This is a genomic window from Pseudoalteromonas sp. Isolate6 (genome assembly GCF_022398435.1).
Lineage (GTDB): Bacteria > Pseudomonadota > Gammaproteobacteria > Enterobacterales > Alteromonadaceae > Pseudoalteromonas > Pseudoalteromonas galatheae.
Window position 1 is genome coordinate 1 of record NZ_JAKEVK010000010.1, and the last position, 52,767, is coordinate 52,767.

At 43.1% G+C, this 52,767-nt stretch carries 48 protein-coding genes and 1 riboswitch; of the genes, 27 read left to right on the forward strand and 21 right to left on the reverse strand.

The annotated features are described in order from the left end of the window. Positions 1-280: 280 nt before the first annotated feature. Together L1D50_RS02540 and coaD are read right to left on the reverse strand one after the other, a co-directional pair. Positions 281-1,639, reverse strand: a complete 1,359-nt coding sequence (locus tag L1D50_RS02540) for a capsule assembly Wzi family protein (RefSeq protein ID WP_239965439.1) — start codon at positions 1,637-1,639, stop codon at positions 281-283. Continuing rightward, positions 1,636-2,118, reverse strand: coding sequence for a pantetheine-phosphate adenylyltransferase (gene coaD, locus L1D50_RS02545; RefSeq protein WP_128727653.1), 483 nt, complete (start codon positions 2,116-2,118; stop codon positions 1,636-1,638). Before coaD ends, L1D50_RS02540 begins: the two co-directional genes overlap by 4 nt. 185 nt (positions 2,119-2,303) lie before the next feature. Between coaD and L1D50_RS02550 the strand changes: the two genes are divergently transcribed. Continuing rightward, positions 2,304-2,960 (forward strand): TetR/AcrR family transcriptional regulator, encoded by a 657-nt coding sequence (locus L1D50_RS02550; RefSeq protein WP_128727654.1) that lies wholly within the window; start codon positions 2,304-2,306, stop codon positions 2,958-2,960. Between the two features lie 218 nt (positions 2,961-3,178). Then, complete coding sequence (thiI, locus tag L1D50_RS02555; protein ID WP_010374240.1) at positions 3,179-4,636, forward strand: tRNA uracil 4-sulfurtransferase ThiI; 1,458 nt, start codon at positions 3,179-3,181, stop codon at positions 4,634-4,636. A gap of 661 nt (positions 4,637-5,297) precedes the next feature. On the opposite strand, the gene L1D50_RS02560 is transcribed toward thiI, so the two are convergent. Both L1D50_RS02560 and L1D50_RS02565 read right to left on the reverse strand, forming a co-directional pair. Further along, complete coding sequence (locus L1D50_RS02560) at positions 5,298-6,200, reverse strand: 2-dehydropantoate 2-reductase (RefSeq protein WP_128727655.1); 903 nt, start codon at positions 6,198-6,200, stop codon at positions 5,298-5,300. Further along, positions 6,193-6,543, reverse strand: coding sequence for a VanZ family protein (locus tag L1D50_RS02565; RefSeq protein WP_239965441.1), 351 nt, complete (start codon positions 6,541-6,543; stop codon positions 6,193-6,195). The genes L1D50_RS02560 and L1D50_RS02565 overlap by 8 nt, the downstream gene beginning before the upstream one ends. A gap of 152 nt (positions 6,544-6,695) precedes the next feature. Between L1D50_RS02565 and L1D50_RS02570 the strand changes: the two genes are divergently transcribed. After that, the gene (locus tag L1D50_RS02570) at positions 6,696-7,178 is read left to right on the forward strand and encodes a YajQ family cyclic di-GMP-binding protein (protein ID WP_102057584.1); all 483 of its coding nucleotides are present in this window, start codon (positions 6,696-6,698) and stop codon (positions 7,176-7,178) included. A gap of 89 nt (positions 7,179-7,267) precedes the next feature. Further along, positions 7,268-7,514, forward strand: a riboswitch (cobalamin riboswitch). A 34-nt stretch (positions 7,515-7,548) separates the two neighbouring features. After that, positions 7,549-9,411, forward strand: coding sequence for a TonB-dependent receptor (locus tag L1D50_RS02575; RefSeq protein WP_128727657.1), 1,863 nt, complete (start codon positions 7,549-7,551; stop codon positions 9,409-9,411). Between the two features lie 386 nt (positions 9,412-9,797). On the opposite strand, the gene msrA is transcribed toward L1D50_RS02575, so the two are convergent. From msrA to L1D50_RS02590, 3 genes are read right to left on the reverse strand one after another with little or no spacing between them, the layout of a single operon-like run. After that, positions 9,798-10,334, reverse strand: a complete 537-nt coding sequence (gene msrA / locus L1D50_RS02580; RefSeq protein WP_193521908.1) for a peptide-methionine (S)-S-oxide reductase MsrA — start codon at positions 10,332-10,334, stop codon at positions 9,798-9,800. Next, on the reverse strand, positions 10,331-13,429 hold the full coding sequence (locus L1D50_RS02585) for an efflux RND transporter permease subunit (RefSeq protein WP_239965443.1): 3,099 nt from the start codon (positions 13,427-13,429) through the stop codon (positions 10,331-10,333). The genes msrA and L1D50_RS02585 overlap by 4 nt, the downstream gene beginning before the upstream one ends. 6 nt (positions 13,430-13,435) lie before the next feature. Beyond that, positions 13,436-14,488: an efflux RND transporter periplasmic adaptor subunit gene (locus tag L1D50_RS02590; protein ID WP_128727660.1), complete on the reverse strand. Its 1,053-nt coding sequence runs from the start codon at positions 14,486-14,488 to the stop codon at positions 13,436-13,438. A gap of 228 nt (positions 14,489-14,716) precedes the next feature. Between L1D50_RS02590 and L1D50_RS02595 the strand changes: the two genes are divergently transcribed. From L1D50_RS02595 to L1D50_RS02615, 5 genes are all read left to right on the forward strand, one after another. Then, complete coding sequence (locus L1D50_RS02595) at positions 14,717-15,421, forward strand: DUF2982 domain-containing protein (protein WP_128727661.1); 705 nt, start codon at positions 14,717-14,719, stop codon at positions 15,419-15,421. Between the two features lie 22 nt (positions 15,422-15,443). Beyond that, positions 15,444-15,776 (forward strand): hypothetical protein, encoded by a 333-nt coding sequence (locus L1D50_RS02600; protein ID WP_102057579.1) that lies wholly within the window; start codon positions 15,444-15,446, stop codon positions 15,774-15,776. A gap of 15 nt (positions 15,777-15,791) precedes the next feature. Next, positions 15,792-17,477: a DUF1566 domain-containing protein gene (locus L1D50_RS02605; protein ID WP_239965444.1), complete on the forward strand. Its 1,686-nt coding sequence runs from the start codon at positions 15,792-15,794 to the stop codon at positions 17,475-17,477. A 10-nt stretch (positions 17,478-17,487) separates the two neighbouring features. Continuing rightward, positions 17,488-17,991 carry a DUF1566 domain-containing protein gene (locus L1D50_RS02610; RefSeq protein ID WP_239965446.1) on the forward strand — a complete coding sequence of 168 codons (504 nt, stop codon included), beginning with the start codon at positions 17,488-17,490 and terminating at the stop codon, positions 17,989-17,991. A 179-nt stretch (positions 17,992-18,170) separates the two neighbouring features. Further along, on the forward strand, positions 18,171-18,941 hold the full coding sequence (locus tag L1D50_RS02615) for a YggN family protein (RefSeq protein ID WP_239965448.1): 771 nt from the start codon (positions 18,171-18,173) through the stop codon (positions 18,939-18,941). Here L1D50_RS02615 and L1D50_RS02620 read toward each other — a convergent pair. The 7 genes from L1D50_RS02620 to L1D50_RS02650 form a co-directional block, all read right to left on the reverse strand. Next, positions 18,936-19,769 (reverse strand): amidohydrolase family protein, encoded by an 834-nt coding sequence (locus tag L1D50_RS02620; protein WP_128727665.1) that lies wholly within the window; start codon positions 19,767-19,769, stop codon positions 18,936-18,938. The genes L1D50_RS02615 and L1D50_RS02620 overlap by 6 nt on opposite strands. A gap of 14 nt (positions 19,770-19,783) precedes the next feature. Further along, the gene (locus tag L1D50_RS02625) at positions 19,784-20,512 is read right to left on the reverse strand and encodes an SDR family oxidoreductase (protein ID WP_239965465.1); all 729 of its coding nucleotides are present in this window, start codon (positions 20,510-20,512) and stop codon (positions 19,784-19,786) included. A gap of 2 nt (positions 20,513-20,514) precedes the next feature. Continuing rightward, positions 20,515-21,003: a peptidylprolyl isomerase gene (locus L1D50_RS02630; RefSeq protein ID WP_138523681.1), complete on the reverse strand. Its 489-nt coding sequence runs from the start codon at positions 21,001-21,003 to the stop codon at positions 20,515-20,517. Between the two features lie 101 nt (positions 21,004-21,104). Beyond that, a complete protein-coding gene (locus L1D50_RS02635; RefSeq protein WP_128727667.1) occupies positions 21,105-22,520 on the reverse strand; it encodes a LysM peptidoglycan-binding domain-containing protein in 1,416 nt (471 codons plus the stop codon). 108 nt (positions 22,521-22,628) lie between these two features. Continuing rightward, on the reverse strand, positions 22,629-23,609 hold the full coding sequence (locus tag L1D50_RS02640) for a hypothetical protein (protein WP_239965450.1): 981 nt from the start codon (positions 23,607-23,609) through the stop codon (positions 22,629-22,631). Continuing rightward, on the reverse strand, positions 23,609-23,893 hold the full coding sequence (locus tag L1D50_RS02645; protein ID WP_128727669.1) for a cell division protein ZapA: 285 nt from the start codon (positions 23,891-23,893) through the stop codon (positions 23,609-23,611). Before L1D50_RS02645 ends, L1D50_RS02640 begins: the two co-directional genes overlap by 1 nt. Beyond that, the gene (locus L1D50_RS02650; RefSeq protein WP_045964864.1) at positions 23,893-24,120 is read right to left on the reverse strand and encodes a hypothetical protein; all 228 of its coding nucleotides are present in this window, start codon (positions 24,118-24,120) and stop codon (positions 23,893-23,895) included. Before L1D50_RS02650 ends, L1D50_RS02645 begins: the two co-directional genes overlap by 1 nt. Positions 24,121-24,354: 234 nt before the next feature. Here L1D50_RS02650 and rlmJ point away from each other — a divergent pair, with 234 nt between their 5' ends. Together rlmJ and L1D50_RS23525 are read left to right on the forward strand one after the other, a co-directional pair. Next, positions 24,355-25,197 (forward strand): 23S rRNA (adenine(2030)-N(6))-methyltransferase RlmJ, encoded by an 843-nt coding sequence (gene rlmJ / locus L1D50_RS02655; RefSeq protein ID WP_239965452.1) that lies wholly within the window; start codon positions 24,355-24,357, stop codon positions 25,195-25,197. 137 nt (positions 25,198-25,334) lie between these two features. Then, a complete protein-coding gene (locus L1D50_RS23525) occupies positions 25,335-25,586 on the forward strand; it encodes a hypothetical protein (RefSeq protein WP_345773967.1) in 252 nt (83 codons plus the stop codon). Here the strand turns inward: L1D50_RS23525 and L1D50_RS02660 are convergent. After that, a complete protein-coding gene (locus L1D50_RS02660) occupies positions 25,547-26,116 on the reverse strand; it encodes an alkylphosphonate utilization protein (protein ID WP_239965453.1) in 570 nt (189 codons plus the stop codon). The two genes, L1D50_RS23525 and L1D50_RS02660, sit on opposite strands and share 40 nt — an antisense overlap. A 107-nt stretch (positions 26,117-26,223) precedes the next feature. Beyond that, complete coding sequence (locus L1D50_RS02665; RefSeq protein ID WP_128727673.1) at positions 26,224-26,961, reverse strand: transporter substrate-binding domain-containing protein; 738 nt, start codon at positions 26,959-26,961, stop codon at positions 26,224-26,226. Between the two features lie 209 nt (positions 26,962-27,170). Between L1D50_RS02665 and L1D50_RS02670 the strand changes: the two genes are divergently transcribed. Then, positions 27,171-28,448, forward strand: coding sequence for an HDOD domain-containing protein (locus L1D50_RS02670; RefSeq protein ID WP_239965454.1), 1,278 nt, complete (start codon positions 27,171-27,173; stop codon positions 28,446-28,448). A gap of 95 nt (positions 28,449-28,543) precedes the next feature. On the opposite strand, the gene L1D50_RS02675 is transcribed toward L1D50_RS02670, so the two are convergent. From L1D50_RS02675 to L1D50_RS02685, 3 genes are all read right to left on the reverse strand, one after another. Continuing rightward, a complete protein-coding gene (locus tag L1D50_RS02675; protein ID WP_239965455.1) occupies positions 28,544-30,028 on the reverse strand; it encodes an exopolyphosphatase in 1,485 nt (494 codons plus the stop codon). A 17-nt stretch (positions 30,029-30,045) separates the two neighbouring features. Next, positions 30,046-32,142, reverse strand: a complete 2,097-nt coding sequence (ppk1, locus tag L1D50_RS02680; RefSeq protein WP_128727747.1) for a polyphosphate kinase 1 — start codon at positions 32,140-32,142, stop codon at positions 30,046-30,048. A 119-nt stretch (positions 32,143-32,261) separates the two neighbouring features. Then, a complete protein-coding gene (locus tag L1D50_RS02685; RefSeq protein ID WP_128727676.1) occupies positions 32,262-32,768 on the reverse strand; it encodes an ACT domain-containing protein in 507 nt (168 codons plus the stop codon). 305 nt (positions 32,769-33,073) lie between these two features. On the opposite strand from L1D50_RS02685, the gene L1D50_RS02690 reads away from it, so the two are divergent. The 10 genes from L1D50_RS02690 to L1D50_RS02735 all read left to right on the forward strand — a co-directional run bounded on the left by L1D50_RS02690 (position 33,074) and on the right by L1D50_RS02735 (position 43,812). Beyond that, complete coding sequence (locus tag L1D50_RS02690) at positions 33,074-35,308, forward strand: ABC transporter permease subunit (protein ID WP_128727677.1); 2,235 nt, start codon at positions 33,074-33,076, stop codon at positions 35,306-35,308. A gap of 15 nt (positions 35,309-35,323) precedes the next feature. After that, entirely contained in the window at positions 35,324-36,973 is a 1,650-nt protein-coding gene (pstA, locus tag L1D50_RS02695; protein WP_128727678.1) for a phosphate ABC transporter permease PstA, read from the forward strand. A 27-nt stretch (positions 36,974-37,000) separates the two neighbouring features. Continuing rightward, positions 37,001-37,828, forward strand: a complete 828-nt coding sequence (pstB, locus tag L1D50_RS02700; RefSeq protein WP_010607157.1) for a phosphate ABC transporter ATP-binding protein PstB — start codon at positions 37,001-37,003, stop codon at positions 37,826-37,828. A gap of 23 nt (positions 37,829-37,851) precedes the next feature. After that, positions 37,852-38,553 carry a phosphate signaling complex protein PhoU gene (gene phoU / locus L1D50_RS02705; protein WP_010607158.1) on the forward strand — a complete coding sequence of 234 codons (702 nt, stop codon included), beginning with the start codon at positions 37,852-37,854 and terminating at the stop codon, positions 38,551-38,553. Between the two features lie 142 nt (positions 38,554-38,695). Continuing rightward, positions 38,696-39,373, forward strand: a complete 678-nt coding sequence (locus tag L1D50_RS02710; RefSeq protein WP_010607159.1) for a TIGR00153 family protein — start codon at positions 38,696-38,698, stop codon at positions 39,371-39,373. Between the two features lie 36 nt (positions 39,374-39,409). Next, positions 39,410-40,678: an inorganic phosphate transporter gene (locus tag L1D50_RS02715; RefSeq protein WP_128727679.1), complete on the forward strand. Its 1,269-nt coding sequence runs from the start codon at positions 39,410-39,412 to the stop codon at positions 40,676-40,678. Positions 40,679-40,786: 108 nt separating this feature from the next. Further along, positions 40,787-41,698: a hydrogen peroxide-inducible genes activator gene (locus L1D50_RS02720; RefSeq protein ID WP_239965456.1), complete on the forward strand. Its 912-nt coding sequence runs from the start codon at positions 40,787-40,789 to the stop codon at positions 41,696-41,698. A 122-nt stretch (positions 41,699-41,820) separates the two neighbouring features. Beyond that, the gene (locus L1D50_RS02725; protein WP_239965457.1) at positions 41,821-42,360 is read left to right on the forward strand and encodes an RNA polymerase sigma factor; all 540 of its coding nucleotides are present in this window, start codon (positions 41,821-41,823) and stop codon (positions 42,358-42,360) included. Beyond that, positions 42,353-42,925, forward strand: coding sequence for a hypothetical protein (locus tag L1D50_RS02730; protein WP_239965458.1), 573 nt, complete (start codon positions 42,353-42,355; stop codon positions 42,923-42,925). The genes L1D50_RS02725 and L1D50_RS02730 overlap by 8 nt, the downstream gene beginning before the upstream one ends. Then, positions 42,922-43,812 carry a hypothetical protein gene (locus L1D50_RS02735; RefSeq protein ID WP_239965459.1) on the forward strand — a complete coding sequence of 297 codons (891 nt, stop codon included), beginning with the start codon at positions 42,922-42,924 and terminating at the stop codon, positions 43,810-43,812. The genes L1D50_RS02730 and L1D50_RS02735 overlap by 4 nt, the downstream gene beginning before the upstream one ends. Positions 43,813-43,901: 89 nt before the next feature. On the opposite strand, the gene L1D50_RS02740 is transcribed toward L1D50_RS02735, so the two are convergent. After that, the gene (locus L1D50_RS02740; protein ID WP_010607165.1) at positions 43,902-44,099 is read right to left on the reverse strand and encodes a hypothetical protein; all 198 of its coding nucleotides are present in this window, start codon (positions 44,097-44,099) and stop codon (positions 43,902-43,904) included. Between the two features lie 158 nt (positions 44,100-44,257). Further along, a complete protein-coding gene (locus L1D50_RS02745) occupies positions 44,258-46,765 on the reverse strand; it encodes an EAL domain-containing protein (RefSeq protein WP_239965461.1) in 2,508 nt (835 codons plus the stop codon). A gap of 321 nt (positions 46,766-47,086) precedes the next feature. Between L1D50_RS02745 and queA the strand changes: the two genes are divergently transcribed. The 5 genes from queA to secF all read left to right on the forward strand — a co-directional run bounded on the left by queA (position 47,087) and on the right by secF (position 52,675). Next, the gene (queA, locus tag L1D50_RS02750; protein ID WP_239965463.1) at positions 47,087-48,124 is read left to right on the forward strand and encodes a tRNA preQ1(34) S-adenosylmethionine ribosyltransferase-isomerase QueA; all 1,038 of its coding nucleotides are present in this window, start codon (positions 47,087-47,089) and stop codon (positions 48,122-48,124) included. Between the two features lie 214 nt (positions 48,125-48,338). Beyond that, on the forward strand, positions 48,339-49,478 hold the full coding sequence (tgt, locus tag L1D50_RS02755; protein ID WP_138523672.1) for a tRNA guanosine(34) transglycosylase Tgt: 1,140 nt from the start codon (positions 48,339-48,341) through the stop codon (positions 49,476-49,478). Positions 49,479-49,498: 20 nt separating this feature from the next. Continuing rightward, entirely contained in the window at positions 49,499-49,837 is a 339-nt protein-coding gene (yajC, locus tag L1D50_RS02760; RefSeq protein ID WP_010374166.1) for a preprotein translocase subunit YajC, read from the forward strand. A 24-nt stretch (positions 49,838-49,861) separates the two neighbouring features. Further along, a complete protein-coding gene (gene secD, locus L1D50_RS02765; RefSeq protein ID WP_128727687.1) occupies positions 49,862-51,721 on the forward strand; it encodes a protein translocase subunit SecD in 1,860 nt (619 codons plus the stop codon). 9 nt (positions 51,722-51,730) lie between these two features. Then, a complete protein-coding gene (secF, locus tag L1D50_RS02770; protein ID WP_128727688.1) occupies positions 51,731-52,675 on the forward strand; it encodes a protein translocase subunit SecF in 945 nt (314 codons plus the stop codon). Positions 52,676-52,767: the final 92 nt, after the last annotated feature.

A 52,767-nucleotide genomic window follows, 5' to 3' on the forward strand; every position in this document is an offset into this window, starting at 1 on the left:
CTTTATTATGGTTACTTCTCTATTAGTCAATAAAGATTGGTTAGGTATTAAATGGGCTATAAGTAAGGTGAGAGCTAGGGTAGCTTGAAAATTTAGTCGGTTTAAACAGTGATTTTTACTTACTTATCAGTATTTTGTGCTCGTTTTTCTGTTTTTTGTGCTTGCAGGTTATATACTATCGGAATGTATATAACCGATTGGTTTTTAATTGTCGTTTTGCTTATTCCTAAGGATTTCCTTGGATTATACGCCATAATAATAGAGCGGCGATGGCCGCTCGTTAAAATTGATATTCCACGCTCAACGTGAGTGCTGCGTGGCTTTCGTCTTCTTCCTGAGACTTATCTTGCCATGCTTTTACGCCAATTTTAGCAAGCGCGCCAAATACACCTTGTTGGTAACCAAGCTCGAGCTGGTTTCGTTCAACGTCTAATGTGTCAAATTCAACTCGTTTCAGTTTGGCAAAAGCACCAACGCCACCTGTGCTGAAGTAATCTAACGCGAAAGTGAGGTTTTTAGCGTCCAACCCCGAGCTTGCTCCAAGCCAGAGATCGCGCTCGCTGTAGTTCGCTGAATCCACTGTATTGTCTTTTGGGCAAAGCGCGAGCTTTAGCTCGTCTTTACAATCAATGCTTGTATCTGAATATTCAATAAAGCTCTTGAGACGATAGTCTTTACCACCCCAGTAGCTTTCAATACCTAGGGTGTACATCGGATTGCTTGGTAATGCACCACTGTCATTATTACCTGCAAACTCACCGTATAAAGCGAGCGGTTGATTAGCTATCCGAGTGGAGTATTTGAAGTCAACGCTGGTGAGGCGTTGCGTTTGCTTTTCGCTTTCAAGATTTTGTTGTTGATAAACAAAGTCACTGGATGTTGTACTAAAGCCAAGTTCTAAACCTTGAATCGGAAAAGCGGCCGCTCTAAACCCCCAAAAATCGCCATCCTTTTTATTGGCTATATTCGGGCGTTGCTTTGCCATAATGGCTGTTACTTGCCAAGGACCAACGAAAGAGAAAAAGCTCGGTCCAATATAGTTGTTATTGGCACGACTTAAACGAATCGCCTTCATGGGGGCTGCGTTGTTTGAAAGCATCAGCGCATTTTCGTTGCTCGGTCCCCACCAGTAACTCAGTCGCTCAGCGCTGAGAGACCAATTACCAAACAACACTGCAAGGTGACTGCCGTGGTGATTAACGTATTTTCCATCTTGGCTTTCATCTGCGTAGTTAACTGCAACTTTAGCGCTAACAGCACTACCTGTAATAACGCCATAAGTACGCAGGCCTGAACGTTCATTTTGACGATCACCAAAGCCTGTGGAGCGCTCTTCAGCACCATTAAAATGTGCTTTTACGCTACTATATCTTTCTCTTTTTGCTTGTTTTAGCGCATGGCGTAAATGTGCCAATGCAAAACTTGCGGTTTCAGAGAGGTTTCTGTCATCAATAGCGGCAAGGTCATTAACAATACCGCTCCACAACAGGGGATACTGATTAACTGGGCGATTTATCACACCTTCTGCAACCAGTAAATCTATGCTGTGCTTAAGCTCACTTTGCGACACCTCTATCCAAGGTGATGCATGCGCATAAGTACCAACCAATACGGCTAGGGATAATAGGCACTTTTTCATCCGTGTAGTTTTTCCTCTAAAGCTTGGGCAACCAGTGGGTGAACAAATTCACTGACATTACCTTTATGAAGTGCAACTTCTTTTACTAAAGTTGATGAGATAAATGAATTCTTTTCAGATGGCGTTAAAAATACGCTTTCCAAATCGGGATGTAAACGGCGATTCATATTGGCCAGCTGGAACTCATAGTCAAAATCAGACACAGCTCGAATGCCGCGGATCAGCACGTTGGCTTTTTGCTCTTTCGCTAAATCAACTAACAATCCTGAAAACCCAATCACCTTTACATTTTTATGTGACTTTAAAATTTCTTCAGCCAAAGCAACACGTTGCTCTAGTGAGAAACAAGGCTGTTTATTTGGGTTGTGGGCAATTGCCAAGATCACGGTATCAAACATTTTTGCTGCACGTTTGATTAAGTCTTCATGTCCATTAGTAAGGGGATCAAATGTGCCAGGGTAGAGGGCGATGACTTTCATAAGCGTAACTATGTTGAATTTTTTTGTATGGTAACAAGGTTTTTTTGAAAAAACACTGGTCAGCTTTGTCGGATCTAAGCTTATCTAGAGTTAAAATTAGTGCTATTTTTTCATATGGAGCGCGAAATAACCTAGCAACCCTAGCAATAGCGCGACCACATTATCAACAAAGATAGAGAATCGTAATGAATACCAAGGAAAAAATAATACGTACCAGCATCGCGTTATTTAATTTGCATGGAGAGCGCGCGATTACGACAAACCATATAGCGTCCAGTTTGGGGATTAGCCCTGGCAATTTGTACTATCATTTTAAAAATAAAGAAGACATCATTCGGCAAATATTCGCGCTTTATAGTGAGCATTTAAATACACACTTTAAGCCACTGGAGCAGCATAACGAACCGCTTGAGCAGCTAACTCAATATTTAGACTCCTTGTTCGACCTGATGTGGCGTTATCACTTTTTCTACGACAACCTGACAGACATCTTGGCTCGTGATGATGAATTGAAGAAAAACTACATTGCTTTTCAGTCACGCTTACTCGAGCAAGTAAAAGCTGTAGTAATTGGCCTAAGAGATACGGGCGTGATCACCATAGATGATGACGATGCAAAGGAGCTCGCCCATATGTTGAAGATGACCGTTAGCTTTTGGACTCCCTATGTTAAAGCCAGAAGAATGACGGGCGTACTTGAGCAGCAGGATATATACAATGGCATTGTTAAAGTACTGATGATTTTTAAACCTTACGCGACGCCTATGAGCGCACCAAAGATGGCACAACTTCAGCAGCATTATCAAGCACTAGCAGAGGCGAGCTTACCGAGTATTGCTTAGCCTTAAATAATTAAGCGAGCCTTTTACCTTGGCGAACACGGGCAAAAGGCTTTGTAGAGCATAAAGGGAAAAGGTTTGTTTATTTCCTAATCGGCTCTGAGTTTGATATACTCGCGCGCCCGAACTGTCCTCGGTCAGTGTGCGCCACGATAAAGTCCGCTTAGGTCAAATCAGTGCGTCATCGCAACCGATAATCGATCTGTAGTAGAGTGACTTTTATGCTTAAATTTATCGTCAAATTACATCCCGAAATTGCTATTAAGAGCAAATCTGTCCGTAAGCGTTTTACCAAAGTATTAGAGAAAAACATCAAAATGCTGTTGGTTCGCGTTGACGAAAACGTAAAAGTTAAAAATAACTGGGACAATATCTCAGTGACGAGCGAGTTAAGTGACGAGAAAACCCGTCTTGGTCTGATCGACCATCTTAAACGCACGCCAGGTATTGTGCAGTTTATTGAGGTGCAAGAAACACAGTTCGATACGCTTGATGATATCTACCAACAAACGATTGCTTTGGTTGAGCCATTGATCAAGGGCAAAACGTTTTGCGTGCGTGTAAAGCGCCAAGGTAAGCATGAGTTTACTTCAAGCGATGTGGAGCGTTATGTTGGTGGCGGTTTAAACCAAAATGTAGAGGGTGCCAGCGTAAGACTGAAAAAACCTGATGTGACAGTTAAAATCGAAGTCAAAGACAATAAAGCGTATATCGTTCGTCACCAGCACTTTGGTCTAGGTGGCTTCCCATTACCAACTCAAGAAGATGTGCTGTCTTTGGTTTCTGGCGGGTTCGACTCGGGTGTTGCAACTTATCAAATGATGAGAAAAGGCGCGCGTACGCACTTTTTGTTCTTTAACTTAGGTGGTGCAGCCCACGAAATTGGCGTTAAGCAAGTGAGCCACTACTTGTGGAAACAATTTAGCTCTACTCACAAAGTTAAATTTATCACGATTGACTTTGAGCCAGTTGTTGCAGAAATTCTTGAGAATATCGAAAGCGGACAAATGGGCGTGGTACTAAAGCGCATGATGATGCGTGCAGGTGCTGTGGTCGCCGAGCGTTTAGGGATCCCTGCACTGGTAACTGGTGAAAGTATTGGTCAGGTATCAAGCCAAACCTTGGCTAACCTTAACGTGATCGACCGTGTTACAGAGATGCTGATATTACGACCGCTTATTCAACACGATAAAGAAGAAATCATTCGTATTGCCAGAGCGATTGGCACCAACGAAATGGCAGAAGCAATGCCTGAATATTGTGGTGTGATCTCTCAAAAACCAACGGTAAAAGCACAGCTTCACAAGATATTAGCTGAAGAAGAAAAGTTTGACTTTGATGTGTTGAATACAGTTGTGGCTAACGCGACGGTTAAAGATATTCGTGACATCGAAGCTGAAGCAAAAGAAGAAGTGAAAGAAGCGGAATCGGTAAGTGAATTACCAGACAACGCGGTGGTACTAGATATTCGTTCTCCAGAAGAGGAAGATGCCAACCCTCTTGAACTAGATGGTGCACAAGTGATCCACTTACCTTTCTTTAGATTAGCTACTAAGTTTGGCGATTTACCACAGGACAAAGAATACTACTTGTACTGTTCGAAAGGCGTAATGAGCCAGTTACAAGCGCTTATTCTGCATGAAAATGGCTATGCTAACGTCAAGGTGTACCGTCCTTAAAAAAGCGTGCTAACAAGCGTTGGGTGAGGCTTTAGGATTTACCCAACGTACATTTTGTGGGGAGGTAAGAGGTTGTTTGTTTATCCCCGTTTATTTACTAGGTATTTTGTAGCTGCCCTCCACAGTTAGTATCAAAGTGCATCCATGTGTTCCTCATTCATTCTTTTGAAACGACGCGATCGAGCGAGCCAAGAAAACGTCGCCCCGACATCATACTGAATCCTAAAACAAAAAAACTGATAGGAAAGCAACCGGCATCCCGCCAACACATTGCATATAGGCTTATGCTTCTTGGGTGTGATGAAAGGGGAATTATACCAGTTGTATTAAGTAAATGATCTATCTTGAAGCGGGGAAATAGCTTTAGTAGCACCGCTCTCGCGTCCTGCTACCGCTAAGGTACCTATATCCATATAGGCAAGGCAAAAATTTTGCTATTTAGTTGTTCTAAATGAGAAATTTTTAACGAAGCTAATATGCTATTTCACCCTTCAAATTGATTAGAGAATTAATTCAATTGGTATTAGCTGCTTGTGAGATTTTCTACGGCTTTAGCAGTTAAACTGCTTGCAGGTATTGCAAAAACGCTCAACGAGCTATATCCCTAATTCGCTGGGTAAATAGTTTTGTGGAAGGTGGTTTACCTGCCGAGAAGTTAAGCCTATTGTCGCGCTAGCTGCCAGTGCTTATTCACTTCCTCAAGTAATTGTTGATTAAACGGCACATTGATATTTTGCTTCGCTGCTAGCTCGCAAATATACCCGCACATGGCGTCAATTTCTGTGCGCCGATTATTCGCGAGATCTTGATTCATTGAAGAACGATTGTTAGCGGTTTGTGCCATCACGGTGTAAGCAAGCGAGACTAGCTCGCTAAGCGCTAAGGTTACGCCTGTACCTGCGGCCACAAGCTGTACTTCATTCATTAAATTAAGGATTTGGGTTGCGTATTTGGGCTGTTTTAGCTGACCATTTGTGACTTGTTCCAATGCACTTAGCGGGTTAATGGCAATATTAACCGCCAGTTTTTTCCAAAGTGTTGGCATGATGTCAAACGTGGTTTGGGCATTTTCAAATGTGCTAAACAGTTGCGAGAATACACTCTGGTAATGGCATTCGGCTGGTAAATTTAACGGCCCAAACCAAGTTGCGCCTTGCCCCGTATGGTGTACAGTGTCTGCGACTTTATAGCCTGCAATGGATGTGCTTAAGAAGTAGGCGGATTGTGTCGCGTCAAGCGCTGCTAACTCACAAGACCAATCTACCATACCATTATGACTAAGTATTAGCGTTGCATTTTTTGAAAGTGCAGGGCGAAGCGCTCGGAGTGCTTCGATGACCTGATATGCTTTAACGGGAATGATTAGCGTATCTATACTGCTGACTGGGAGTTCTGCAAGTGTTTTGGTGCTGCAAGGGATGGTGTGTTGAGTACTTGCTGTTTGATAGCGATAAGTCGCCGCGCGTTTGTTTCGAGTGATAAGCGTAATTTGATGAGATTGACTAAGGTGCTGGGCGAGCAGTAAGCCTATCGCCCCTTCACCTAAAATATGTATGTTAGCCATGTTTTCTGCTGCGCCAACTTGTCCAAATATAAAATAGAACAAAATAACTGACTGCACCGGCTACATCAGCCAAAAAATCAGCGGTAGATGCTTGACGGTAAGGCAGTGTATGCTGCATCCACTCAATTCCTGCTCCATATAAAGAAAGCAGAACTAAATGAAACCATACTTTGAACCTAAAAGCATGATGAGAAATAAATGCTAGCACAAAAAACACGCCAAAATGTGCCACTTTATCGATATTTGGCAACAATTTTGGAGACAAGCTAATTTCCTTTGCGAATAGCACTGTACATATAATCAAAGAGATAATCAAAAGAGCTTTATAAACGCGCCGTGTCACAATACATCCTACTTCTGTATGACTAAGCGAGCAGTATAACATCGAAAACTGTCCATTGGGTGAACATCCTAATACGCTGTTTAAAAACTTAAAGTAACTCAAATTAAGCATAAACTGCTATAATCGAGCCAAAATGACTTTAGGAGAGAAGCATGCCTTCATTTGATATTGTATCTGAAATTGATATGACAGAAGCAAAAAATACCGTAGACAACGCGGTTCGCGAGCTTGACACGCGTTTTGATTTTCGTGGCGTAGATGCGTCAATCGAGCTAAACGGTGAAATGATCAACCTTAAAGCGGAAGCAGAACAACAAGTTATGCAATTGTTCGATATGCTAGTGGGTAAAGCGGCGAAGCGCGGCCTTGATGTGGCAAGCTTCGAGTTAAAAGATATTGAGCGCTCTGGCAAATACGTATCGCGTAAGGTGGCGTTAAAGCAAGGCATCGACAAAGAGATGGCGAAAAAACTGGTTAAGCTTATTAAAGACTCAAAAGTTAAAGTTCAAGCGTCAATTCAAGGCGATACGGTGCGTGTAACGGGTAAAAAGCGTGACGATCTGCAAGAAACGATGCAACTTGTTCGCACCGGTGAGCTTGGTCAGCCATTTCAATTCAAAAACTTCCGCGACTAATTACGCCTTACTTCATTCCAAAAGTGCATAGATTGCACTTTTGGATTTCTAGACGTCCATTGACAATCATTCCGAAACCCAAGACAATAGCCTCGCATTTTCAAGGTGCTGTACACAACCTAGTGTGGTTGCTAAGTGTATAGATAATCGGGAAACTGGTGCGAACACAAGGGAACATCTAATTACGTTAATCAATGATAAATTGAGTAAGACCGCTTATTACACGTGATTAGCTTGGATCGGTTCTATGCCAGCGCTGCCCCCGCAACGGTAGAGTGAACTGCCAATCTGCAGATTTACTGAGCCCGGAGACCGGCCTTGAAACAGTCACTTTGTGTTCTTGTACGGTGGGTACAAGTTAGGGGAAACCATGTTAAATAAAACTGCTCTAAGCGCGGCGATAGCGACGGCGCTCTCTTTTTCAGCATTTGCTGATCAAAATATTGAACATATCACTGTTACTGCCAATAAATTTGAACAATCTCTAGAAAGCGCATTGTCCGCGATTACGGTTATAGATCGTGCTGAAATTGAAAAAAGCAATGTTCAAGATGTCGTATCGTTACTCGATAATGTCGCTGGTATTCAAGCGGTTAGAAACGGTGGCTTTGGCCAAAGCGTGAGTTTATTCCTACGTGGTAATGACGCTAAGCATACGCTAGTGTTAATCGATGGGGTTCGAGTGACGGATGCAAACTCCGGTGACAATTCGCTTACTAACTTACCACTTAATAGCATCGAAAGGATTGAGATCATTCGTGGTGCCAAAGCTGCGATTTATGGTTCAGATGCCATTGCTGGCGTGATTAATATTATTAGTCGTGAAGGGAATAATAATACTATCGCGCTTACGACTGGGAGTAACAATTACTCCAAGACCGAGGCGACGGTAAATTACAAAAAAGACAAGTTTAGTATTGCCGCTAATGCGGGTTACACTCATACCGATGGCTATGATGTGATTGAGAAAGACCCTGAAGCTGCAATCACAAAAAACCATGACCGTGATGGATATTATAACGGTAATGCCGGTTTAAATGTGCAGTATGGTGATGAAGAAAGTGGCATTTTTAGCTTACGTTCACAGTACAGTGAAGGAGAGGGGGAGTATGACTCTTTTGGTAGTGATGCTTACCGTTTCCATAACTACACCAATAAGTTGGCGTGGAAAAGACGTACTGATAAGTTTAGCCAAAGTGCGTCATACAGCTTAGGTAAGGAACAAAACGTTCAAATCGGTAATAGTGCTGACGATAATGCTTATGTCACCAAACGCAGCCAATTTGAATATCAGTCGCAATATAGTTTAACTGAAGCTTTGATCTTCACAGGTAACTTTACCTTTCTAAATGAAGATGTTGGTGATTCTACCGCCTCTTTTTCAGAGCCTGAGCGTGATAACTTATCTTTAGCACTCGGTGGGTTTTACAACGATGAAAATTGGCTGGCAGAGGTTGTACTGAGAACGGATGATTATGATTTTCATGGTCGTGCAAACACCTACACGGTTGCTGTAGGCAAGCAAATCATGGATGGCCTGAGTGTTAAGTTGAATCATGGTACAGCCTTTAGAGCACCTTCTTTGTCACAGGCGTTTGTGATTGATAGTCCTTACTATCTGCCTAACCCCAATATTAAGCCGGAAGAAGCCACTAATAACGAAATTATTGTCACATGGAGCGGCGAGAACTTCCGTGTGGAAGCTGCGGTATACGATAACCGTATAACCGATAAAATCGTTTATCAGCAAAATGATAAATGGAAATACATCCCTTACAATATTCAGCGCGCTGACTTTGAAGGTGCTGATCTTTCTGTTGAAATTGAAGACAACTTTGGTATCGAGCATACGGTAAATGCGAGCTATGTGAGTGCTAAAGACGCTGATACCGATAAGCAATTACAGCGCAGAGCGAGACGAACCTTAACTTACTCAGTCAGTAAAGAATGGGAAAATGTCGACGCAACACTGACCTTAGTCCATAGAGGTAATCGCGATGATAACGTATGGGGAGCTGAAGGTGCATATACAGTGACTTTGCCGTCATATACGCTGTTTAACTTAGCTGCTAACTATACGTTTTTCGACGGATTCAAGTTAAATGGCCGGATTGAAAACTTAACCGATAAGCGTTATTTCAATGCCACAGCGGGCGAAGCAAAAGATGGCTCTTTACTGGGCTACAAGCCACTAGGTAGACAAGCCTACGTTGGTGTGAGCTACAGCTTCTAATGCGTTAACTGCTTTTCAATACCCAGAGTGATCCATCATGAGTAATGGATCACTTTTCTTATTTATCATTTAGTTGCATTACATTTTTAACTGGCGTTCTGCCTTATGTGCGGTTGATAATAGATTTGATTTGTATTATTACTGCCTTAAACCGACCTCGAGTTATATTAACAACGAAAATATCACCATTAAAGGTAAGTATGATGTGCGTATCCAGCAGCTTGAGTTAGATCCTTTAATTTCTAGCTTTAAGCCTGTGGTGACGACAAAAGTGAGTTGCCGTGGATCTTCGATTTAATAGATACCTTAAGACCTAGTAATTTTGCTATACCTATGTTGCCGTAAGTCATAAGCCGAACGCAATCTATTGCGTTCGGCACACAAGTTTAGTGCTTTAAATTTGCTGCAAAATGGCTTTCAAACTTTGCAATTTTAGGGGCGATCATCACACTACAATAACCTTGATTTGGGTTTTCAGTGTAATAATCTTGGTGATAGTGCTCGGCAGGATAAAATTCAGGCGCCGGGCTAACCTCAGTCACTATTTTTTCACTCAACTGGCTTTGAAGCTGCGCAATACAATCTTGAGTTTGTTGCTGTTGCTGCTGGTCATGATAAAACACCACACTGCGGTACTGAGTACCAATGTCGTTGCCTTGGCGATTCAACTGCGTTGGATCATGCAGGGTAAAAAACATATTAAGCAAAGTATCAAAGCTGACAATATCGGCATCAAATTGCAGTTGGACTACCTCAGCATGGCCACTGTCTCCCCGACATATCATTTGATAGGTGGGATTATCTGTGTGGCCACCTGCGTAACCTGACTGCACTGACTCAACACCATTGACGCGGCGAAATGCCGCATCAATACACCAAAAACAGCCACCACCAAAAGTTGCGGTTTGTAAATTTGCCATTATACCTCCTGCTCAGGATGTTGTTGCGACTGCTCCTCAAGACGTTTTGTCGTCTCTTCTGGAGATTGCGTCTTCTTAGCTAGTAAAGTATAGGCGGTTGGGATAACAAACAAGGTTAAAATGGTGGCAACACTGACACCAGCAAAAATCACGACACCGATCACCATGCGGCTTTCGAACCCAGGGCCCGTTGCAAAAACAAGTGGGATAGAGCTCATCACGGTCGTTAGCGAGGTCATGATAATAGGTCTTAATCGCTGCGCTGCAGCATCAACAATGGCTTGCTCGAAGGCGATGCCTTTGTCACGTAATTGGTTAGCAAATTCCACGATTAAGATACCGTTTTTGGCGCTAAGGCCAATCAACATAACAATACCAATCTGGCTATAAATATTTAGTGTACTGTCGGTAATAAACAATCCATACATCGCACCAACTAAACCCAGCGGTACGGTGAGCATGATAACCAGTGGATGAACAAAGCTTTCAAATTGTGCGGCTAGTACTAAGAAAGTAACGGTGAGCGCCAGAATAAACACATAGGTCATCGCTGACGCGCCTTCATAAAACAGCTGTGACTCGCCTTTATAGTCGATGGCGCCGTCGATATCATTCTCTTCGGCGGCAACTTTATTTAAAAAGTCGAGCGCTTGCTCCAGTGTATAGTCGCCAGCGAGGTTTGCCGTGATAGTTATCGCGCGCATACGGTTGTAGCGGTTTAATCGAGAAGCTGTGGCTTCTTCTTTTATGGTGATCAAACTGTCTAATGGCACGAGCTCATCGCTACGAGATTTCACATAAATATCAGAAATATTATCTGGGGCAGAGAAGTCGGCTTTGGTGCCTTTTAAGATCACATCGTATTCTTCACCGCGGTCAATAAAGGTGGTAACACGACGTTGTCCCAGCATGGTTTCTAGCGTTTGCCCGATGGCACTTACCGACACGCCTAAGTCTGCGGCTTTGGTTTTATCAATGCTTATCAAAAACTGTGGGAAGGTTTCTTTGTAATCGTGATCAAGACGTACCAGTCCTTTATTTTCACGTGCACGTTCTAGAATGCGATCGCGCCATGCAGCCAGCTCATCGTAGTCGTTGCCTTGTAGGACAAACTCAATAGGGCGCGAGTTACCGCCACCACCAATACCACGGCGCATAATCGCAAAGGCGCGAATATCTGTAACATCTTGCATTTTGCCGCTTATCTCATCCATGACTTCCCAAGTAGAGCGTTTACGCTCATCCCAGTCTGGCATGCCGATAATAGCAACACCACCTTGACCACCCCAGCCTGGCACACGAATAAGCACGCGGCTAAGTTCCTCTGAGTCTACATAAGGAAGCAGTCGCTCTTCAATTTTTGCCATATTTTGCGAGTTGTTTTCGTAGCTTGCCCCTTCTGGACCATTCATCATGACGAAGAAAGTACCACGGTCTTCTTTTGGTGTCAGTTCAGATGGGATCTGTTTAAATAGGCTATAGCTGGTAAAGCCCGCCAGTGCCAACATCACAATCAGGCTGTATTTACGCGATAAGTTGTCTTGTAAAACACGACGATAACCTTGCTCTAGTCGTCCAAATTGGCGATCCATCCACTGACTAAAGCGGTTTTCTTTATTGCTAGGTTTCAATACTTTGGAGCAAAGGGCTGGAGACAAAGTCAACGCGGTAATACTGGAAAACAGCACTGCAGCACTTACTGCAAAGGCAAACTCGGTAAATAGGGCACCAATACGACCATCCATAAAGACTAAGGGAATAAACACGGCAACCAAAACCAGCGTTGTCGCAATGATGGCAAAGCCTACTTCACGCGCGCCACGGTATGCCGCCAGTAACTTGGGTTCACCAAGCTCGATGCGGCGGTAGATATTTTCTAGCATCACAATGGCGTCATCGACTACAAGGCCGATGGCAAGCACAAGTGCAAGCAGCGTCAGCAAGTTGATGGAATACCCCATGGCCAGCAAGAACATAAAGGTTGCAATTAAGGCTACCGGCACCGTAACTGCGGGGATAAGCGTAGCGCGGATATTGCCAAGGAAGATGTAGATAACGAGTACTACCAAAGCCATGGCAATCGCAAGTGTGCTATATACTTCAGCAATGGACTCACGGATAAAAATAGAAGAATCGTAGCTGTCTTGTATAGTGGTACCTTGGGGTAGGTTGCGTTTGATTTTTTCAAGCTCTTTACGGGCGTTGTCGACCACTTCTAGCGTATTGGCTTTAGCTTGCTTTACAACGCCAAGGCCAATCATATTTTTACCATTACCACGGAAGGTACTTTCGTCATCAGCGGCTTCAAGTATTACCTGCGCAACTTCACCAAGTCGCACCAAATAGCCTTGTTCGCCACGCTTAATCACTAGGTTGTCAAAGTCTTCTTGAGTTTTATAGCTTCTGGCAATACGAACAGAAAAGTCACGGTCAATAGATTCAATTTCACCAGCCGGTAATTCTACGTTCTCTCTACGTAGCACTTGCTCAATATCACTACTGGTGATCCCACGGGCGGCCATCGCTTTTCGGTCTAGCCAAATCTTCATGGCGTATTGACGCTCACCGCCAATTCGTACATTCGATACGCCATCCACAACCGCCAGACGGTCAACGATAAAGCGCTGGGCGTAGTCTGAAAGCTGCAAAGTATCCATGGTTTCACTGTTAAGTACAAACCAAGCAATAGGGCTTTCGTCGCTGTTTGACTTAGATACCTCTGGTGGCCTGACTTGTTCTGGCAATCTATCCAGCGCGCGCGAAACGCGCTCACGAACATCATTTGCAGCCGCGTCGATATCGCGATCTATATTAAATTCGATAGTGATATTTGAGCTGCCATTACGGCTACTGGAGTTTATACTTTTAATACCTTCGATCCCCGAAATTCGGTTTTCCAGTATTTGGGTGATCTTCGTTTCTACAACCTCAGCTGAAGCGCCCGTATAGTTAGTGCTTACACTGACTATTGGGGTTTCAATATCTGGGTATTCGCGTAGTGGTAGCATGGAAAATGCCACTAAGCCAAATGTTAGCAACAGTAAATTAATAACGATCGCGAAGATCGGGCGTTTAACCGCCGTATCAGTGATTCTCACGTCGCCTTACCCCTTTACTTCAACTTTTGAGCCTGAGCGGATCTTCAGGGTGCCTTCCGTGATCACTTGTTGTCCCTCTGTAAGCCCTTCGTCGATAGCTACCCAGCCGCTAAAGCGAGTTTGCAGGTGGACTTCACGTTGTTGTGCTTTACCTTGGTCATCAATTACAAATACAAAATGCTTATCTTGTCTTGGAATAATGCTTTTTTCTGGCACCACAAGGGCTTGTAATCGAGCCAATTCAAGTCCCATGTGTAACAGCATACCTGGGCGGAGTTTATGGTCTAGATTGGTGAAACTTGCTGTTACTCGTACCGAACGCGTTTGTTCATTAATTCTCGGGTCAATATGAGAGACCTTACCGGTAAATAGTTGATCTGGGTAAGCTTCACTTTGAGCGTTTACTTGCATACCAAGTTGTAGTTGCGCTAGGTATTTTTCTGGTACCTGAAAATCCACTTTGATGATGCTAATGTCATCGAGTGTGGTGATCACAGTATTGTTGTTTACGAAGCTACCAATGGAAACGTTTCGAGTACCCAATAATCCATCGAATGGCGCATAGATGGTCATCTCAGCGAGTTTTGTTTTGGTGGCTTCTAATCGTGCCGTTAAGGTGTCTACCTTTGCTGATTGCGCTTCTAGTTGAGAGCGAGCCGCCGATTGAGTTTTTGCAAGGTCTTTAAGGCGGTTTAGTTGTCTGATTTCTTCTTTTAGCGTCACTTTCAGCGCTTCGATATCGAGCTTCTCTTCGGCATCACGCAACTGCACTAGCTTATCGCCTTTTTTTACTACATCCCCATCATCGAAAAAGAGGGCCGCCACATAGTCGCTTTGGGCGCTACTCACGTTGATTGCTTGATTTGCTCTGGCGGAACCAATAGAGTGAACAGCAATAATACGTTCTTCTTTGGTTACGGTATGAGCCTGAACGGAGGTTACGGGTGCAGAGTTGCCACTCATTTTGCCTTCCGAGGCTGGTAAATATAAATAGCCGCTGATAACGACTAGCACTACAATGATAAAAGGAAACAGTGCTTTCCCTGATTGATGACGCATAAAAGTGACCCAGATTATAATTTGTCTCTAGTTTACAAAATTAAAGGCTAACAAAGTCGACGGCATATCCTGTAAATTTGTGCATTAAACGAAAATGTAATTCAATTTAAGCGTTTGTACCTAAATTAAATATTATGAAAAGCAATCATCCATGTAAACGATGCATCACAATACGTAAATTAGTCGCATGGGCGATCATCATGTACATCTTTTATGTCTGGTATACCTATGCTTGAAGCAAAACTACGTGCAACTGCCGATAGAAATGGCATTGAATTTATGCTGGTTGGTGCAATTGGTTTGGTTGTGATCATGCTGTTTGTCAACTTGCGTGGTACAGCTATCACCATTGTTGAAATATTTCTTGCCAGCGCTATGTTAGTAGCTATTTTTGTTGGTTTCCTTAAAAGTCAGCAACCATATTTTAGTTTACACTTTACAGAACAAGAGTTTAGGTATGTGCATAAGTATGGAGCTTGGCCGCTATCCGTTGTAAACTTCCACTCTAGTGGCATTCCAAAAGTTCAACAAGGTGTTGAAACACTTGAGTTAAATGCAGTTGGTATTAAACTTAATGATATTGATGCATTTTTATTAAATTTAACACCTCGGCTTGCAGGTAAATTATTGATCGAGCAGCGGCATATTTTTTTACAAGCTGTTAAAATGCATTGCGAAAATGGCAACTGCCCATCTGAATGGTTGATAGAAGAAACCATTTTTCGCTCCAAGGCGGGAAAAGAATATACTGGTTTAATGGCAATGTTTGCAAACCGGATGGATAATTTAAAGACAGTGACGGGATACGACTTGCTGATCCCCGCCACTGCCTTAGACAGGGATATTTGGCAATTTTCAGTCATGTTAAACCGCTGGAAACTTAACCCTAGAGAGGTGGTAAAAGCATTGCTAGAAGAACAAACCACCTATTGAAGATGTAACAGGATACACCAATATGAGCTTAGAAACGGCCTATATTAAAAGCGGGCGTAATACCATTATTCACAAAGAGAAAAAGTTAGATCTTGTGATTGTTAATGGTGAAGCACACCCGAAAATCAAGGTGACTGCAAACGGTTTGGTGCCTTTTAAGGAAGAGCTGCCTAGAAATCGCAGAGAAGCCAAAGAGCGTTATTTAGAGGTTGTTCACGTTTCGAGTATTGATGTGTTTGGTGAAGTGAAACGGTTGTTGTTTATTCAGGCGTTAGACGGTCGAGAATACAAGGTAGATTATAGCAAAGTTGGCACTAAGTTGTTTGTGCGGATACATCAAGAAAGTTATCTATAGTTTATAAGGAATAATATGAATGCATTCAAGGGAAGTTTGGTTGTACTTGCGCTAATTTTAACAGGTTGTGGCGGAGGCTCTGGGAGTGATGAACCGAGCCAAGTCAGCGCATCAGTTAATGCGGGTGCTGATATCCAAGTGACCGAAAAAACGGAAGTTACCTTGAATGCACAAGCATCACCTGCAGGCGGTACCTTTAACTGGCAAGTTATCTCTGGTGCAAACGTCAGTGAATTCCCAATCACGGAGCAACAAGCCGCTTTTGTTGCGCCGGATATCAAAGCTGATGTCAATTTACTTATTCAGGTTGATTATGTAGCGCCTGATGGCAGCCTTGCTAGCGATCAAGTAACGGTTGCGGTAAAGTCTAACAATCAATTACCTAAACCAAGCATTAGCCAAACAGCGCCGGAAACACTGCCAGCCAAATATAAAGATACTATTGTCCTAAGTGGCGCTGGCTCTTCCGATCCTGACGAAAATGGCCAAGTGGTTGCATATCAATGGCAGCAAGTAAGTGGCCCTGCGACAATACAGCCTACAGGGTTAAATACGGCTACTGTGTCTTTTATACATCCCTTGTTGGCTGTCTCTCAGCCGTCAATCTGGCAGTTGACGGTTACCGATGATGAAGGTGGACAAGCTAGTACCCAATTTACCCTTGGGTTACTTGAGAATTCGAATGTGGTAGTGGCAGATGCAGGAAGTGATCAGCAAGTGCAAGAGTTTGACGAGGTAACGCTCGATGGCTCAAACAGCGATACTGTATCTGGCCAGAAACAATGTTTATGGCGACAAGTGACATCGGGTACTCAGGTAGCATTAAGTTCTACTACTGGGTGTTCAACAACCTTTAATGCTCCCGATCAAAATATTTTATCGCAAGTGGAATTTGAGCTCACTGTTACTGACTCACAAAATCGCTCGGCTACCGATACAGTACGCATTGATATCGAGAAAAAGCCATTAGGCAAACTAAACGACAGTGGCCAAACCACGTGTTATAACAATACGGATGTGATCACCTGTAGCATGACGCAGTTTACGGCTCAAGATGCGCAGCGTGGACGTGATTATTTTGCCACTCAGGTGGCGAAAGAGGGCAGTGGTCGAGCTGGGTTTGACTTCACCAAACTAAATCGCTTTGCAGATGAGTTGCCTGATGACGCCACTGACTTTGCTTGTGTTCGTGATAACGTCACAGGGCTTATTTGGGAAGTGAAAGAAGCAAGTGCAGGTACATTACCAAATACTTCTTCTCGCAATGCACAAAATAGTTATACCTGGTATGTTGAGGTAGATGGAACGGTTGCTGAGGGGAGTGTTCAGGCCGCAGCAAATACGATCTGCCCACAGGATAATCACTGTGGTATTCAAGCTTTGATTGATGAGGTGAACAACCCCGCAGTTGGAGAGCAAAGTTACTGTGGCGGTAACAATTGGCGCTTACCAACTTATATGGAACTACTTGGGCTATTAGATTACGGCAGTACAGGCACTGCGGTGATAGATGAAGCGTTTTTCCCTAATTTACCTAGTGCAGCCACACTTGGCCATCGTTATTTCTGGACTTTGCAGTCAAGCTTAGATGGGACTGGCGGCACGCTTAGAAGGGCTTATGTTATTGACATGGATACTGGCAATGATTTTGCCGTAGAAAAGTCTAGCAGCGCATTTGTTAGGTTAGTAAGAAACCCCTAGGGAGCGTCGTATGAAGATCATTGCAATTACATTATTTACCTCGTCACTCGCTGCTGTCTGCCAAGCGCAAACTTGCGTCGGTACAGGCTCCAATACCAGTCGCTATACGGTAAATAGCAATGGCACAGTGCTTGATAGCCAAACTGGATTAATGTGGCAGCGCTGCAACTTTGGGCAAAGTTATAACGCTACTTCTCAAAGCTGTGAAGACAACGCTCAGCAACTGACTTGGCAGCAGGCATTAGTGGTTGCCAACGAAGACCAGTTTGCAGGGTTTACCGACTGGCAAGTGCCTAACGTTAAAGAGCTTGCTAGTATTGTGTACCATGAATGCGTCACTCCAGCGATAAATATAACGATATTTCCAACGACCAAAAGTAATAATTACTGGTCTGCAACAACCCAAGCAGGGCAACCTCAGTTCGCTTGGGTGTATCAGTTTGCTGATGGTAAAAATAATCCAACCATTAAAACTGCGGATGCTTTTGTCAGGTTAGTGAGGTACTACCAATAGACCTTATTAGTAGTATTGCTACTGCTTTTGATCTTCATGCGTATGGATCTCTAATATTACCAGCCAGACATAGCTTGTTACTTTCATCTGTCTAAAATGGCTTTGGGATTGTTTGATCTTTTGGTACTCTCCTGAAGCATCCCTTTTTCCCGTCTTACATTCTGCATATAGGAGGCCATATGAATCGATTACTCAGCGCGATAGCCTTGTTTTGTGCTGTATTGACGTCTCCTGTACACGCTAAAAATAAGTGCGATGTTGAACTTGGTCACGGCCTCATCATTACGGATAACGAAATTCGTATCGTTGATGATGGTCAAACCCGAATTCAAATCAACAATGATAGTCAGCTTTTTATTTTAGGCCGCTGGATTGAGTTAGATCAGGAAGGGGAGAAAGTTGTGCGCGAGTATTCTATAGGAATACGGGATACCGTTCCTGAGCTGGTTAATCTGGCGACCGATGGCGTAAACCTTGGGTTGAGTGCGATTGAGCAAGTGGTTGAGGGGATGTCTGACAAAGAACCTGAAGTGCTCAAAACGCAGTTGCAATACGTTGAACGTGCGTTGATGGATAAGTTTAAGCGTGGAGATGATTTCTTTTTTATCGCACCACAGTCACTTTCTAAAATTGATGATTTTTTTACTAAAGAGATCAGCCAAAAAATTCACTCTGCTGTTCATGGTTCGTTGGGCTCCATTTTAGTCTCTTTGGGGGATGCGTTTAAATCTCGCGAAGGGAATATCGAAGACCGTATTAACGATATGGGACAACGGATGGAGATTATTTCGAAAGAGATAGATAAATCCCTGCAGAAAAAAGCCCATCAATTAGAAGAGAAAGCGGCGGAATATTGCGAGTGCTTAAACACCTTAGATCAAACGGAAGAAAAACTGCAGCGCATAGTACCTGAGCTAGTTGCTTACGATCTTGTCCAGATCCGCTCATAATCCATAACAACTTTTTGCATTGTCTCGGCTGAGCTTATGCCAAGTTGACGATATACCTATCACGTCTAAAAAACCCTGCCATATTTGCCAATAGCTTTTTTGCATAAGAGAAACTGGATAATTTGAACCCAGCATTAGGCTCTCTTCTCCAGCATGTGTAATTAAATGAGTAAGCCACTCAGAGAGCGTTAGTGGGCTTGCTAACATTTCGAGGCCAGAGCACTTGATCATGACGTTGTTAAGCGCTCCAATGCGCCTTAATATATCTGTACAAGGGCTGGTGGCGTCAATAAACCCCGCATGGTTAAATACGATTTTAAGGTCAGCCTCTTGCTCGGCAAGTCGTAATAAAAGGTCGACTTTTTCGCTTTGCTTAAATTCTAATTGCGCCTCAAAGTGTAGTCCATGCTCGGCAAGATAGGTGAGATTTTCGTGCACGAAAGGTGCGGATAAACGTTGGCTGTCACTGCCCTCGGTGATGTCTCTTATCGCCACGAGATGAGGGTGTGTTAAACCCGTTATGGCAGCGCTAAATTGCTCAGGCGTAGCGTTAATTGGTGCGTAACCCACGGCTTTAAAAGGAAAGCTTCCTAATTCTTGATTTAACCAGTGTAACTCGTTGATGGGGTGTTGATTATCAAAGCCAGCTTCCATATGGACTAAGGCTTCGAGTGTAAACTGTGAATGTTGGGGTAGACTAGTGAGGCTATGGTTCTGTCTTATTTTTTCCAGGTTAGGCCAAGCGGGTGGGTTGTGCTTGAGCCAAGAATATTGTCCTAACGTTAAATCGAAAAAGTGTAGGTGGCTATCAATAATTCTCAGGCTCATCAAGTATTTCCTTTTTACTGTGCGGTATAACCACCATCAATACTCTGTAGGCTACCTGTAATAAAACTCGCATCCTCACTCAGTAAGAAAGCGACCAACGCTGCAACCTCTTGCGGTTGCCCTAATCTACCCAAAGGCTGCAACTGAGCTTCTTCTGCAACGATTTCTGCTTTATCAGCGCCGCTGCGAGCGCAATAATTGTCAATGGCACGATGGAATAACGGAGTTTCAATTGTGCCAGGACATACTGCATTCGCGCGAATGTTAAATTTGGCGTAATCCAATGCTGTGGTTTTCGCCATCGAAGCAAGCGCACATTTAGACAGGTTATAAGCGAAGGAGTTAGGTTTACCAATAACTGCCTGATCCGAAGACATCAATACAATGCTACCGCTACCTTGTGATTTCATGCTTGGTAATACGGCTTGAATGGCAGCGTAAGCACCTTTGACATTCAATGCAAAAAGGGCGTCGAGTGTGGCTTCGTCGGTATCTTCGATTGTTGCACTCAGATGTTTCCCCGCGTTTGAAACAAGCGCATCTATTTGCTCTGCCTCTGAGACAATATCTGCAATTGTTGCTTTTACGTCGGCGACTTTGCTGACGTCGCAATGACGAAAAATGCCTTGTTTACTGGGCTGAATATCGAGGTTATAAACAGTGTACTGTTGCGATAGCAGCTTGTTGACAATGGCGGCGCCAATGCCAAAGCTGCCGCCGGTAACGATGGCAACTTTATTCATCATTAGTGTCCGCAGCCGCCAGCAGCATGCACGTGACCATGTGAAATTTCTTCTGCAGTTGCTTCGCGTACAGAAAGGATCTCAACATTAAAGGTTAATGTTTTGCCTGCAAATGGGTGGTTTAAGTCACAATCGGCATTGAAGCGTCCTACTTTTACTACCTTTACTTGATGACGACCTTGGTTTGAATCGACAATAGCAGTCATGCCTGGCTTCCAAACTTTGCTGTCACCAAGACCTTGAAGGTGCTTAATAGGAATACGCTGTACTAAACCTTCTTGATATTCACCATAGGCTTGCTCTGGCGTTAGAGTTACCGTAAAGCTATCGCCACCGGTTTTACCTTCAAGTTCACTTTCAAGACCTGGTAGCATGCCTTCAGTGCCGTGCAGGTAGTTTAGTGGCTCGCCTTCTTTGCTTGACTCAATTTGGCTGTCACCTTCGTGAAGTGTGTAGTGAAACTCTACCACTGTATTCTTTGCAATTTGCATAAGTAAACCTTAAATAAATAGTATTCGGTGATGCCATTTAGCATCCACCTGTAAAGCGTGTAGTTTACGTGAGTGCGCTTCTTGGACGCAAGCCTATCCAATTAATTTGGGCTTTCACTTTGTTTTGGCTTGCCATAGCGCAGTATGGATTGGATAGCTTCAACGCTAGAGATGGATGAACTAGCTGGATGAGTCTTATTGCTTTTTGGCGCGGCGGGTGCCGGTAAAAACACCATTAGTACCTTGCCTGGTTTTAATAGGGTTTGTGCAGTGAGTGAATTCCAATTTAATAAGTCTTTTACCGCGACCTTGTAGTGACGGCTGATAGTCCACAATGACTCACCTTGTTTTATGGTGTGGTGATGTTCCACTTGAGGTATGGGTTTAGCTTTTATTTCTTGAATATAAGGGCTTACGTCGTAGTCGACGAGTAAATCTAATTGCTCATTACTCTCTGATACTAATAGCTTTTCACCGACTCGGATTAAATCGGAAGTCTTATTGTTTAGTGCTTTTAGTGCATTTACGCTCATCCCCGCATTTAATGCGATGCGGTAGAGTGTGTCATTAGCTTTGACAGTGTAGCCTTGGCTGAAGTTTTCCCTGAAAAATGCACTTTTCAATAATGCTTGCTCGGATAATGGTAATAACACTTTGTGCGGCCCGTTTGGAGAGCTTCTATGTTTTAAGATCCCTTGATTGAGTGCGTATAGTTGACGCTTTTTGATACCACTGAGTTTAGCCAGTTGGTTGACGTCAAATTGCTGCCCAATATCAAGTATCGACGTAGTGGCTTTGTTGGGCAAACTTGGTATTTTAAAACCCCTGGGTGAGGTTTTTAGTAAGTGGCTGAGTGCTAAGAGTTTAGGTACGTAGTCAGCGGTTTCTTTTGGTAATGTTAAATGCCAAAAGTGGGTCGACTTTCCTGCTTTTCTATTTTTTGCGATGGCTTTTTTGACTCGCCCTTCACCGCTATTGTAGGCCGCAAGCGCATGTAGCCAGTCGCCATCAAAGCGTTCATGCAAATACAGTAAATAATCAAGCGCAGCGTCGGTCGATGCTAACACATCCTGTCGACCGTCATACCATTCGTCTTTCTTTATGCCGAAATGGTAGGCAGTGGCATCCACAAGCTGCCAAACTCCCACCGCATTTTGTTGCGATTTGGCTTTTGGCCTAAAGTCGCTTTCGACAAATGGGAGCAATGCGATTTCAATTGGAAGGCCTTTTCGCTCGACCTTTTTTACTACGTGATAAAAATAAGGGGCGGCACGCCTATTTACCACATTGAGGTAATTAGGCTGTGATAAATACCATTTTATGCGCTTATTTAGCCTTGGGTGGGATGTAGTATTAAAACTGAGCTTTTGGCGTATGTGTTGCCATAAATCATCGTCTCTGAGAGGGGCTTTAACGGTAGTGACTTTGGATGGCTTTGCCTTGACTAAAGCGGGAGGCGAGACTGGTTTTTCTGCGGGCACTTGAGTGAGAGCCGACAAAATGGCTTGCCTGCTCACCTGTGGACTGCTGCTGCTTTTACAACCAGCGAGCATAGCTAATAATATTAACCCACTCAGTTGTATTAATACTCTGTTCATCCCTTAACTATACCGAGAGGTTAAGTTTTATTCAAAACTTCTTTGCTGCTGAAAGTGTTGCCACTGTAATAATGCGCGTTGCTGCATGTGTTTATCTGGATATAGAATACTTATTTTTTCAACCACTTGCTGAGTGTCTTGTAACTCTAATAAAGCCAAAAATTGTGCTGGAGTGAGCAGCATTTCTGATCGATAGGGTTTTCCTGTTGCGGGTAATATCCAATCAAGTGCATAGCGATTAAAGTGAGTAATCGCTTGCTGCCACTGTGTAGTATGCGGTAAATGCGCAAGTGGGATCTGATCCACGCTATAACCTGCTATCAACCCCCGGTATTTTGGCAGGTAAACACTGATGTCATGACCGCTAAATCCCGTGACTTGAGTAAGCTCAACCACCAAACCTCCTAGCTCCACAGCTTTAGGAGCGTTACCTATGGCTTTACTCGATGGGGCTTGTGAGGCGAGCTTGGACCATGTTGCAATCCTGCTTTTTGCCAATGTAAGTTTAGCTTGCCACTTTGGTTGTTCACTTGCCTCAAGAGATGTGATTCGCTTGTCACTTAACGCTACGCTTTGGCCAAAAAGCTCAAGTTGTGAGTGAAAGGCTGCCTTCAATTCGGTAGCTGATATTGCCGTTGGGCTTAGCCATTGCATATTGGGATAAGCATGTTTGAGTAACACAACGCTGGTGTCTTGTTTGATATCTGAATGCAAAGACACTACGTAACAAAGAGGAACAGTTAGACGCTTTTTTAGTTCAATAATTAAGGCTTCAGAGGTGACAAGGTCGCCATGTATGGATGCCAGTAGCGCACACTGCTTGCCAATAATAAGAGCTTGGTTAGGCTGCAAAGCACGATTTTTTCCTTGGATAAAATAAACCGCATCATTGACTTTGTGGAACTGGTTTAAGCTGGCGGCGATACTTTGAAAACTCACCGCCATTAAAATAATAGCCCAAATTAGAGAGGTGCTACGTAAGATAGTTTTGCTCCAGTATTTAGGCATTATTCGCCTGCTGGCAGCACTAACTTGTCGATGAGCGTGGAAACGAACTCTGCGTCTTGCTGTTGCTTTGCTTCCAATGCTTGTAAATCATGACAAAGGTGTAGGGCTGCGAGTAGTAATGCATTGTGATCATTGCGAACGGTTGAGCGTTTACGCATTTCTTCTACCCGTCGGTCTAAAAGCGCTACGGCACTATGCAGCGCTTCTTCTTGATCTGGCGCACATGCAAATTGATGTGACTTGCCAAGTAACGTCACTGTCACTTGGTTATTCTGCTCAGACATTAGCTAGCCTGTTGTGTTTGCAACTTATCAAGTAGGCCAGACAAAGATGAACTAAATTCTTTTTGCTTTTCTTCGCTTTCTAGCATTTCAAGCTGTAGGGTTTCATTTTCATCGATGAGTTTTTGATTTTGTTCTTTCAGTGCCGAAACTTCCGTTTTTAATTGGTTATTTTGGCTCAAAAGTTGGTCAATCAACTGGTCGAGTTTTTGGAGATCTTGGTTATTCATTAATGCGCTCATATGACTGTGATTTGTCATGCAAATGTAAAACAAAGCGGCTAAGGATGCTAGTGTTTACGCGACTTTCTGCTGATTTTTCTCAACTTTTAAGAGATAATGCCGATATTGGAATATTTTGTTCAGAAGTGATTCAGTCTAAAGTTAAAAATTGATGAATCATTGCTCAAATTTAGCTCAGGTTTATTTCACCTGTGTTGTTATTATTTTTATCAAGGCGGGGTTATGCTCAGTTACCGACATTCTTTTCATGCAGGAAACCCTGCCGATGTGATCAAACATTTAGTATTGGCAGAAGCTTTGTCATACATGGCTAAAAAAGATAAGCCATATGATTACGTGGATACGCACTCTGGCGCTGGTTTTTTTGAGCTAGCGAGCAGTGATGCACAAAAAACTCAGGAGTATCTGCAAGGCATCGCTAAGCTGTGGAATTATTCAGGATCCGTGTCGGCAATTAGCGATTATGTGGCATTAATAAAGTCATTTAACGAGGATGATAAATTAAGCCATTATCCCGGTTCTCCTAAGGTGGCGGAGCATTTCTTACGCCGTCAAGATAATGGCTGGTTTTTTGAACTACACCCAAAAGATCTAGAGCTGTTAAAGCAAAATACGGCACATAAAAAGTCACTACGCGTCACTGGGAGTGACGGTTTTAAAGGACTATTAGGATTGGTGCCACCAGCTTCGCGTAGAGCCTGCGTGCTAATGGACCCTCCTTATGAGATCAAATCCGATTATGATGTTGCGGTCAAAAGCATCATAAAAGCGCACAAAAAGTTTGATTCCGGCGTCTATATGATCTGGTATCCCGTTGTTGACCGTGAACGTATTGATGCCATGGAGTCGAGCCTGATTGAATCTGGAATACGTAATATTCAAGTGTTTGAACTTGCTACCCGCGCAGATACTCAAGAGCGAGGCATGACGGCTTCTGGAATGATAGTGATCAATCCGCCTTGGACCTTAAAGAAAACCATGGATAAAGTGTTGCCAGAGCTGGTTTCGTTACTGGCTGAGGATGATGGTGCGTTTTATCGCAGCATTCAATTAGTAGAAGAATAGTAAAAATAAACTGCTAAGCTATCTAGGGCCTGTTTACCTTTCAAGTTTGTTTTTGCAGCAGTTTGATTGGTATTTGTACAAGGCAGAGCCTGCGTAGCATAGTTATTCTATGTGAGTCAGGCGAGAACACAGTAGAAATGCTAATCAAGCGCTGCCCTTTGGGTTCACCTGAGTGCGCTTTGTTCATTGTTGCTCAACTTTTGCCTAGATTACTAGGCGGCAAGTCGAGCGTCGCGACCAAAACACACTCAGGAGAACAAAAATCAAACAGCAAAGATCAACAGGCCCTAGTCGATAAGATCTTGAAGAGGCTTAGCAGTTTATCTTGGGGCGTGTTAGCTTGCGCTAGTTATTTTTTAACAAACTTCGTTAAAATAACGATGTTTTGACCTTCCACACGGCCTTCAATATGCTCTGGGTTTGAAGGCGAAAGGCGAATGTTACGTACCGCAGTGCCGCGTTTTGCAACTAGGCTACTACCTTTCACATCCAAGTCTTTAATCAAAGTCACTGTGTCACCAGCACTCAGTTTCACCCCGTTATTGTCTAAATGAACAAGGTCTTCATCCTCTGCAAGTACTTGATCAGCCCATGCTCGAGTCTCATCTTCAAGATATAGCATGTCTAATGCATCTTGAGCCCAGCCATTATCCGGCGCAAGGCGCTTAAGCATACGGTAGGCAACAACCTGAACAGCAGGAACTTGGCTCCACATACTATCGTTTAAACAGTGCCAATGGTTGGCTTCGATATCCTGTTGACCTTCAACCTGTGGTTTGCACTGGCTACAAAGATAAACACATTTGTCAGAATGCGCCTCGGCGACTGGTGGTACTTCGTATACTTCGAGACCATCTGTTGAGGTACATAGCTCACATTGATTGTTACTGCGCTCAGCAAGCGCGGCAGCGATAGTCATAATGATTTCCCAAGCTGTAAAAGCGGTATTATACCAAATGCGTCCGTTGGTGCTCAATTTACGGGAAGGATTTATGGATATAACTTGATCTGTGTCTAGAGCTGAGGTTATCTGCCACCTTTAGCGTGTATAGGTAGTTGTGATATATACTGCTGTTCTATTTTTTCAATTTCACCAGAGTGCTTAAGTTGTGTGATAGCTTGATTTATCCGCTTAAGTAATCCTTGGTGCTTAGCTAACAGGCGTAGCTGCAACATCCCTTCTGAATGTAGCTGGTTGAAGCTAAAAGTAATACCAAGTTGTTCTGACCAATATAATGCGGGTAAATCACCAATGATAATATGTTCAATTCGGCGTAAGTTTAGTGCCTGCAGTAGTTCTTTCTCGGATGCGAAATCAACCCGCTCGAATATTTGATCATCATGGTAGTAGTAGCCTCTCACTGTACCAACTTCGATACCTGATAGGGTTAATACCGGTGGTTGAGACTGACGAGTAACAACATACTCTTTAATAGGTAGAATGGGGTCTGAATAAATAAATCTATCATCTTGCTTTTGCTGTTCGTTCAACCAATCTGGGCTGATAATATCAAAATCAATTTGCTGCTTTTCTAAATAAAAGTTAGTACGCTTAGCTGGGAGAAGTAAGTTTTCGCCTTTGATGTTTGCCTTTACCAAAATGGCTTCCACCATTTCAGGCAAGATCCCCGGTGCATCTTCGTTGTGAGTAAAATAAGGGTAAAAGCTTCCCGAGCCACTTAAACTGTACTTTAAGTAGGGGGCTTTTTCTGCCTTAGCAAAACCAGCAAAGGCGAGTAACCAGACTATTAAAACTTGCTTCATGAAACCATCTTAGCTTAACTTTTCTTAGACAGGCAAGCTACTGGCGTTCTGTGAATTAAAAGCCTATTCTTTATAAGGAGTTAGTTTACTAAGTTAGTAACTTTTGGTTATAAGTGTTGTAAAATAGCGAAACTTTTTTATTGCTCGGGGCGTTACCATATTATACGCTCCTTGGTACGTGGTTTCCTTTTACCTTATAAAGGATACGAATGTTAATGAGTGGTCCGGTGACTGAAGTACGTAAATCAGCAGTGCAGTATATTGCGCGACAGGCCATTTTGCGGCCAGATCAAGAAGTCTTTGCCTATGAGCTGCTCTATAGAGATTCAGACAACAATGCTTTTCCGGTTGGGGTAAGTGATGGGCAAGCGACCGGGCGAATGTTTTTTAACTCTCTAATGTTTATTGGTGTAGACCGTTTGGCTGCTGGGCAGCTTGCCTTTATAAACCTATCCGACGAGTCGCTACTGCAAGAACTGCCTAGCTTGTTAGCACCGCTAAAAATTGTGGTGGAAATTGTTGAGCGTTCTAAAGACATACCGTCTTTGGTGCATATGGTGACTAAGTTAACAGAAAAAGGTTACCGATTTGCGCTAGATGACTACGACGGTACGTCAAAGTGGGATCCATTGCTGCCACTCATGGAATTCGTCAAAATTGAAGTTGAGCAGCCAATTATAAAAACCAATATGACGGTAAAAAAGCTCAAGCGCCAGTATCCAGATATTAAGGTTATTGTTGAACGTATCGAAACGAAAGAAGAGTTCGAGATCATCAAATCCTCTGGAGCAGACTTTTTCCAAGGCTTCTTTTTCGCCAAACCTGAAATGCTAAATCATGGCAATGTGGAACCGTCGAAAATGGTGGTATTTCAGCTGCTACAAGCTACAGCCAGAAAGTCTTTATGTTTTAAAGAAATACAAACAAGAGTAAGTAAAGATCTAAGTTTAACAGCACGATTATTAAAGCTTGCGAACGCTAAAGCTGGTGAAGACAAGTTAGAAATTAAATCTATTTCCCAGGCAGTTGTGTATTTAGGTGAAGACGCAATTAGGCAGTTTGTTAAAGTACTCGCGCTGAGCGAATTGGGTTCTGACAAACCCAGTGAGCTGACAAGAATGGGATTAACCCGTGCTAAGTTTGTGGAAACATTCTTGATGCCTGGGGGCGAGGAAATGGCAGAAACTGGCTATTTGCTTGGCTTGATGTCTATCCTTGATGTGATACTTGATGTTGAGCTTTCTGTTATTGCAGCGGAATTTTCTCTTGATGGTTCGCTTTCCAGTGCTTTGTTGAGTTACCAAGGTTTACTTGGTGGAGCACTACGTTTGGCGTTCGAGATTGAGCGTAATGACTGGCAAGAGGCCGAGCTTATTTTGCAAGCTATTCGACCTGCAACACCGACCAATTATCTCTATGATATGGCGCTTTCTAGTCGAGCCTACGCAGATCAAATCCTCTCTATTGTGGCTGGTGATGAACAGTAATTCTGGTCTTACAAAGTGAAAAGGTAAGTAACCTGAACTGCGGATACTTAACGCCGATTAGTAGCCTATTTCAGCGCTAACGGTATTAATATTATTTATCCAAAGCTCAGGTTAAACTGAATACCTATTGTTTTTAAATAGTTTTGTTCTTGCTCTAAATCTGCTTGAAACAGCGAGTGTGACTCTAGCCACTCAGTTGCGATGTGAAGTATCAAGGCGTTATCAACAGCTGTAATACTTAATTCGGGAAGTTGATCCTGTTGGCGTTTTTGGTTCACTAAAACGCTGAGACGAAACACCGCCAAAACACGGTTAAAGTGGGTTAGATCTGTATCGATTAACTCCGTTAACTCTGGCATTTTTATCTTTTTTCGATAAAAGCGTACAAGTGCACTTAGCCTTAATTGCTGGGCTTGGGTAAAGCCTGGAAGTTGACTGTGCCTGACAATATAAGCGCCGTGTTTATGCATGCCGGAAGAGTTAATGGCGAGCCCAACTTCGTGGAGTTTTGCTGCCCAACATAACATTTCGACATCATAAGAGGATAGTTGCCAGTGCTCTTTTAGCTGAGTGGTAAAAAGTTTGATGGTTTCACAAATATTCTCGGCATGTTGCTTATCAATATTATAGTGATCGCTGAACGTGTTAATTGTGCGGGTACGAATATCAAACTCGTCGGTTTGATGCATTTCAAACAATAACCCTTCTCGCAATGCATATTCACTAAGGCGCATGCGCTCAAGTCCTAACTGCCTAAACAGTGCTATCAGTACGGCAAGGCCGCCAGCGATACTGGTTTTTCGTTCCTCTGGTAGTGCTTTTAAGGAGACGTCGTCTATGTGCTCAGCATCAATAAATAACTGTTTAATTTGCTCCAAAATCGGCAGGGTAATTTCATCGGCTTCAGTGAGCTCGTGAGCCATGGCCGCAATCGCCTTAATAGTACCAGAAGTACCGATAACGGTATTCCAGCCGAGTCGTAAGTAGCTCGCGGTAATACTCTCAATTTGTTGCTCTGCTTTTATTTCTGCTTTTTTGAATCGCTTTGTAGATAGCTTGCCATCAGCAAAGTAGGCTTTTTGCATGGTCACGCAGCCCACATTGCGACTACTTAACAGCTTGTGTGTAAGGTGCTGACCAATAACCAACTCGGTGCTGCCTCCACCGATGTCGATAACCAAACGGTTGTGACTATCATGTTCATGGTTGGCGACCCCTTGGTAAATAAGACGAGCTTCTTCTTGGCCTGAAATCACATTGATTGGATATGGAAAAACTTGTTTTGCCTTAGCGAGAAAATAATTAAGGTTTTTGCAATTTCGCAGTGTATAGGTTGCCACTACTTGCACGGACTCTTTCGGAAAATCATGTAGTGTCGTCGCAAATTGTGAGAGGGTATCCAATGCTCTGGCGATCGCGTCATCACTTAAATTAAAATCGTCATCAAGGCCCGCGGCCAAGTAAACACGTTGTTTTTCTTTATGGAGGAGTTGAAGGCGACCATCTACTTCTCTTGCTACAACAAGGTGAAAACTATTTGAACCTAAGTCCACTGCGGCAATAGAAGGGTAGTCGCGCATATATTCTTCCTCAACGGTTATTCTTTCGCTTCATTTAATTGGTGCAACTCCCATTTTTTTAAATGGTCATAAATCGCGATCTGAGAGCGAATTTTTTTACGGTTACCTCGGCGAACGTACAGATTCTTCTGTTCGGCGTCAATAACTCTGGCTTTGGTGCGATCTTTAAATTGCAATTCAATAATATCGATAATTAGTTTCTTCAAATGATCGGCATAAATAGGCGTGCCGACTTCAACACGATGGTCAAGGTTACGGGTCATCCAGTCCGCTGAGGAAATATAGACCTTGGGGTCACCGTTGTTGTCGAAAATCATCACTCGCGGGTGTTCTAAGAAACGATCGACGATGCTAATGATCTTTATATTATCGCTAAACTGTGCAAGGCCCGGTACAAGGGCACACATACCTCGCACGATGAGGCGGATCTTGACGCCTTTGCGTGATGCTTCGTAAAGCTTATCAACGAGCTGCTTGTCAACTAAGTTATTGATCTTAATTGTTACTTTTCCTGTTCGTCCTTGCTCTGCATGAGTTATCTCTTCATCGATCAACTCGACAATTCGACTACGTGCATTGATGGGGGAAATCATCAGGTGTTCGAATTTAAACGGCAGGTAACTACTCTCAATAAAGCGAAACACACTATCGCATTCTTCCGTAATATCGGGGTGTTTGGTAAACAGACTGAAATCAGTATAAATCCGAGCCGTTTTTTCGTGGAAGTTACCCGTACCTATATGTGCATATTTGACGATTTTGCCTTTTTCTCTACGGTGAACCACACAAAGCTTACTATGGACCTTGAGCGCCGGTATGCCAATCATGACTTTAATACCGTATTCACTCATGAGTTTTGCCCACTCAATATTGTTTTGCTCGTCGAAACGTGCTTTTAATTCAACCATCACGGTCACTTTTTTGCCGTTCTTTGCTGCATTGATCAATGAGCCTATCAAGCGAGATTGCTTGGCAACCCGATATATGTTGACCTTGATTTGTGTCACCCTAGGATCAAATGCTGCTTGGCGGATATATTCCAGCATGTGGTTAAAGGTATGATAAGGGTAATACAGTAAAATATCCTGAGTAGAAATCGCGCGAAAGACGCTACTGTATTTTGAAAAAGCTGCACTTTTAAGCGGCGGCAATGGCTTATTTTCTAGGTAACCACGTCCAACGTTTGGAAAAGAAATAAAATCTCTGAAATTGCGATATCTACCACCAGGGATCATGGCATCTTGGCCTGTCACTCCCAAGCGTTTTTTCATCAACTTTAACATTTCTTCAGGCATTGATTCTTCGTATACCAAGCGTACAGGCTCAGCATATAAGCGCTGTTTGAGACCTTTTGACATGGTATCTAACACGCCTTCTTCAAGCTCGTCATCTAAGTTGTACTCTGCGTCACGAGTGAGCTTCATCGAGTAGGCTTCAATGCGCTCAAATTTGAAAAAGCTCTTAAACACATCGGCAATAAAGAATCGAATAACGTCATCAAGCAACACAATTGTTTTATGCCTTCTGGTTTTTTCCGGTGGCAGCTGGACAAAGCGGTTCAGACGGTCAGTGGGAACTTCTAAAAAGGCATGATGCTGCTTCTCACCATTTAACTCCACAAATAGGTGGGTCATGGTGTCATTGATATTATCCGAATAGTCTTTGCTTTCGTTAATCATCATTGGCAATAGGTGAGGCAGTACTTGGTCCTTAAAGTAGTTAGCCAACCAATTCTTGTGGAAATCCGATAGCGCGTCTGGTTGCTTAATATGGATATGATGCTCATTTAAATCGATGAGGATCTGGTCATAAATAGCACTAAATTTTTTACCCAGTTCCAATACCTTTTTTTGAATGTCAGCGAGCAGTGCTTCATCTTCGTCGAAATTGGTATCAGGGAGGTTATTTAATAAGATACGACGCTTTACATCCGCTACACGAACTTGGAAAAATTCATCCAAGTTATTGGAAAATATGCCAAGAAACCGGATCCGCTCAATGATCGGGTTGGTTGAGTCCTTGGCTTCTTGTAACACGCGTTCGTTAAAAGAGAGCCAGCTTAATTCTTTGGCAAAGTACGTGATAGTTTTATGCTCTGGAGATACGGCCTGCATGGTTCTTTCCATAGGTACAGCTTATTTTTACAGCTTAAGCAGGGTGTGTGACATAATTATGACAAACACAACGCGCCTGTCGTGTTTGTCATGTGACCTTCATGAGTATAGTGAAGGTCTTAACTTTCTTCTATGTCTACGATCAAATCACTGGTGATTGATTCGAGCGCTTCAATAACGTTTTCTTTGACTGTGCCTGCAGGTAAAGTAACCGTCGCAAAAGCGCTGAAAATAGGCAGCCCCCAGTTAGGTGCGCTACCTTGTTTTGAAGTTAAGTGCGTAATATTTGCGCCTTTGTGACGAATAACCGTAGCAAGCTCTTGCACAATTCCCGGTCTGTCATTACCTGTAATAATTAAATTTAATGTATCTGGTTCATCCTGCGCTTGCTGGTTTTCGCCTGATTCAACGCTAACGTCCAAACCTGGCAATTTATGCAATGCATCTTGTATTTCCTGCAAATGTTCTTCAGCAACTTCAACCTGTACTATGCCCGCGAATTGTCCGGCAAGATGGCTTAAGTTACTGGTTAGCCAATTACCATGGTTAGAAAGAATAGTAGAAGAGATTTCCTCAACGAGACCCGGTCGGTCCTTACCTATAAGTGTTAATATTAACTGCTTCATATCATGTCTCTTTTTTTGTGGCGCCCGTAGGCGAAAAAACGAATTCGGCGCATGATTTAGACTAGTCTAAAAACTCACTTTGTCCAGTGTCTAGAAACACTTAATGTAAAGAAATGCAACGGATTTTTCGTATTTACTCTAGACTAACAATCAGAGCGTTTTTTGAGCCGATTAGTTCCATTATTTTTATAATAAACTTGATGACCAATATCGATTGAAGAAAGTTCAATTGTGTCTCAGGTGTAACACAACTGTCATCTTGATGAAATATAATGCCCCCAATTTTTAAACCAAAGGGTATATTGATGACTTCAAATCCGCAAAAGCCATCCTTTAAAACGGATAGAAGCCGTCTCTTTAAAGACAGGTTTGCACAATTTGGCATTACTTCTGGTGGGGTAATGGTATTAGTCGCACTTTTACTTATCTTCTTCTATTTGTTGTATGTTGTTCAACCAATCTTTGAGTCAGCAAAGGTTGAAAAGCGTATGGATATTCAGCTTACACAAGACAAAACATATTTAGGTGTAGGAGTAGAAGAACAAACTGAAATTGCGTACTTACTTGGTAGCCAGGGGTCGGTAGATTATTACCAGATCAAAGGTGAAAGCGCCGGTAAATTACTAGATACATTGGATGTTGAACTTGACGGTAATGTCACAGCATTTGCAGAGAGTGCGCCTTTCTTGGGGCAATATGCATTTGGTCTGGATAACGGTCAAGTACAGCTAGTGAAGCCGATGTTCACGGTCAGCTTTCCGGGAAATCAACGTGTTTTAACCCCTCGTTTAAGTTATCCACTTAATGCGAAACAGCTGATTGTCGACGAACAAGGCCAAGCAATTCGTAAGTTCGCCTTTAGTCACTTCGAAGACAAAACCGCTGTTGTTGCTCAAACTGTTGATAAACGAGTTATTTTTGCTTCTTTTGTTGCAGAAGAAAACATGTTTACTGGAGAGGTTGAGTGGGCAGTTGAGCGTACCGAGCTAGATATTGATGGTCGTGTTGATGAGTTACTTATTTCTCCAGACACATCGCGCACATTTGTTCGCTCAGCAAATCAGGTTTACGTCTTTGATTCTCGCTATGCTTCTGAAGTTGAGTTATTCCAATTGCTTGCTGCAAACGAAGAAAACGCCAACTTGGTCGATATGAACCTGCTAGCGGGTGCCAATTCATTAATGCTTGCTAACGACAACGGTGAAGTTTCACAGTGGTTTGAGGTCAATACCGATGACGGACGTCAGTTTGCTAAAATCCGCTCTTTTGAGACACCAAAGAGCAAACAGGTAAAACTATTCAGTGAATACTATCGTCGTACTTTTTTCACGACCAACGAAAATGGTCAATTAGGTCTATATTACACCACCAGTGAAGCGCACTTATGGCAAGGTAAAGTCACAGACAAAGCAGTACAGAAATTTGCGGTAGCGCCGCGTGCGAATGCGGCTTTATTACTCGCCGATGATACATTAACTGTGGTAGAGCTACACAATGAACACCCAGAAGTAACTTGGTCTGCATTGTGGCAAGAGGTGTGGTACGAAGGTTATCCAGAGCCAGCTTACACTTGGCAATCAACTTCAGCTAGTGATGACTTTGAGTCTAAGTTTTCCCTAGTGCCGATTTCATTCGGTACTATTAAAGCAGCAATGTACGCTATGTTATTTGCGGTACCTATTGCACTAGCGTCAGCAATCTACACCGCTTATTTCATGTCGAGTGAATTACGTCGAGTGGTTAAACCGACGGTAGAGATAATGGAAGCACTACCAACGGTTATTTTGGGCTTTTTGGCGGGCCTGTGGCTAGCTCCTTTAATCGAAACGCATCTACCCGCCGTGGTTGCTTTATTAGTGCTATTGCCAATAGCAATGATAGCAACGGCATTTGGCTGGACTAAGCTACCTGCAAAAATAAGACACTTGGTGCCTGAAGGTTGGCATTCAATCTTGCTGATCCCCGTTGTACTTATCGTAGGCTGGATTTCATTTGCTATGAGCGGTGGTATAGAGTCTTGGCTGTTTGGCGGTAATGTGCGCCAATATTTGACCAACGAGCTAGGTCTAACATTCGACCAGCGTAACTCCCTAGTAGTGGGTATCGCAATGGGCTTTGCGGTTATTCCCACAATCTTCTCTATTGCAGAAGACGCGGTATTTAGCGTACCTAAACACCTTTCAAATGGCTCATTAGCACTCGGTGCAACGCAGTGGCAGACTTTGGTTCGTGTTGTATTGCTGACAGCAAGTCCAGGTATCTTCTCTGCTGTGATGATGGGTCTTGGTCGCGCCGTAGGGGAGACGATGATTGTATTGATGGCAACCGGTAACACGCCAATCATGGACTGGAGTATCTTCCAAGGTATGCGTACGCTTGCCGCAAACATTGCGGTGGAAATGCCGGAGTCTGAAGTTGGCAGCTCTCACTATCGCATCTTGTTCCTAGCTGCCTTTGTATTGTTTATTTTTACTTTCGTATTTAACACCGTTGCTGAGTTTGTTCGTCAGCAGCTGCGTGAAAAGTACAGTTCAATGTAATTGGAGTGACATGACATGGTAAAACAGTGGTTTAAGTCAGGTTCTCCGTGGATCTGGATGACAGGTGGCGCGGTCAGTATTAGTTTGATTTCAGTAATTGGACTACTTGCGATGATAGCGTGGAAAGGATTGAGCTTCTTTTGGCCATCAGAAGTTGTAGAAATGCATCTCGACGGCTCAGTTGCTAAGCAAACGGTAATTGGTGAAATATACGATCGTGAGATGGTACCAAAATCTCGTCTGGAAGCGGCTGGATATGATCTGTCTGGATATGAAGGTGAAAATGTTGAGCGTTTACTATTAAAAACAGGTAACCGTGAATACGTAGAGCTTGATTTCCGTTGGGTGTTATCAACAGACATCAAAAGCCAGTCTACACCAGCGGAATTAGCGGTATTTGAGCGTAGTAAAAATGGTAATTTCTATGGTTATGTTGCCCGCGTTTTAGAGGATGGCAAAGTTGTTACGGAGCAACCAGTTAAAAAACTGCATGAGTTAGTTGAGCGTGCCGTAGATCTAAATGAAGAGGCACTAGATCTACAAAACAGTGAAATCGGCCATATTAACTATGAACTTGAGCGCTTACGCTTAAAAGAAAAGTCATATCAGTTAGATAACGAACTGACTGATGAGAAGCTAGCAGAACTTAATGCACGCCGTGCAGAGCTGCGTGAAGATTACAAAGTATTCGAAAAGCGTCTTTTTGAACTAAGAAAGCAAGCAAAGCGTGACCAAGTCGTTGTTCGCGATATGCGCGGCGAAGAAGTAATTTTACCGCTGTACCAAGTATTGGATGTTTGGTTTCCTAATGACATGGGCTTTTTTGCCAAAGCGGGCCACTACTTAGTGCAAATTAGCAAATTTGTGAGCGATGATCCGCGCGAGGCGAACACCGAAGGTGGGGTATTCCCAGCAATCTTCGGTACGGTATTTATGGTTATGCTGATGGCAGTGATCGTGACACCCTTTGGTGTGGTTGCTGCTATCTATCTCCATGAATATGCAGCAAAGAATGCCGTGACTAAGATGATCCGCATCGCGGTAATAAATCTCGCAGGTGTTCCATCTATTGTATATGGGGTATTTGGCTTAGGATTCTTTGTTTATATGCTGGGCGGCTCAATTGACGAACTCTTTTATCCTGAGGCAGCGCCAAGCCCTGTATTTGGTACACCTGGTGTGATTTGGTCTGCACTTACACTTGCCATTCTTACTTTACCAGTGGTTATTGTATCCACGGAGGAAGGCTTGTCTCGGATCCCAAGCTCAGTGCGTCATGGTTCACTTGCGCTTGGTGCAACTCAAGCAGAAACTCTATGGCGGATCATAGTACCAATGGCAAGTCCGGCAATTATGACGGGTCTTATTCTTGCTGTCGCACGTGCTGCGGGCGAGGTAGCTCCTCTTATGCTAGTTGGTGTAGTAAAGATGGCACCTACACTACCACTAGACGGAAACTTCCCCTATATTCACTTGGATCGTAAGTTTATGCACTTAGGGTTCCATATTTATGATGTTGGCTTCCAAAGCCCGAATGTTGAAGCTGCTAGACCTTTGGTTTATGCAACCGCGTTCCTATTGGTTACAGTGATTATTGCACTGAATATCACAGCGATTGGTATTCGTAACCACTTACGCGAAAAGTTCAGATCGTTAGAGCATTAACAGTAAAGATTTTTAATAGGTAAAAACATGATTACAGTAGCGCCAGAAGTCAATCAAGCAAACGGCAATAACAAGCTTGATTTAGCAAACTTAAGTCCAGAACTCACCGCACTAGAGATCAAAAACCTAGATCTTTACTATGGTGATAAACAAGCCCTTAGCAACGTCAATATGTTGATCCCAAAAGGGCAAGTAACCGCATTTATCGGTCCATCAGGTTGCGGTAAGTCAACGTTACTGCGTTGTATTAACCGCATGAACGACCTGGTTGATAGCTGTCGTATTGAAGGAGAAATTAACCTTCAAGGGCAGAACATTTATGACAAGAGCGTAGATGTTGCGGCACTGCGCCGTAACGTAGGCATGGTATTCCAAAGGCCAAACCCTTTCCCTAAATCTATTTATGAGAATGTGGTTTATGGTCTGCGCCTGCAAGGTATCAAAGATAAGCGTAAGTTAGACGAAGTGGTTGAAAAGTCACTCCGTGGCGCCGCGCTTTGGGATGAAGTAAAAGACCGACTTCATGACAGTGCATTTGGTTTATCCGGTGGTCAGCAGCAGCGTTTGGTGATTGCTCGCTCTATCGCGATTGAACCTGAAGTGTTGCTACTTGATGAACCAACATCAGCACTCGATCCGATTTCAACATTGGTTATCGAAGAACTCATTAACGATCTGAAAAACAAGTATACTGTAGTTATCGTTACACATAACATGCAGCAAGCTGCGCGTGTATCTGATCAAACTGCGTTTATGTATATGGGTGAGTTAATTGAGTATGCAGATACCAATACCTTATTCACCACGCCGTCTAAGAAGAAAACAGAAGACTATATTACAGGTCGTTACGGTTAAGACGAGCTTGCGAGGAGAATATCATGGAACACAATATTAATAAGCACATTTCTGGCCGCTTTAATGAAGAGCTAGAAAACGTGAGAAATCACGTACTCAGTATGGGTGGACTGGTAGAGCAGCAATTAAACACTGCGCTTGATGCGGTTAACCACAATGATGCTGAAAAAGCGAAAAAAGTCAGTCAGAACGACTACAAAGTCAATGCGATGGAAGTGAATATTGACGAAGAATGTACACGTATAATTGCGAAAAGACAGCCCGCAGCCAGTGACTTGCGTTTGGTCGTTGCCATCGCAAAAACGATTGCAGATCTTGAACGTATCGGAGACGAAGCTGAGCGAATTGCCAAAGTTGCGTTGGATTCGTTTACCAAAGATCAGCAAGACTTATTGGTAAATATTGACAACATGGGCCGCCAAGTGTCGCAAATGCTGCATGATGTGCTTGACGCGTTTGCTCGTATGGACGCGCAAAAGGCATTTGAAGTGCATAAAGCTGATGCCAAAGTGGACCGTGAATACGAAGCCGTAACGCGTCAAATTATGACCTATATGATGGAAGACCCACGCTCTATTCCAAAAATCATGGATTTAATTTGGTCTGTGCGCTCATTGGAGCGTATAGGCGATCGTTGTCAGAATATTGCGGAATACGTGATTTATTTCGTAAATGGCAAAGATATTCGCCATACATCTCAAGAAGATATCGCAAAAACCTTGTGATGCTTATCAACTAGTTGCGCGCTTTCGGCGCGCAATTTCATAGTAAGTTCATCTAAACTTGCAATAAAACCGTTCACAACGGCGCTCAATGCTGTAAAATTACTCTCTGCACATGCATACAAATATGATTTAAGGGTCAGTTATGCCTAGTAACGCGTTTTTAGGGGTATTTGCTAAATCTCCTATTAAGCCAATTGAAGAGCATATAAAAATAGTCCATCAGGCCAGTGCGGCTTTGATCCCATTTTTTAACCATGTCTTCAAAGGGGAGTGGACAGAAGCAGATGCAATTCGCATTGAAATCCGCAACCTAGAGCGTGAAGCAGATGAACTCAAGCGTGAAGTACGCTTACATTTGCCTCGTGGTTTATTCATGCCAGTAGAACGGACTGACTTACTGGAACTTATCACCCACCAAGATAAGATAGCCAACAAAGCGAAAGATATCGCAGGTCGCGTTATCGGTCGTGAAATGGTCATCCCTGAATCCATTCAAAAAGACTTTCTTGCTTACGTCACGCGTTGTGTGGACGCAACTAAACAAGCATCAGAAGCGATTAACGAGTTTGATGAACTGCTTGAGACAGGCTTTAGAGGCCGTGAAGTCACTTTAGTTGAAAAAATGCTAGTTGAGCTTGATGCCATCGAGCAAGATACCGACGATATGCAAATCAAAATTCGTCGAGAGTTACGCGCTGTTGAAAGCGAGCTTAATCCAATTGATGCGATGTTCTTATACAAGATCATTGAATGGGTAGGTGGGCTTGCAGATATCGCAGAGCGCGTTGGTTCACGTCTTGAGCTGATGTTAGCTCGTTAATAAAAATCGATCTTTTAAAATAAAGTAAGGTTTCTTATGGATATCATTGCATCCTACGGCACTGTATTGGTTTTAATTGCCGCAGCAGTTGGTTTCTTTATGGCTTATGGTATTGGCGCAAACGATGTTGCGAATGCTATGGGTACTTCGGTAGGTTCAAAAGCACTTACCATTAAACAAGCAATTATTATTGCTATGATCTTCGAGTTCGCTGGTGCTTATCTTGCTGGTGGTGAGGTAACATCAACGATCCGAAAAGGGATCATAGATTCTACTCCTTTCATTGATATTCCTGAACTGATGATATTAGGAATGATCTCTGCACTTTTCGCTGCGGGTAGCTGGCTATTGATGGCTTCAATGTTAGGTTGGCCTGTATCTACGACACACTCAATCATTGGTGCAATCATTGGTTTCGCGTTAGTTGCCGTGGGCAGTGAAGCAATCCAATGGGGCAAGGTTGCAGGTATAGTTGGTAGCTGGATTGTCACCCCCGCTATTTCCGGCTTTATTGCCTATCTCATCTTTATGAGTGCCCAGAAGCTCATCTTCGATACCAATAAACCACTAGAAAATGCTAAACGTTTTGTGCCTATTTACATGGGTCTAGCGGGCTTTGTTATGTCTTTGGTTACTATCAAAAAAGGCCTTAAGCATATTGGTATTAAACTCGGCACTGTCGAAGGTTTTGCCCTTGCTATCGGGATTGCAATTATTATTGCTATTATCGGTAAAATAGCGATTGCTAAACTAAAAATGGATCCCAATGCAGACAAGCAAATGCAGTTCAACAATGTTGAAAAAGTATTCGCTATCCTTATGGTACTAACTGCATGTTGTATGGCATTCGCGCATGGTTCGAATGACGTTGCTAACGCAATTGGTCCATTAGCGGCAGTGGTCAACATTGTTGAAAACGACGGTGAAATTGCTAAGAAAGCGGCCCTAGCTTGGTGGATCTTACCACTAGGTGGTTTAGGTATTGTTGCGGGTCTTGCGATCCTTGGTAAGAAAGTTATCAAAACTATTGGTGAAGGCATCACCCACCTTACTCCAAGCCGCGGCTTCGCAGCTGAACTTGCTGCTGCTTCCACAGTAGTAATTGCATCAGGCACAGGCTTACCAATCTCTACCACCCAAACCCTAGTTGGTGCGGTATTAGGTGTGGGCATGGCGCGTGGTATTGCGGCATTAAACATGGGTGTTATTCGTAACATCGTAGTTTCTTGGGTAATTACATTGCCAGTTGGTGCTGCCCTTGCTATTGTTATATTCTATATTTTGAGATTGGTGTTCGGCGTATAAAGATACACCGCACTTTTCAAAAAGACAGACTTTTAGCTTGAAAAGATCTCAACACCTTTGGTGTTGGGGTCTTTTTATTTGTGCTGTTGAAAATTAAGAGTAAAGCTTGTGACGAATCTACCTAGTATCAAACAACTACAATACCTTCTTGCGGTGCATCAGCACCAACATTTCGGTCGTGCAGCGGAAGCATGCTTTATTGGTCAGTCGACGTTAAGTAGCGCGATACAAAACCTTGAAGAGACATTGGGATGTCAGCTAATTGAACGCGAAAATCGCAGCCTAATGTTTACCGATATTGGGGAAGAAGTGGTTGAGCGAGCTCGGAAAATTATTGATGACACCATGAGTGTTAAAGAGCTGACTAAAAGCTACAAAAACCCATTGTCTGGTAAGTTGACGTTAGGAATTATTCCCACCATTGCCAGTTTTATCGCCGCGCCACTTTATCAGGCGTGCAAAAAGGAGTTTGAATCGCTTAATTTGGTTCTAGTTGAAGATACCAGTGACAACTTACTGGACAAGCTAGAGCATGGCCATATTGATATGGCAATGTTGGCACTACCTTATAGAACGGATAAATTTCATACTCAAGTGCTTGCAAAAGATCATTTTAGTCTGGTTCGACATGCAGAGTACAGTGTACCAGAGCCAATTGAGGACTTTAATCTGCTGCCTGAGCAAAGTGTATTTTTACTCGAAAAAGAGCACTGCATGACCGGTCATGCACTTAGCGCTTGCCACTTAAATCGTAGCGCATGCATTAATCCATTTGAGGCGGCAAACCTACATACTTTATTAAGTATGGTGGAATACAAAAATGGCGTGACATTTTTGCCTCAAATGGCTATCAATGCAGGGATTTTGGAGGGGAAACCTTTAGTGGCTATGCCACCGCAAGATCATGCATATCGTGAGATTGGTTTGATTTGGCGTCGTACTACCGGGCGGATCAGAGATTTTAGACTGTTTAGTGACTTTGTTGGTGGCTACATCAGTGGTCAATGTCAGTCTAAGTAATAGTAATGAATATGAAAGGCACCTTAAAGGTGCTTTTTTTTGCAAAAATTTTTCCGCCCCTACAACTTTTTTTGCAGCCGCTACGATTAATAGTTAGTGAGAAGATTGGATGAGTGGACTGCGTGTTTTTTAACAGCGAAAAACAATTAATAAAAAGAGCACTGCAAGGTAATCAAGGAGCATGGTCAAAGCTTTGCGCCCAGCATCATAGCCGTGTGTATAACCAATGTTTGAGGCTGGTTGGCAATCCGCAAGACGCGCTAGATATTGCTCAAGATGTATTTTTAAGTATGTATCGAAATCTGCATACCTTTAATGGTGATGCTAAGTTCTCGACTTGGGTATTTAAAATCACCCATGCAAGGGTTGTGGATCACATGCGAAAACATAAGTTTGAATCGATTGAAGGTAAAGAACCTGAGACTTCACAATACGGACCTGATACCAAAATAGTGCAACAGCAAAGTAACGAAGAGATATATATTGCGCTGAAACAGCTACCGTTTGAGCAGCGGATTGTCGTAGAGCTAAAGTTTTTCCAATATTACACTTTTGATGAAATTGCACAGCAGCTTGAGTTATCAAGTAATACGGTGAAGGCTAGGCTATACAGTGCGCTAGGTAAGATGAAAGGGCAACTTGAGGTGCAAAAACATGGCTAAATTAGCACACTTATTCGAGCAGTGGTTAGATGGTGAAGTACTGACTGAATCAGAGTTGGCTGAACTTCAGGCCAGTAGTGAGTACCGGGAAATGATGAATGCTGCTGTTACTTGGCAGAAGCATGCTGCTAGCTTTGAAGAGCAAGCCCCTCCATCACAGCTCACTTTGCGACATCAAACTCGCGCTTGGCCAGTGGCTGCCGTCGCAGCTTGGCTTGTTGTTGGGCTTGGTGTCTCGGGACTTTGGTTACAGAATTTAGGCTTACACCAACAGTTGAGCGTTCAACAAACGCAATTGGCACAGCAGCAAAGTGCTATACAGACCATGCTTGCAAAACTTGATGAGACTAAGCCAATAGATCAAGCCACGCTTGCCAAGTTAGCAACTCAAGTAGTTGAACAAAACCGTAAAGAGCGCAGTTTGGCAATGAATAATCTCGTCGATCTGATCCAGGCACAAAGAGCGCAAGATCAAGCTCTACTTAGGCTGCAATTGAATGAGTTAGCAGAGCAAGTTGAGCAGACACCGACACAAAATTTAGCACAGTATCGAGGTAAACCATGAAGTTAATTCCATTTTGTTTTGGCGCTGTCGCTGCCATTACTACAAGCCTTGCCCAAGCCCAAATTATTGATGAAGCGCTAAAGCGCGAGGTTGCTATTTTTGAGCGGGTACTGCTAAGTGCACTGCAGCATGACACGCAAGATCAAATCCGTAGTGTTTCTGGCTATTATTTGAAAGATCAGGGAGTTGTGTTTGAACTAGCATTAAAACGTCGGCACCGGTTGGAGTGGATCTCTCATATCGACAATCTGGATGATGTCGCAGCAATAGGAGAGTTTGAACTGCCAGAATTCGATATGGACATCACGCAAGTCGAGATTTCACAGCCTATAGCTGAAGCTGTTTCTCAAGCCTATTCGGATGCTGCCGAGAAAGTCAGAGCAGGAGCCGAAAAGGTTCGCGAAGCCGTAGAAAAAGAAAGAGAAAATAGAATTCAATTACGGGAGCTTGAACGGCAAAAAGCGGAGCTGGAGTTTGCGAAAAGGCACGAAAGTGATGATCAAGTAAAAGAATTTACCGAGTCATTGAGAGAAGTTGAAAAGCGCATAGAAAAGCTTTCACTTAAGGATTCGGAATTAAAAGACCTTAAAGATAAGCTGAAAGCGAGTCTTGAGGCTTCACGGGTCAAACGCGCGAAAGAGAAAGCAGAAAAGCAGCGAGCACTCGAGAAAATGCTAGTAACCAGCTTAGCCCGAAGCTTATGTGACTATGGTGCGGGTTTAAGACGCTTACCTAGAAATGAGCACATAAGCTTTATTTACAGCGAACTCAGTAATGCTAACAATAAACATATATATGTTTATCCAAAATCCTTGGTGCAGCAATGTGTTAAAGGTGAGAAAACGGCAAAACAGCTTGTTGAGACAGTAACTAGCTATCGTTTTTAGGTAATCTGAGTTTGGGGTAAAAAAGTGACAAGATAAAACAGCATAGCTAAATGCTGTTTTATTTATGAAGGAACTTAAACTTGTTCGCGTTAAGCCTGCTCAATATTTTTTGCCGTAGTTAAATTTGGTAAAAAGAGTAAGTAAACCCAAACCACTAGATTAAAGTAGGGTAGCAAGCCCAGCCCTGTGAACAACTTTACCGGATATCCTTTTGTGTTGGCATAGCGGTAACATTGATAAGCGATAAGCAAGTTTGCAAGTAGTAAAAACAGTGATAATGACAGCATAATTTACCCCTTGAAGTCCATAGCAAGATGTAACTCAATCCTTTGAATGTCTATAAAATTAAGGTGTTACCCTAAAATTTGGAGACATTTTAAACTGGTATTTTTAATTATAGTGGACTTTGCAAGAAGTAAAAGTAACCTTTAGTATAAAAATGTTACTACGCTGTTTTTAGAGATAAAATAGTTTTCGCACTTCTCGCTAGTTGTTCAATAGGGAGTGGTCTCGAGATAAAGTAACCCTGTCCATAGTCCACACCTATTTCCTTAAGTTTTTGAAATATATCTCTGTTTTCGACATATTCAGCAACTGAACACTTATCTAATGAGTGACTAATATCGTTGACGGCTTTAACCAGCGCTAGATCAATTGGGTCGTTGAGCATGTCTCGAACAAAGGAGCCATCTATCTTAACATGCTGTGCGGGTAGTTGTTTTAGATAACTAAAAGTGCTGAAGCCTGTCCCGAAATCATCAATAGCGAAATGACAGCCAAGATCATTCAGATTTTTGATCATCGTCTGGGTTGCATTAAGATTGTTAATGCTGGCAGATTCTGTGATCTCAAAAATAACGCGATTAGCTGAAACTTGATGCTCTTTTAAGCACGCTTGAATGTGGGGCTGAAGTCGTTCATCTAAAAATGAATGTGCAGATAAGTTAATCGCTACTTGGCTCAAAATCTCATGTTCAGCCAGTGCTTTAATGGCAGTTCTGATCACGCATTGATCCATCAAAAATGTATCATTAAGTAGCTCTAATGCGGGAATAAACTGATTTGGGTAAATTGTCTCGCCGTTGATCTTTAATCTGAGCAGTGCTTCGTAATAGGCTATTTGTTGTTTTTTGAAATCCCAGATAGGTTGATAGTGGAGTTCGATGCTATCGTTTTGGAGTGCTTGCCTAACACTATGTCCCCACTCTAAACCGGTTTGTAGCGTCTGGTTTTGCTCATCTTCTTTGTTATAACAATGGACCAAGTTTCGGCCGAGATTCTTGGCAATATAAAGGGCTATATCTGCTTGTTTCAAACACTCGCTGGGATCTGCATTTTCATTGGTAATTTGCGTTAGTCCAATGGAGCAACTGAGAGAGTATGCATTATCTTCAAAGTGAAACTTATGTTCTTCGATAGCCATACAAATGCTTTCAGCGCACATATGAGCGTCTAGCAGGTTGGTGTGCTTAAGCAGCACAGCAAATTCGTCCCCACCAATACGAAAAGTTAGATGCTCTTCACCTATTTTGTCGCCAAATAACTCAGATACTTCTTTGAGTACGATATCTCCTTGCTGATGGCCTTTACTGTCATTAATGATTTTAAAGTGATCTAAGTCGATATAAATTAGCGCATGCTCTATATCTTCTGCGGACTTTACTTCATTACATAGCTGATTTAATTGCTGATCAAAGTAGTAGCGGTTGTGTAAGCCTGTAAGTGTATCATGTAGCGCTAAGTGTCTGAGTTGCAGTTCAGCTTGCTTACGCTCGTGAATGTTATCGAGTGTTGCAGTAATAGCGACCGAACTTGAGGTGTTCTTGATAAGTTGCAAGCGACACTCGATCCATACCAAATGTCCAGCTTTATGGCTGAGCTGCAGCTCTACTTGCGCATGCTGCCTTACACCACTTTGAATTTCCCCAATGACTTTGTTGAAGGCTTCAAGCTCATCCTTGGCAATGTAATCGCTGAGTTGAGTATTGAGGCTTGATTTAATACCGAACCCCGAGAGGTATTCCCATGCAGGGTTTATAAACCGGATCGCGCCTTTCAAATCTAATTCGACGACAACAGTTCTAAGGTGCAGCAAGATCCGTTGGTGCGCAGAAAATAAATCTTTATAGCGGCTTTCACTGCGACTGAGTTGCTCGACTTTATTGGCAAACTCTGCGTAGCTCACCATAAAATCTTCTCGTCGTGCCGCATGGTCACATACTTTGCTTAAAAATGGCATATCGTAAGGTGCTCGAACAAAGTCGGTAACGCCTAACAGTAATAGTTGTTCGGCATGGTCAGCATCGCGCTTGTCAATAATAGTTACGATTGCTTGGCTTGGGCGGTGCTTAAGAATACTTTCTACTAAGCTTTCTGCGGAACCTGACAAATTAGATGTTGTGTCCATCAAAATAATGGCGTAATCATCTTGAAGAAATAGCGATAAAGCGTTAGCCGCAGAGCTTACATGGGTGCAAACAAAATTGTGCGATAAGTGTTCACAAATTTTTTGGGCACGCTGTTGATTGGGTTCTAATAAGAGTAAGTTGAGACGACTACTTTTGTCTAAATGCGTTGACAGCACATTGGCCAAAATTTGAGGTAACATGTCTTGACGCTCAAAAGGTAGCACGGCATCGATACTATAACTGCGGGCGGTGGTTTCAGCTATTCGCTCACAATAAGTTGGTGGAATTAGTACGATGGGTGTATTTTTTTGTGTTGCGAGCAAACCTGAACGGATCATGCGCGAGAATCGCCAGCCATCTATTTTGCCAACATCCAAGCCGGTGATCACTAAATCTACAGCTTGGGTTTTCAACAAGCTTAGCGCATCTTGAGAGTCCGACTTAGCAATAATAGTAAAGACATCTAATGCACTAAGAGTTTTGGTCAAGGTTTGACGCTCGTGAGCACTGGCGTTAACAATGAGCAACGTTAGCTGTCTAGACACAATAAAAAAACCTCACCAGATACTGCGACACAATCGTTGGGCTTGTCTTTAAGTTAGCAAATCGCACTTAATCTCTGCTTGATAACAATCAAACAGTAAGTCGAACTTTGCTCTTGAAATCATAGCCGATAGCGATAAGTTATTGTTAAAACTTAAAGAATAAAGAACACACTGAACAAAGGTGCACACCGTACAAAATTTTTCATGGTGATTACCGCTGTAGACTCGCTAGGTTAAAGGTATTTACGCAAGGTTACAAGCACTTGATTTCGCCAAAACACCGCACTAGACTTGGCGCACTTTTAGAAATGAGGCCTTTCCATGCGCGTAGCAGACTTTAGTTTTGATCTTCCTGATGAGTTGATTGCCAGACACCCAATGAAGGAACGCTCTAGCAGTCGTCTTCTTACCTTAAATGGCAATAGTGGTGAAATAGAGCACAAGGTATTTAGAGATATTTTGGCACTCATTAATCCAGAAGACTTAATCATCTTTAATAACACTAAAGTTATTCCTGCTCGTATGTTTGGTCAAAAAGCCAGTGGTGGAAAACTAGAAGTACTGGTTGAGCGCGTTGTAGATGAGCGTACTGTGCTTGCTCACGTCAGAGCGAGCAAGTCGCCAAAGCCTGGTACCAAGATTGAGCTTGAAGGCCAAGCAACCGCAGAAATGGTTCAGCGCCACGGTGAATTATTTGAGCTGAGATTCGAGGGCGAAGAAAATGTATTGGCTATTTTAGATAAAATTGGCCATATGCCTTTGCCCCCTTATATCGACAGACCGGACGATGATGAAGATAAAGAGCGTTATCAGACTGTTTATGGTGAGAAACCAGGCGCTGTTGCTGCACCTACCGCAGGGCTGCACTTTGATGATGAATTGATGGCCAAGCTAAAAGATAAAGGTGTTGAGATGGCCTTTGTTACTTTGCATGTGGGCGCGGGTACGTTCCAGCCAGTGCGAGTCGATTCAGTAGAAGAGCATGTTATGCACTCAGAATACATCGAGGTCTCAGCAGAAGTCGTGGAGTCAATTAAAGCGGCTAAAGCCAGAGGGGGACGGGTGATCGCTGTAGGTACCACATCTGTGCGCTCACTCGAGTCTGCCGCTAAAGCAAACGGCGGTGAAATTGCTCCACTGTACGGCGATACCGATATTTTTATTTATCCGGGCTACCGATTTAACGTAGTCGATGCAATGGTGACCAACTTCCACTTACCAGAATCAACGCTAATCATGTTAGTGAGTGCGTTTGCAGGGCAACAGCATATTATGAAGGCTTACCAAACTGCCATTGAGCAAAAATACCGCTTCTTTAGTTACGGTGATGCGATGTTCTTGCAAAAGCAAGATAAGTAACTCACGTCGTACAACTATTAAAATGCCCAGTATTGCTGGGCATTTTGCGTTTTATGGCTTTAAAGTTGCAAGCTCGATATGGACTTTGTGTTTTTTATCCCAATATTAGAATTGCGCTAGTAATCTTGGTAGAATCGAAAGATCACTGCCCTAAGCATTGGCTTAGCACGTTTTTTAGTCAAAGTTGGACTGTTTTTCCGACAACGAGGTAACAATGAAATTTGAATTAGATAGCAAACAGGGTAAGGCTCGCCGAGGTCGCTTGATTTTTGACCGTGGCGTGGTAGAAACGCCTGCATTTATGCCTGTTGGTACTTACGGCACAGTAAAAGGCATGACCCCTGATGAGCTCAAAGAAACGGGCGCACATATCTGTCTAGGGAATACCTTCCACTTGATGCTAAGACCTGGCACTGAGATCATCAAACAGCATGGCGATTTGCATGATTTTATGAATTGGGATAAGCCGATTTTGACCGATTCAGGCGGCTTCCAAGTATTTAGTCTTGGTGCGATGCGTAAAATTTCGGAAGAAGGTGTGCTATTCAAGTCTCCAGTTAATGGTGAAAAGATTATGTTATCACCAGAAAAAGCAATGGAAGTACAGCGCGACTTAGGGTCAGATATCGTCATGATTTTTGATGAGTGTACGCCGTATCCAGCGACAGAAAAAGAAGCAAAAGACTCGATGGAGCTAAGCTTACGTTGGGCAAAGCGCTCTAAAGAAGCACACGGTGACAACCCTTCTGCGCTATTCGGTATTATTCAGGGAGGTATGTACCCAGAACTGCGTGCCGAGTCGCAAAAGGGCTTAGAAGAAATCGGCTTTGACGGTTATGCACTCGGTGGTTTATCAGTTGGTGAGCCAAAAGAAGACATGATCAATATTCTTGACCAATGCGCGTATAAAATGCCGGAAAACAAACCCCGCTATTTAATGGGCGTTGGTAAACCTGAAGATTTGGTTGAAGCGGTGCGTCGTGGTATCGACATGTTTGACTGTGTAATGCCAACGCGTAACGCTCGTAATGGTCACTTGTTTGTGACTGGCGGCGTGGTGAAAATCCGCAATGCAGCACACAAAACAGATACCAGCCCACTAGATGCGGAGTGTGATTGCCATACTTGTAAGAATTACTCTCGAGCGTACTTACATCACTTAGATAAGTGTAATGAAATTCTAGGCGCTCGGCTCAATACCATCCACAACTTACGTTATTATCAACGTTTAATGGAAGGAATGAGAAATGCCTTGTCTGAAGGTACATTTGATGAATTTGTCGAAGACTTTTATGCGCGCCGTGGCATTGCGGTGCCAGAGTTGGCTGACGTTGGTTTGACAGAAAATAATTAATTTATAAACGAGGAAGTGAAATGAGCTTTTTTATCTCAAACGCGCATGCTAGCACTGCAGCGGCAGCACCGGCTGGTGGTGGCATGGAAATGCTAATCATGTTAGGTATTTTTGGTCTGGTATTTTATTTTTTAATTTACCGTCCACAAGCTAAACGTGTTAAAGAGCACAAAGACCTAATGGGTGCATTAGGCAAAGGTGACGAAGTACTAACTCAAGGTGGACTTGTGGGTAAAATCACAAAAGTTGCTGATGATAAAGACTTTGTTGTAATCGCACTAAACGACCAAACTGAAGTGACAGTGCAAAAGTCAGCGGTTTCAGCAGTGTTACCTAAAGGTACAATGAAATCTCTATAAGAATAACAATAAAGGGATAGCCCAGTGTTAAACAAGTATCCAATGTGGAAGTACTTACTTGTTCTCGCTGTGTTAGCTATCGGTATTCTTTATGCCACACCTAACTTGTATGGCCGCGATCCGGCCATACAAGTATCTGGCACAAAAGGTGCTGATGCGACGCTCAGTGTACTAGATCAAGTTAACGAAACCCTACAAAAGAACGACCTTGCCGTGAAATCTTCTGCACTAGAAGATGGTCAAATCCTTGTTCGTTTTAAAAATGTTGAAGATCAGCTTAAAGCACAAGATATTCTGCGAAATAGCTTAAGCGATGATTACATTTCAGCAATCAATATGTCTCCTGCACAACCTGAGTGGTTAAAAGACTTAGGTGCAAACCCGATGAAGCTTGGTCTAGACTTAAGTGGTGGTGTTCACTTCACAATGGAAGTGGATATGGTCACGGCGATGGACAATGCACTTGAGCAAATGGAGCAAGATTTCAAGAGCGATTTGCGTGAAGAGAAATTGCGCTATCGTTCGGTACGTCGTGTCTCTAATAGTGAACGTGTACAAGTAACGATGCGTTCAGAAGAAGATAAAGACGCGGCGATGAGCTTTTTGAGAAAGCGTTACCCTGGTAACGATTTCATCAATGATAGTAGCGACAGCCTCGCTTTCTTTTCAAGCCTTAGCGACCTTAAATATAAAGAGCTGCGTGAATACGCTATCAAGCAAAACGAAACCATTATTCGTAACCGTATTAACCAACTTGGTGTTGCTGAACCTAATGTTCAACGTCAAGGTGGCGAGCGTATAATTGTTCAACTTCCAGGGGTTCAGGACACGGCTCGGGCAAAAGAAATTCTAGGTGCCACTGCGACACTTGAGTTCCGTGAAGTAGATGAAAATGCTGACGTACGTGCAGCGGCACAAGGCCGCACTCCTCCTGGCACAGAAGTGATCCCACATAAAGATGGCTATCCGGTTGTGCTTAAAAAGCGTGTTATCCTTGAAGGTACACATATCACCGGCGCGCAGTCTGGTATGGATGAATATCAGCGCCCCCAGGTGAATATCAAGCTTGATAGCAAAGGTGGGGCAAAAATGAACGCCTTCACCAAACGTGCCATCGGTAAACGTATGGCAACGGTTTTCATTGAGTACAAGCCATCAGGCAAGAAAGATGAAAACGGTAAAGCGTTACCCCCAATCAAAGTGGAAGAAGTGATTAACGTTGCAACGATTCAAGCACGTTTAAATAGCTCTTTCCGTATTACCGGAATTGATAGCCCTGCAGAGGCACATAACCTAAGCTTACTACTTCGCGCCGGTGCATTGGTTGCGCCAATTCAAATTGTTGAAGAGCGCACTGTAGGTCCAAGCCTTGGTCAGGAGAATATTGAAGCTGGTATGACAGCGGTTGTCCTTGGTTTTGCTTTTGTTCTTGCCTTTATGTTGCTGTACTACAAAGGTTTTGGTCTGGTAGCAAACCTAGCCCTTGCGGCTAACCTCATCATGATTGTAGGTGTGATGTCGATGATCCCAGGTGCTACACTGACGCTGCCTGGTATTGCCGGTATCGTGTTAACAGTTGGTATGGCTGTTGATGCAAACGTACTTATTTTTGAACGTATTCGTGAAGAAATTGCGGAAGGCCGCAGTCCACAGCAAGCCGTTCATCATGGCTACGACAGTGCATTTAGTACGATTTTTGATGCCAACATCACGACCCTAATTGCAGCAGTGATCCTTTTCTCTGTCGGTACGGGCCCAATTGCAGGCTTCGCGGTAACCTTAGCTATCGGTATCATTACTTCAATGTTTACAGCGATTGTTGGTACACGTGCGGTTATTAATGCCATTATCGGTGGCAGACGTATCACTAAGCTATCAATCTAGGAGACGGGCATGCAATTATTAAACTTAAAAAGCACTATCCGTTTTATGTCAGCAAGAAAGCTCTCAATGGCTTTCTCGGCATTGTTGATCTTGGCTTCAATTGCCTCGTTCATGGTGAAAGGGCTAAACTTTGGTTTGGACTTTACTGGTGGTACGGCAGTTGAAGTTGGGTTTTCGCAGCCTGCAGACTTAGCAAAGGTACGTAGTGTATTAGCCGAAAATGGTTTCGCTGATGCTTCTGTACAGCTTTTTGGCTCGAGCCAAGAAGTACTCGTACGACTCGCACCACGCGGAGATGATGTGAAAGCAGAGGTGTTGGGTAACCAACTCATTGCAGCGCTTAAACAAGCGGATGAAAGCGTAATTATGCGTCGCATCGAATTCGTAGGCCCGAGTGTCGGTGAAGATCTCAAGGAGCAGGGCGGTTTGGCGATGCTAACTGCGCTTATTTGTATCTTGATCTACGTTGCTTTTCGATTTGAATGGCGTTTTGCCGTAGGTGCTGTTGCAGCGTTATTTCACGATGTTGTGCTGACTATGGGGTTGTTCTCAATCTTAGGTCTTGAATTTGACTTAACGATTTTGGCGGCAATATTGGCGGTGATCGGTTACTCACTCAACGATACTATCGTTGTGTCCGACCGGATTCGTGAAAACTTCCGTAAAGTACGCATTGACGACACCTTAGAGATCATCAATATTTCACTGACCCAAACGCTTAACCGTACATTAGTGACTTCAATAACGACTATTTTAGTATTAGTTGCGTTATTCGTATGGGGTGGTCAAACCATACATGGTTTTGCAACTGCGTTATTATTCGGTGTGTTTATCGGTACCTACTCTTCTGTTTACGTTGCAAGCTCTGTTGCAGTGGCAATGGGCGTTAGTAAAGAAGATTTGATCCCGGTAGAAGTCGAAAAAGAAGGTGCAGACTTAGACGCTATGCCTTAATCATAGAATTTGACGTGATAACCGAAAGCGGCCTTCGTGCCGCTTTTTTGTTGTTGGCAAAATCTCATTTTATTGTTTCTAAAATATTACAT

What these genes read in the sequence shown, in the direction of transcription:
- L1D50_RS02540 (WP_239965439.1), bottom strand. Translation starts at nt 1,639, where the DNA reads ATGAAAAAGTGCCTATTATCCCTAGCCGTATTGGTTGGTACTTATGCG.
- coaD (WP_128727653.1), bottom strand. Translation starts at nt 2,118, where the DNA reads ATGAAAGTCATCGCCCTCTACCCTGGCACATTTGATCCCCTTACTAAT.
- L1D50_RS02550 (WP_128727654.1), top strand. Translation starts at nt 2,304, where the DNA reads ATGAATACCAAGGAAAAAATAATACGTACCAGCATCGCGTTATTTAAT.
- thiI (WP_010374240.1), top strand. Translation starts at nt 3,179, where the DNA reads ATGCTTAAATTTATCGTCAAATTACATCCCGAAATTGCTATTAAGAGC.
- L1D50_RS02560 (WP_128727655.1), bottom strand. Translation starts at nt 6,200, where the DNA reads ATGGCTAACATACATATTTTAGGTGAAGGGGCGATAGGCTTACTGCTC.
- L1D50_RS02570 (WP_102057584.1), top strand. Translation starts at nt 6,696, where the DNA reads ATGCCTTCATTTGATATTGTATCTGAAATTGATATGACAGAAGCAAAA.
- L1D50_RS02575 (WP_128727657.1), top strand. Translation starts at nt 7,549, where the DNA reads ATGTTAAATAAAACTGCTCTAAGCGCGGCGATAGCGACGGCGCTCTCT.
- L1D50_RS02590 (WP_128727660.1), bottom strand. Translation starts at nt 14,488, where the DNA reads ATGCGTCATCAATCAGGGAAAGCACTGTTTCCTTTTATCATTGTAGTG.
- L1D50_RS02595 (WP_128727661.1), top strand. Translation starts at nt 14,717, where the DNA reads ATGCTTGAAGCAAAACTACGTGCAACTGCCGATAGAAATGGCATTGAA.
- L1D50_RS02600 (WP_102057579.1), top strand. Translation starts at nt 15,444, where the DNA reads ATGAGCTTAGAAACGGCCTATATTAAAAGCGGGCGTAATACCATTATT.
- L1D50_RS02605 (WP_239965444.1), top strand. Translation starts at nt 15,792, where the DNA reads ATGAATGCATTCAAGGGAAGTTTGGTTGTACTTGCGCTAATTTTAACA.
- L1D50_RS02610 (WP_239965446.1), top strand. Translation starts at nt 17,488, where the DNA reads ATGAAGATCATTGCAATTACATTATTTACCTCGTCACTCGCTGCTGTC.
- L1D50_RS02615 (WP_239965448.1), top strand. Translation starts at nt 18,171, where the DNA reads ATGAATCGATTACTCAGCGCGATAGCCTTGTTTTGTGCTGTATTGACG.
- L1D50_RS02620 (WP_128727665.1), bottom strand. Translation starts at nt 19,769, where the DNA reads ATGAGCCTGAGAATTATTGATAGCCACCTACACTTTTTCGATTTAACG.
- L1D50_RS02625 (WP_239965465.1), bottom strand. Translation starts at nt 20,512, where the DNA reads ATGAATAAAGTTGCCATCGTTACCGGCGGCAGCTTTGGCATTGGCGCC.
- L1D50_RS02630 (WP_138523681.1), bottom strand. Translation starts at nt 21,003, where the DNA reads ATGCAAATTGCAAAGAATACAGTGGTAGAGTTTCACTACACACTTCAC.
- L1D50_RS02640 (WP_239965450.1), bottom strand. Translation starts at nt 23,609, where the DNA reads ATGCCTAAATACTGGAGCAAAACTATCTTACGTAGCACCTCTCTAATT.
- L1D50_RS02645 (WP_128727669.1), bottom strand. Translation starts at nt 23,893, where the DNA reads ATGTCTGAGCAGAATAACCAAGTGACAGTGACGTTACTTGGCAAGTCA.
- L1D50_RS02650 (WP_045964864.1), bottom strand. Translation starts at nt 24,120, where the DNA reads ATGAATAACCAAGATCTCCAAAAACTCGACCAGTTGATTGACCAACTT.
- rlmJ (WP_239965452.1), top strand. Translation starts at nt 24,355, where the DNA reads ATGCTCAGTTACCGACATTCTTTTCATGCAGGAAACCCTGCCGATGTG.
- L1D50_RS23525 (WP_345773967.1), top strand. Translation starts at nt 25,335, where the DNA reads ATGCTAATCAAGCGCTGCCCTTTGGGTTCACCTGAGTGCGCTTTGTTC.
- L1D50_RS02660 (WP_239965453.1), bottom strand. Translation starts at nt 26,116, where the DNA reads ATGACTATCGCTGCCGCGCTTGCTGAGCGCAGTAACAATCAATGTGAG.
- L1D50_RS02665 (WP_128727673.1), bottom strand. Translation starts at nt 26,961, where the DNA reads ATGAAGCAAGTTTTAATAGTCTGGTTACTCGCCTTTGCTGGTTTTGCT.
- L1D50_RS02670 (WP_239965454.1), top strand. Translation starts at nt 27,171, where the DNA reads ATGTTAATGAGTGGTCCGGTGACTGAAGTACGTAAATCAGCAGTGCAG.
- L1D50_RS02675 (WP_239965455.1), bottom strand. Translation starts at nt 30,028, where the DNA reads ATGCGCGACTACCCTTCTATTGCCGCAGTGGACTTAGGTTCAAATAGT.
- ppk1 (WP_128727747.1), bottom strand. Translation starts at nt 32,142, where the DNA reads ATGCAGGCCGTATCTCCAGAGCATAAAACTATCACGTACTTTGCCAAA.
- L1D50_RS02685 (WP_128727676.1), bottom strand. Translation starts at nt 32,768, where the DNA reads ATGAAGCAGTTAATATTAACACTTATAGGTAAGGACCGACCGGGTCTC.
- L1D50_RS02690 (WP_128727677.1), top strand. Translation starts at nt 33,074, where the DNA reads ATGACTTCAAATCCGCAAAAGCCATCCTTTAAAACGGATAGAAGCCGT.
- pstA (WP_128727678.1), top strand. Translation starts at nt 35,324, where the DNA reads ATGGTAAAACAGTGGTTTAAGTCAGGTTCTCCGTGGATCTGGATGACA.
- pstB (WP_010607157.1), top strand. Translation starts at nt 37,001, where the DNA reads ATGATTACAGTAGCGCCAGAAGTCAATCAAGCAAACGGCAATAACAAG.
- phoU (WP_010607158.1), top strand. Translation starts at nt 37,852, where the DNA reads ATGGAACACAATATTAATAAGCACATTTCTGGCCGCTTTAATGAAGAG.
- L1D50_RS02710 (WP_010607159.1), top strand. Translation starts at nt 38,696, where the DNA reads ATGCCTAGTAACGCGTTTTTAGGGGTATTTGCTAAATCTCCTATTAAG.
- L1D50_RS02715 (WP_128727679.1), top strand. Translation starts at nt 39,410, where the DNA reads ATGGATATCATTGCATCCTACGGCACTGTATTGGTTTTAATTGCCGCA.
- L1D50_RS02730 (WP_239965458.1), top strand. Translation starts at nt 42,353, where the DNA reads ATGGCTAAATTAGCACACTTATTCGAGCAGTGGTTAGATGGTGAAGTA.
- L1D50_RS02735 (WP_239965459.1), top strand. Translation starts at nt 42,922, where the DNA reads ATGAAGTTAATTCCATTTTGTTTTGGCGCTGTCGCTGCCATTACTACA.
- L1D50_RS02740 (WP_010607165.1), bottom strand. Translation starts at nt 44,099, where the DNA reads ATGCTGTCATTATCACTGTTTTTACTACTTGCAAACTTGCTTATCGCT.
- queA (WP_239965463.1), top strand. Translation starts at nt 47,087, where the DNA reads ATGCGCGTAGCAGACTTTAGTTTTGATCTTCCTGATGAGTTGATTGCC.
- tgt (WP_138523672.1), top strand. Translation starts at nt 48,339, where the DNA reads ATGAAATTTGAATTAGATAGCAAACAGGGTAAGGCTCGCCGAGGTCGC.
- yajC (WP_010374166.1), top strand. Translation starts at nt 49,499, where the DNA reads ATGAGCTTTTTTATCTCAAACGCGCATGCTAGCACTGCAGCGGCAGCA.
- secF (WP_128727688.1), top strand. Translation starts at nt 51,731, where the DNA reads ATGCAATTATTAAACTTAAAAAGCACTATCCGTTTTATGTCAGCAAGA.